The organism is Flavobacterium chilense, from assembly GCF_001602525.1.
Lineage (GTDB): Bacteria > Bacteroidota > Bacteroidia > Flavobacteriales > Flavobacteriaceae > Flavobacterium > Flavobacterium chilense.
The window spans coordinates 115,343-159,064 of record NZ_LSYT01000011.1 but is presented as its reverse complement, the minus strand read 5'-3'; the positions used below and the strand labels follow the sequence as shown (position 1 = coordinate 159,064).

Genomic DNA, 43,722 nt, shown 5'->3' with positions numbered 1-43,722 from the left:
GAATCACTAACTACTGAAGTACAAGTTGCATTTTTTGCTGTAACGGTATAACTTGTTCCAACCGTCATTCCTGTAATAGCACCCGTAGTACCAACACTTGGACCTGCCGGAGTAAAAGTATACGTTAATCCTGAAGCGTAATTTGAGATTGTTGAACTTCCATTAGCTGAACATGTAGCCCCGGTTGTAACTATGGTTGGCTTTATTGGAGTCGCTGGTTGGCTATTGATTGTAAAAGAGGTTGTTCCTGAAATACAACCATTAGCTGAAGCTGTAATACTATAATTTCCTGTAGATGCTACTACAGAGTTACCTGTTCTGACAACTCCAGTTGATGGTGTTATCGTATAACTATAAGCTCCGTCAAAATTGGTAATCGTAAAATTTCCTGTAGCAGTTGAACATGTAGGTTGCGTTATAGCGCTTATAGTTGGTGCTGGAGTTGTATTTACAGTCACAGCCCCATTTATTGTTGCAGCTACACAAGGTGTAGTATGGCCAACTGTTGTTATGGTATAAGTCCCACTTGCAGATGGAGTTCCTGAGATAGTTACTGTTTTTGCATTACTATCTACAAATGCTGTTAATCCTGTTGGTAAATTTGTTACCGTTGCATTTGTTGCACTTCCTCCAAAAGTATAAACAGCACTAGGAATTGCTGTCCCTGAACAAACCGTTGGATTTTGTGTACCGCTTGTAAATACAATTGTAGAGGCATTATTTACAACAGCTGCAACTGCAATTCTTGATGTTGTAGTACAACCTTCAGGTGTAGTAGCCCCCACATAATAAGTCGTGGTAGTTGATAAATTTGGTGTTGTAAAACTCGTTCCTGTTCCTAATGGTGTAACTACTGTTGGATCTGCATACCAATTGATAGTTGCTCCAGTAGATGCGGTTGCCTGTAATGTTAATGTTCCGGCACCACATCTTGAACTTTCTGTTGTTGAATTTATTGTTGGTCTTGTATTAATTGTTGCTACAACTGCAGTTCTTGTACCTGTTGTACATCCGTTATTAGTTGCATCTACATAGTAAGTCGTTGTTGTGGATAAACTTGGTGTAGTAAAACTTGTTCCTGTTCCCAACGATGAACCACCTGTTGATGATGCATACCAATTAATTGTCCCTGCTGATGCTGCAGCTCCTAAAGTCACTGTTCCGGCATCACATCTTGATGCTGGTGTTGTTACTGTGATTGTTGGTATTGCGTTAATAACAAAATTAGTAGCTGCTCTACAATTTGAAGCGCCTGCACAAGCGGCATAATAGGTTACAGTTCTTGCCGTATTAGTGTCTGACAAACCTGATCCGGTAACTCCAACCGGATTAAAATTGGAACCTGTATATATTGGTGATCCTCCTGAAGCTACTGTATACCATTCGATGTTAGCTGATCCGGAACATGTAGAAGTAGCTGTCAATACTCCGCTTCCTCCCTGACAAATAGAAACTCCGGTTGTCGTTGGGGCTCCTGCAACAGTATTAATAACCATACTGCCAGTAGGAAGTGAAGTACATCCCTGAGCATTTGTAGTTGTTACTGTATAACTATTTGGTACTAGTCCGGAAAAAACTCCTGTTGTATTGCTTACTGGTGCAGTTACAGGATTTGATCCTCTTAATGTATAACTTATACCTGTACCGTTAGCTGGTGTATTTACTGTTATAGTTCCTGTAGGTGTAGCACAACTTGATTGTGTTATTGTAGTTGTTGGCGTAGCTGGCAAAGCTAAAATTGTTATATCATCAACCGTTACAGATGTACCATTGAAATTTGTTCCGGGAACATCTGCCTGATTAGCGCCTTCATATTTTTTATTTGCTGATCCGTAAGCGTTTACTAAAGCAGTTATTTTTCTATTAGAATCGACAGTAGTACGGGTTGGATCAAGATACAATGCCTGCGCATTTGAACTATAAGTACCTGCAGCAATCGAAGTTGCTACTTTACCTACTAAAGTTATCGTTACAATTCCGTTTTGAGCAATATTGAATCCTCCAAATAAAGGATTATTAGCTGATGCAGTATTTGTTAAAGTACCTGAAGGTCCTGTAGCATCAGTTGAATATGATGCTGTTGCTGAATCAAATTCAATACCTGTAGGAAAACTAAAGTCTAAGAATACACCTGCAGCATTTCCACCTGCTGTATTTTTTATCTGAATTTCATACGAGACTTTCTCTCCAATCGAATTACAAGCTGATGCATTAGCTAAAGATTTTACTTTTGTCTCAAGAACAGGAAAACAATTTGAATTAATCTGTAAATTTTGTGGTACATCTTGTGTTGTAAAAGTTGAGACATACCCCGCTGTTCCATTTACTGCACCATGATTAATCCCTTTTCCGGCATTAGATTTACCTGCTAAACCGCCAATTACGCTAGTAGTTATTGTAACTGTGCCCGAAAGATTATGGCTGATAATACCACCTCCGCCTCCACCACCTGGTCCGTGCTCATTATTATCATCATTTTCTGTATTTCCGCCTTTTCCTCCATTAGCTTCTATTTTAATATTAGCGGTACTATTATTGGAAACATTCAACAATACTGTTCCTCCGGCTCCACCACCTCCGGCTCCATCTGGTGAACCAGAGTAAGTTCCGGCTGCACCGTTTCCTCCATTAGCATAAATAAAACCGTTACCTAGAACTGTACCTGCATTAATGAGAATTATAGCTCCACCTACACCACCTTTTACACCTGTCGAAGCATTATTAGCATCACCTGCTCCTCCTCCACCTCCCATGATAAGCCTTGGGAATGAAGTAGCTGTAAGATACGATTTGAAACCTGGTCTTCCTCCTCCGGTATAAGCCGGAAAGAGATCACCACCACCACCTTGCCATCCGGCACCACCTAAGCCGCCAAATCCACCATTACCACCGCCACCGCCACCGGTATTATGATCATTACCACCTCCACCGGCATTAGCAGGAGCTCCTCTTCCTGAAGACCCTCCGGGCATTCCTTCAACTCCATTATTAACTTCATTATATCCATCCCACATGTAGCGTGGTGTTCCGGCCATTCCTTCTCCTTTACCCGAAATTTTGTTATCCGTTGATAAACCTACATAAGTTTTAGAATCATTAGCGTTTGAATCTGCTTTTGGACTATATCCTCCTCTAAATCCACGGGCATTTCCATCAATAATATATCCTCCAAAATTAAATGTTCCTGAAACATTAAAAGCAATAACACCACCCGCAACACCATTAAAAGGTGGCGTAGTGATATTAGATGTTAAAGTTAGATTAGAGTATTGAGGCACTCTGACAATCTGAAATGTTCTCTTGCCTCTTGATGTTGTTGCATCAGCATTATAAAAACTATTAAGAACACCTCCTCCGGTACCTGTTCCTTTAAATGTTAAATTACCTCCTGTTAATGGAACACTATTTGTCGCAATAACATATTCAAAAATACCAGTATTTCCAATACTTGTAAATCCAGTCCCTCCTAAGGCATCCGGACCACTATTAGTAGTTCCTGAACCATAATTAGAGCTATTACTAAAATCAATTGTCGCATCCTGCATTTGGATAATCAAGATCAAATCTCCTGTAGAAATTTGAGTTGAACCAAAATTATTGCCATAGCTATCTGTTGTAGGCACCTTTCCAAGCAATATAGACTGAGCTCCGGCATTTAAAGTAATATTACCTGAAATTGGATAATAAGTATTTATAGAACTTGATATCGTAACAGGACCGTCACCTCCAGGTGTCCCGCAAACTTGCGCAAATGACGAAATAGATGTTAATGTAAATAATAAGACAAGAGAGATTAGCTTAAATGAATTAAACTTTCTAAAAGTAAAGTTACGCATAGACAACTGTGATTTTAAGAATAGAAATATTGAACGCTGAAGAACCTGTGTTGGTTTTCAACATCTGTAGCAGATACGATAAAATAAAAAGAATGGATGTGATAAGTCTTAGAAAAGTCTTTTCAAGATCTTTGTAAAAATAAAGTAACGTTTGCACCATAAGTATATTTGGTTCAAGCCACAAAGGTGGTCTCAAGATTAAATTAGTAGTTTTGGAGGCGCGAAAATATGCAAACACCTATGTACTAACCACTTTACTCGTTAAAATGCACAGATAAACGTTAAACAACACTTTTTAACGACTAAAATTAACCTTAAGCCGCAAAAAATATAACTATTTGATAACAAAACTGCAGAAATTTCTTAATTTTTTATTGTATTGTTAGCATTTAAAAGATTTGCCGACAAAAACATAAAAATCTTACAAAAAATAAAAATCGCAATAATTAAATTTTGTAAATTAGGAGGAATAAAAAACAAGTAAAAGATTACAAGAAAATCTATTTCAAAAATTTGATGTTCCGTTTCAAACCTTCAAATTTGGTTCTTTTGATAGGAGAATTTTTAAAAACTGCACGAAAAGTTTCTTCTGTAATTTCGATCCAGTCTTTTTTAGAAAAAGAAAGTAATTCAGAATTTGGATTAAATAAGGGTTCCGAATGAGGTTTCGAGAACCTGTTCCAGGGACAAACATCCTGGCAAGTATCACAACCAAACATCCATTCATCAAATTTTCCTTTCATTTCATAAGGAATATTTTCTTTAAGTTCGATGGTGTAATAAGAAATACATTTGCTCCCATCAACAACATGAGGAGAGACAATTGCCTGTGTAGGACAAGCATCAATACAAGCAGTACAGGAACCACAATGATCTGTAACAGCATGATCATATTCTAATTCTAAATCAAGTATAAGTTCAGCAATAAAATAAAAAGATCCGACTTTTTGAGTGATCAGGTTACCACTTTTACCAATCCAGCCTAAACCGCTTTTAGCCGCCCATGCTCTGTCTAAAACCGGAGCAGAATCAACAAAAGCTCTGCCAGATACGTCGCCGATATTTTCCTGAATAGCGTGCAAAAACTCTTTTAACTTCTCTTTGATTACAAAATGATAATCCTGCCCATAAGCATATTTAGAAATTTTGAAACTTTCTTCAGTTTGAACTTCAGTTGGATAATAATTTAGTAAAAGCGAAACAACACTTTTAGCATCGTCAACCAATAAAGTAGGATCCAAACGTTTATCAAAATAATTCTCCATATACGCCATTTGACCATGATGGTTATTATTGAGCCACTTTTCAAGTCTTGGAGCTTCCTCTTCCAGAAACCCGGCTTTGGATATACCGCATGAAAGAAAACCAAGTCGTTTTGCTTCAGATTTTATAAATTTCGAATATGTCTCTTTGGCATTAATTGTCATCTTTCTGAAAATGAAACTTCTACGTCAACAGGTTTTAATGTAATTAAAGGATTAAAACGAACAATGTCGTTACTGGATTTAATCGTGTATTTTTTTACAATATGGGCTATTGTTAAGCACATTTCATAAATAGCAAATCCCGAACCAATACACATTCTTGGTCCGGCGCCAAAAGGATAAAAGTATTGCATCGATTGCTTTTTTTGTTCTCCAAGAAAACGTTCCGGAATAAATTCATCCGGATTTTGCCAATATTTTGGATTTCGGTGCAACTCATAAAAAGAAACTCCAATTAGTGTTTCCTTTTTTATATAATAACCTGCAAGTGTATCATCCGAAACATTCTGTCTATCGGTGATCCAGGCTGGCGGATACAAACGCATGGATTCGTTTAAAACTGCATTTGTATAAGTCATCTTCTGAAGCTGTTCTACTATGTCTGTAGTCTGCGATTCAATTTCAACAATTTCATTATATATTTTTTTTTGTATTTCAGGATGTGTCCCTAAAAGATGCAGCGTAAATGTTAAAGCGTTTGCTGTTGTTTCATGTCCGGCAATAAAGAGAACTTTAATTTCATCAACCAATTGCTTTACTGACATTCCTTCACCCGTATCTTCATATCGGGTTTCTAAAAGCATATTTAGTAAATCGTTAATTTCTTTTTTTGATGCAACTCGTTCTTCTATAATTTCTTTTATGATCTGATTGTTTTCTTCTGCAAGTTCAAGATGTCTTTTCACCTGTCCGCTTAATGAAAACCACCATGCTTTATGTGGAAGCCGGATTTCTTTAATTAAGAAATTCTGAACTTCTTCAGTTATAAATTTTATCCGATTTAATTTTTGATCTGAAATTGAAAGCTGAAATAAAGATTTAGCCACAACATTGAACGCTAACTGACTCATTACTGGAAAAAGATCAACCGGTTTTTCTGCCTCTAAAACATCTAGTTCAGAAACAATAGTCTGATTCATGTTTTCAACCAGTTGATTCATTTTTTGTTTATGAAAAGCAGGCTGAATAAGTCTTCTTTGCTTCAACCAGAAATCCCCATCAACAGTCAGCAATCCTTTTCCTAAATATTTAGAAAGATAGACAGATTGAAACTTAGATTTGTGATAATTCTTTTGGTTTTTCTGCAGAATATACTGAGCAATTTCATTATCACGAGATAAAATAATATGTTTCGAATAACCTATTTTTAGTGAAAACGAATCTCCAAGCTGATCAAAATATCTTTTATGAAACGGAATCGGATTTTTACGTACTCCTTCAGCATCCAGAAAAAATCTCAATATTGAAAGTCTGTTAGGATAATTATATTTTTTGTTTTCAGACATTCTTAATAGAATTAAAACAATCCACCCTGAATATTTGTGTTTATTTTCCCCAAATGCTTATATGCCTTATCTGTCACTTCTCGTCCACGTGGTGTACGCATAATGAATCCTTCCTGAATCAAAAATGGTTCATATACTTCTTCAATAGTTTCACTACTTTCTGAAACAGCTGTTGCTAAAGTCGAAAGTCCGACAGGTCCACCTTTGAATTTATTAATAATCGTTAATAAAATCTTGTTGTCCATTTCATCTAAACCATGAGCATCTACATTAAGTGCTTTTAATGCATAACGTGCAATTTCAAGATCAATAGTTCCATTTCCTTTTATTTGTGCAAAATCACGAACTCTTCTCAGCAATGCATTAGCAATACGAGGTGTTCCGCGACTTCTGCCGGCAATTTCGATAGCAGCATCCAAAGAAATTGGCATTTTAAGAATAGAAGAACTTCTTTCGACAATAGTAGTCAAAAGTTCAGTAGTATAATACTGTAAACGTGATGAAATCCCGAAACGTGCCCGCATTGGAGCTGTTAATAATCCGGAACGTGTTGTAGCTCCTATTAGAGTAAAAGGGTTTAAATTGATTTGGACTGTTCTTGCATTTGGTCCGGATTCAATCATAATATCGATTTTAAAATCCTCCATTGCAGAATATAAATATTCTTCTACAATTGGACTCAAACGATGAATCTCATCGATAAATAAGACATCTCTTTCGTCAAGGTTAGTTAACAGACCTGCTAAATCTCCAGGTTTATCTAAAACTGGACCTGAAGTAATTTTAATTCCAACCTCAAGTTCATTGGCAAGGATATTAGCTAAAGTAGTTTTACCTAATCCGGGAGGACCATGAAAAAGTGCATGATCAAGAGCTTCGCCACGCTGGTTGGCAGCTGCAACAAAAACTTTTAAATTTTCTAAAACCTGATCTTGTCCGGCAAAATCATCAAAGGATAGCGGACGTAATCTTTTTTCAAGATCTAATTCTTCTGGGTTATACCCATTTGTAGTGGGATCTAAGTTCTCATTCATTTTACAAAGATAGACAAACTAATTAGTTTCTAAAATAGTAAAAGTAGACAGCTTAAACTTTAACTAAAACAAAAAAGACTGCTTTAATAGCAGTCTTTTTTAAATATTTTTAGTGGTGTAAAACTTCTTCACCTTCTTTCATTGGTACATTTTGCGGTACAAAATCTACATCATGATTAGGGTTACTATAGTCATATGGCCAACGGTATACGTGAGGAATTTCTCCTGGCCAGTTACCGTGAATATGTTCTACAGGAGTAGTCCACTCTAATGTAGTTGATTTCCATGGATTCTGAACAGCTTTTTTACCGTAGAAAATACTGCTAAAGAAGTTGTATAAGAATACTAATTGGAATGCACCTCCCACAAGAGCAAATGTTGTAATTAAAACATTCACATTTTGTAAATCATCAAATAATGGGAAGTTTGTGTTTGTATAGTAACGTCTTGGTAAACCAGCTAATCCAATAAAGTGCATTGGAAAGAATACTCCATAAGCACAAACTGCTGTTACCCAAAAGTGAATGTAACCTAAGTTTTTATTTAACATTCTTCCGTACATTTTAGGGAACCAGTGGTAAATACCAGCAAACATTCCGTAAAGAGCAGAGATACCCATTACTAAGTGAAAGTGAGCAATTACGAAGTAAGTATCGTGAACGTTAATATCTAAAGTACTATCTCCTAAAATGATTCCTGTTAAACCTCCAGTGATGAAAGTAGAAACCATTCCGATAGAGAATAACATTGCTGGGTTAAATTGTAAGTTACCTTTCCATAAAGTTGTAATCCAGTTGAAAGCTTTTACAGCAGATGGAATTGCAATCAATAAAGTTGTAAAAGTAAATACAGATCCTAAGAAAGGATTCATACCTGAAATAAACATGTGGTGACCCCAAACAATTGTAGATAAAAATGCAATTGCAAGAACTGACATAATCATCGCTCTGTATCCAAAGATTGGTTTACGAGAGTTCGTAGCCATAATTTCAGAAACAAGCCCCATTGCAGGTAAGATTACGATATAAACCTCAGGGTGTCCTAAGAACCAGAATAAGTGCTCAAACAAAACAGGAGAACCTCCTTGGTAGTGTAAAACCTCTCCAGCAATATAGATGTCAGACAAGAAGAATGAAGTACCAAAACTTCTGTCAAAAATCAATAATAAAGCAGCAGATAATAAAACCGGGAATGAAATAACACCAATAATAGCTGTTACAAAAAATGTCCAGATTGTAAGTGGAAGTCTTGTCATAGACATTCCTTTAGTTCTCAAGTTAATAACAGTAACGATGTAATTTAAAGATCCCATTAAAGAAGATGCGATAAAGATTGCCATCGAAACTAACCATAAAGTCATACCAGTTCCAGATCCAGGGATCGCTTGCGGTAAAGCACTTAATGGAGGGTAGATTGTCCAACCTGCAGAAGCTGGTCCAGCTTCAACAAATAAAGAACATAACATTACTACAGCAGATAAAAAGAACAACCAGTATGAAATCATGTTCATAAACCCGGAAGCCATATCTCTTGCTCCAATTTGAAGTGGAATAAGTAAGTTACTAAAAGTTCCACTTAAACCAGCCGTAAGTACAAAGAATACCATGATAGTACCGTGAATTGTAACTAAGGCCAAATAAATATCATTTGCCATTACACCATTAGGTGCAAATTTATCTCCTAATAAAACATTAAAGATTTTAAAAGACTCTTCCGGCCATGCCAATTGCATTCTGAAAAGCAAGGACATTGCAATACCGATTACTCCCATAACAATACCTGTAATTAAGTATTGTTTAGCAATCATTTTATGATCAATACTAAAGATATATTTAGTAATGAACGTGTCTTTATGATGATGTTCGTGCTCGTGATCGTGTCCGTGATCGTGATCGTGCGCTTCTGCTGACATATATGTGTACTTTAAATTTTCTTAATAAATATTATTTCATAGCAACTTTAGCTACAGCTGCTTTAACAGTGTCTACAACCGCTTTAACTGTATCTTTAATTTTAGCAGCAGCAGTATCTGTAGTAGCTTTAGCTCCTTCAGCTGGTTTCTCAGCAGCGGCAGCCGCTTTGATATCCTGAGCTAAAGTCGTTTTCTCGCTTAACCATTTTTTATAATCTTCCGGAGTATCAACAACAACTTTCATTTGCATGTTGTAGTGAGAAGCTCCACAAATTTTATTACATAATAATAAATAATCAAATGTATAAGGATCTAAAGCTGTTCCTCCTTTAGCCACTAACTCAACACTTTTTTCTGCTCTAAGTTTATTGATGTTAGCTACTTTTTCAACCATAAAAGGCAACTCTCTGTATTCAGCAGTAGTATAAGTTGGGATAAAAGCAAATTCAGTAACCATACCAGGAACACAGTTCATTTGTGCTCTAAAGTGAGGCATGTAAGCTGAGTGCAATACATCCTGAGAACGCATTTTGAAATGTATTTTTTTCCCTTTTGGAATATGCAATTCAGAAACTACGATATCATCCTGAGCATTAGGATCAGACATATCAACTCCTAAAGTATTTACACCTTCGATTAAACGAACGTTAGCTTTTCCTAAAACATTATCCTGACCTGCATATCTTGCAGTCCATTTAAATTGCTGAGCGTATAATTCAATTTCGATTACATCTTCGTCTTTGTCAACAAACATGATGTTGTTCCAGGCATATAATCCATAAAGAATTAAACAGGCTAAAACTACAGATGGAATAATACTCCAGATTGCTTCTAATTTATTACTATCAGCAAAGAATAATGCTTTTTTATCTTTATGTCCTCTGTTTTTAAAAGAAAACCAGTATAATAAACCTTGAGTAATTACCTGAACTGTAAAAATTAAAACCCAGGTAATGTTCATCAAATTATCTACTAAAAGTCCATGCTCAGAAGCTGGAGTATGAAGTGCTAAATTACCCCATTTTAGTAATCCGTAAATTGTAAATATATAAATGAAAGCCAAAAAGCCAAACAAAATATATCCCTGAACATTATTATCATTATCTGATGCAATTTGAGAATCGTCCGAAGAAGATCCTACTTGAGTAAGATCAAATATCTTGGTCAATTGCCATAATGCAACTGCTAATAAAACTAAAACTATAATTACCAACAAACTTGTCATCTGTTTACTTCTTTAAATATTAATAATGAAAATGTTTACTTTCTTCAATGAAAGGATTTCTCTTAGCTAACAAAGGAGCTTTAGTTAATGCAGTAAATACAACAAAAATAAATAAACCTAAGAAGAAAAGAATAGATGCAATTTCAGGAACTCCAATAAACCATTTATCTCCAACTGTACCAGGCATAATCATATTAAAGAAATCAACATAGTGACCAAGCAGGATAACAACACCAGCCATCACAATAACCCAACTAAGACGTTTAAAGTCAGTATTGATTAATATTAACAATGGGAACACAAAGTTCATAACTACAGCACCAAAGAACGGTAAGTTATATAATTGAATTCTTGTTACGAAGTAAGTAACCTCTTCCGGAATGTTTGCATACCAGATCAACATGAATTGAGAAAACCATAAGTAAGTCCAGAAAACACTAATACCAAACATAAATTTAGCTAAATCGTGAATGTGGCTTGTATTTACATACTCTAAATATCCTTTAGATTTTAAGTATATAGTAACTAATGCAATTGTAGTGATACCACTTACAAAGAAAGAAGCAAAAACATACCATCCAAATAATGTACTGAACCAGTGTGGATCAAATGACATAATCCAATCCCAAGACATAATAGATTCTGAAACTATAAAGAATACTAAAAATCCAGCAGATAATTTAAAATTCTTTTTGTAGTATAGATCATCATTGGCTTCGTCCTGAGCTAAACAATTTTTTCTAGAATAAATACGGTATAAGTTCCATCCTAATAAGAAAACAAAAGCTCTTGCGATCCAAAACGGAAAGTTTAAATAACCCGATTTTCCAGCAATAATTGCATCATAGTTTGGACTATTATGATCAGTAACCCCTTCTCCTAACCAAACGAAGATATGATTAAAGTGTAATCCACATAAAACTAGTATAATAAAGAAAATGATAGAACCAGCTGGTAAATATGCTGTGATTCCCTGCATAACTCTGAATAAAACAGGAGACCAACCTGCCTGAGCAACTTGTTGAATAGCATAAAATGCTAAAACTCCCATTGAAAGTAGTAAAAAGAAAATACAGGCAACATACAATGCAGACCATGGCTTGTTTTGCAATTGGTGCAATACATGCGTTAAATGTTCTTCATGCTCATTTGCAGCATTAACTTTTGCATGCTCACCACCTTTGTGTGAATCATGCGAAGCTTCAGCAGCTTCGTGATGCTCTGCATCTTTGTGAGAAGCCTCAGCAGCTTCTTCATGCGCAGCACCATGAGAACCATGAGCATCTGCAGCTAGTATTTTTTCAACTTCTTGAATATCTTTAGGCGCACTTAAAAAACCATACCCAATTCCTAATAGTCCAAGAACCATTAAGATGATAGAAAAAGTTTTTAATTTACTTGAAAATGTATACATATCTATTACGATCAGTTTGTTCAACAATTATAATTGGCTTTTTAGTTTCAGAACATAGTCAGCAACTAACCAACGTTCGTGAGCACTTAATTGATTTGCATGTGAACCCATTGCATTTAAACCATAAGTTTCAACGTGAAAGATACTTCCTTCAGTAATAACTCTGTCTTTATAGCTAGGTACTCCAAGAAATTTCTCTCTTTCAACCAATTTACCTTTACCGTTTCCAGCTGCACCATGACAACTGATACAGTAAATTTCGAAAAGTTCTTTACCTTTTCCTGAATTTCTTTCTTCTTCAGTCAAAGGTGATTTTAAATTAGCTTTTGCCAATTCATAACCTGCTGTCGAATTTTCATATTCATAAGGTTCAAAACCTCTATTGATAGTTCCTTCTACAGGAAGCTGTCCTTCTTTTCCTCCTTTAAATATTTTTGCTTCTGAATAAGTTTCATAACCTACAGACTCATACATATTTGGAAAATACTGATAGTTTGGTGCCGAATTATTGTGGCAAGATGAAACTAAAATAGTTATACCAACTAAAAGTGTTATTTTATATATCCTTTTCATAGCTACAATTAATTCTTTTCAATTACTTTAACTTCAACAGCTCCTGTACCTTCGAAAAAAGTAACCAGTTCTGCTTCGTTATCATTTACAGCAACTTCCATTAAGAAGTGGTCATCTGTTGTTCTTACATCAGGATTTTCAGCTTGTTTAAATGGCCATAATCTACTTCTCATATAGAAAGTAATAACCATTAAGTGAGCAGCGAAAAATACAGTCATCTCAAACATAATTGGCACAAATGATGGCATATTCTGAATGAAACTGAAACTTGGCTTTCCACCAATATCCTGTGGCCAGTCATGAATCATGATATAACTCATCATTGTTGTTGCAACAGAAATACCAACACATCCGTATAAGAAAGCACAAATTGCTAATCTTGTTGGTGCTAAACCCATAGCTTTATCCAATCCGTGAACTGGGAATGGAGTAAAAACCTCTTCAATATGATGATGAGCAGCTCTGGTTTTCTTTACTGCATCCATCAAAATATCATCGTCATTATAAATGGCGTATATTACTTTATTACTCATGATGTGAATCTTTACTATTTGCTCTTTCTCTAATGTAATTATCTCCTGTTCCTTTTAAAATTGTTTTTACCTCTGCCTGAGCAATTACAGGGAATGTTCTAGAGTATAATAAAAACAATACAAAGAAGAAACCAATTGTTCCAATGAAGATTCCAATATCAACAAATGTTGGTGAGAACATTGTCCAAGAAGATGGAAGGTAATCTCTATGTAAAGAAGTAACAATAATTACGAATCTTTCAAACCACATTCCGATGTTTACCACAATCGAAATAATAAATGAGAACATGATACTTGTTCTTAGTTTCTTAAACCACATGAACTGTGGAGAGAAAACGTTACAAGTCATCATTGACCAATATGCCCACCAGTAAGGTCCGGTAGCTCTGTTCAAGAATGCATATTGCTCATACTCTACACCTGAATACCAAGCGACGAATAACTCAGTGATGTAAGCCACACCAACAATCGAACCTGTAATCATGATAATGATATTCATTAATTCGATATGTTGTAGTGTAATATAAGCTTCTAAGTTAGAAACTTTTCTCATTACAATCAACAATGTGTTTACCATTGCAAATCCTGAGAATACCGCTCCTGCAACGAAGTAAGGAGGGAAAATCGTTGTATGCCATCCTGGAATTACAGAAGTAGCAAAGTCCATCGATACAATTGTATGTACAGAAAGTACAAGTGGAGTAGCTAAACCTGCAAGTACTAAAGATACTTCTTCAAAACGCTGCCAGTCTTTAGCTCTACCGCTCCATCCAAAACTTAGGATAGAATATACTCTTTTGTTAAATGGTGTTATAGCTCTATCACGAAGCATTGCAAAGTCAGGTAATAAACCAGTCCACCAGAAAACCAATGATACTGAAAGATACGTTGAAATCGCAAATACGTCCCAAAGCAATGGTGAGTTAAAGTTTACCCATAAAGATCCAAATTGATTTGGAATAGGTAAAACCCAGTATGCTAACCATGGACGCCCCATGTGAATAATTGGAAATAAACCTGCTTGAACTACTGAGAAGATAGTCATTGCTTCTGCAGAACGGTTAATCGCCATTCTCCAACGTTGACGGAAAAGTAATAATACCGCAGAAATTAATGTTCCGGCGTGACCAATACCAACCCACCAAACGAAGTTCGTGATATCCCAAGCCCAACCAACTGTTTTATTTAATCCCCATGTTCCGATACCGGTAGATACGGTGTAAATTATACAACCTAACCCCCAAAGGAAGGCTATTAATGCGATTGAAAATACAATCCACCATTGTTTGTTTGCAGGTCCTTCAACAGGCGCAGCTACATCTACAGTTACATCGTGATAAGATTTATCACCTATAACTAAAGGTTTTCTAATGGGTGCTTCGTAGTGAGACGACATAATCCTTTATATGTTTCTTAATTAATAATTTATTCTAAGTATTTCTAACTTTAACATGGTAAACCACATTAGGTTTTGTTCCAACATGCTCTAATAAGTGGTATGATCTATCATCAGCAGCTAATTTAGCTACTTTGCTTTCAGTATCATTAACATCACCAAATATCATTGCTCCAGAAGAACAAGCATTTGAACAAGCTGTTTGGAATTCACCATCAGCAACCGGACGACCTTCATTTTTTGCTTTCAATTTAGTCGCCTGTGTCATTTGAATACACATAGAACATTTTTCCATAACTCCACGAGAACGAACGTTTACGTCTGGGTTTAATACCATACGACCTAAATCATCATTCATATGATAATCAAATTCACTGTTTTTGTTATACAAGAACCAGTTAAAACGACGTACTTTATAAGGACAGTTGTTAGCACAATAACGAGTACCAACACATCTGTTGTATGCCATATGATTTTGACCTTCACGACCGTGAGAAGTTGCAGCAACAGGACAAACTGTTTCACAAGGTGCGTGATTACAGTGCTGACACATTACTGGCTGGAATGCTACTTGAGGATTATCCCCAGGTTTTTCCATTTCATTGAATGTAGACAATGAACTAGATAAACCGGCAATACCTTCTTTTCTTTCATTATCACCTTCAAAAGTGCTTTCAGAAGAATAGTATCTGTCAATACGCAACCAGTGCATATCACGGCTTCTTCTTACTTCAGCTTTTCCTACTACTGGTACGTTGTTTTCAGCATGACAGGCAATAACACATGCCCCACATCCTGTACAAGCATTTAAATCGATAGAAAGGTTAAAGTGATGTCCTGTAGAACGATCAAATGATTCCCATAAATCAACTGTTCTTGCTTCAACTTCCTGGTGATCTAAAGATACCATTGGTTGCTCGTTCCAGTGTTTAGCATCTTCAGAGTTAAATATTTTTAAAGTAGTTTCTTTAATAATATCTCCTCTACCCATTAATGTTTTTTGTCCCTGAACACAAGCAAACTCATGCTCTCCATTTGCTTTCACAATAGAAACAGACTGAACACTATTGAAATTTTTATATAAAGCGTAAGCATTTAAACCTACTTGCATTTCTTCTTTTAAAGCCGCTTTACGACCATATCCTACAGCTAAACCAACTGTACCAACAGCTTGTCCAGGCTGAACAATTACTGGTACGTTTTCAAGTTTTAATCCATCAGCTGTTGTAATTGTAGCATAACTTCCGTTTAAACCACCATTAGCAACGATTTGATTACTTAATCCTAGTTTTTTAGCGTCAGCATTTGAAACGGTAACATAGTTATCCCAAGAAACTCTTGTGATTGGATCAGGAAACTCCTGCAACCAAGGGTTGTTTGCATGTTGTCCGTCTCCCATACCTGTTTTAGTATACAATACTAATTCAAACTCTCCGGCAGATTTTGATTGTGCAACTGCATTTGCAGCAGCAGTGTAATCAACAGAACCAGCTGATAAAGCTGAAGAACCAACTACAAAAATACCATCATGTAAAACTTTATTCCAGGTTGTTCCTGCGATAATCCCTGCTGAACTAGCTTTAAGATAATCATAGAAGTTTCCTGCAACTCCATTTAATGACAATAAAACATCTTGAAATTGTTTTGTATTGAATATAGGACGAATAGTTGGCTGAGTTAAGCCATATGTACCTTTTGTAATCACAACATCTCCCCAAGATTCTAAGTAATGAGGTGCCGGAGCAGCGATAGTAGCAACTGAAGCTGTTTCATCTTCTTTTAAAGAGAAAGCAACTGAAGTTTTAACTTTTTTCAATCCGGAAACAAAAGAAGCTGAATCAGCTAATGTATAAACCGGGTTGATACCACTCATGATTAAAGTATGAACACTTCCTGCATTCATATCTTTTATTAATTGAGATACAACTGCATTAGATCCTTTTCTAATTTGTCTTGTACCAGCTGTACTAAAAGCTTCACTAGCCAATATCTGATTGATAGCTAAAACTAATAATTGAGCATTTTTATCTTCTATTCCAGAAACTAAAACTCCTTTAGAACCAGCAGCTTTTAACTGTTGAGCAGCTTTATCTACTTCTGCTTTAAATTTAGCGTCTAAAGAAACCGCTACAGAAGCACCTGCAATAATATTATAAATCTGTACTAAAGCTTGTTTTTGATTCGCTGTACTCATTGGAATACGCTTATCAGCAGCAGCACCAGATAATGTCATATTTGATTCGAACTGGAAATGACGGGACATTTTTCCGTTTTGAGGAATACGTCCTTGTGCATATCCTGTATCGTATGCACCACCTTGCCAGTCTCCTAAGAAATCAGCACCAACAGAAACGATTAATGAAGCTTTTGAAAAATCATAATCAACTAAAGCTCTCTCACCATAAACTGTTTCAAATGCATCTAATGCGTCAGATGAAGAAACCGCATCATAAACAACATGTTTTGCATTTGGGTTTTTAGCAATAAACTCACCTATTAATTTCTCAGTAGATGGACTCGCTAAAGTATTTGTCAACAATACTACCTGACCTCCTTTTGCTTTTGCATCAGCAAGACTTGATTTAATTTTCAAATCAACAGCAGACCAGCTACTATTTTTTCCTTCCAACTTAGGTTCTTTCAAACGCATGCTATCGTATAATCCTAAGATAGATGCATGAATTCTTGCGTTAGCTGAAAACTTAGCTCCAGAAATAGTATTGTTCTCAATTTTAATTGGACGACCCTCACGAGTTTTTACCAAAAGGTTAGCAAAATCAAAACCATCAAAAACAGAAGTTGCATAATAATCAGCAACACCTGGAATGATTTGTTCCGGTTGTAACACATAAGGGATAGACTTGTGAACAGGACCTTCGCAAGCAGCAAGTGTAACAGCTGCAGTACTAAACCCTACGTACTTTAAAAAGTCACGACGTGAAGTACCAGATGAAGCTAAAGCATCTGCATTCCCTAAGAATTCTTCTGTAGGAATCTCTTCAACAAATTCGTTATTTCTAAGCGCCTCAACAATAGAACTATTTTCTAGTTCCTCAACACTTTTCCAGTATTTTTTGTTTGATGACATTGTATATAAATATTAAAATCTTAATAATTCGATTAATAGTGGCATTTACCGCATTCTAAACCTCCCATTTGCGCTGCAGTCAATTTCTCTACACCGTATTTTTTAGAAAGTTCAGCATGAATTTTATCATAGTATGCATTTCCTTCCATCTTAACATCAGTTTTTCTATGGCAATCAACACACCATCCCATTGTTAATTTAGAGTATTGCTTCATGATTTCAAACTCTTGTACCGGACCATGACAAGTTTGACATTCTACACCTGCAACAGTAACGTGTTGAGAGTGGTTAAAGTAAACAAAATCAGGAAGATTATGAATACGAACCCATTTCACAGGCTGTGTTTTTCCAGTATAAGCCTGTTTTGTTTTATCCCAACCCACTGCATCATACAATTTTTGGATTTGAGCATCATAAAACGCTTTGCTGTATTCAGGAGTAGCAGTAGTTTCAGCAACTTCAGAAATATTTTTATGACAGTTCATACAAACATTCAAAGAAGGAATACCTGCATTTTTACTTACACGAGCGGCAGAGTGGCAATATTTACAATTGATCTCGTTATCTCCTGCGTGAATTTTATGAGAGTAATGAATTGGCTGAATTGGCTCATAATTCTGATCAACACCTACTTGCATTAAGTATCCGTATACAAAATAACCACTAGCCAAAAGCAAGAATATAGCCGTAACTAAAACCAGGAATTGGTTTCTTGCAAAAGCTTTCCAGATTGGAGTTCTTGCTTCTTTAGGAGCAACTTCAATTCCGTTATTACTAGCCACCTTAGTTAACACTTTGTTCACCATGAACAACATAACAACCAAAATTGCCATAACAAGCGCAAGAGCACCTAAAATAATATTATTTGAAATTCCGCTTCCTTCCTGAACACCGCCAGATGGCAAAGTAGCAGTAGCTCCTGCAGGTTTTTCAGGTTTTGGCTGAGAAGTAAAAGCGATAATATTATCGATATCACCTTCAGATAATTGAGGAAAAGAAGTCATTACAGACTTGTTGTTTTCTTCAAAAAGTTTAACTGCAACAGCATCACCTGACTTAATCATATCAGAACTGTTGTGCACCCACTTGTAAATCCAAGCCATTTCGTGCTTAGCAGCAACTCCTCTCAAAGCAGGACCTGTTGATTTAGCATCTAATTTGTGACATGCAGCGCAATTTGCATTAAAAAGTTCTTTCCCTTTCACAGGATCACCACCCGCAGTTGCAGCCGGAGCAGCAGCTTCAGGTGCCGCCGGAGCAGCAGCAGGATCTTGAGCAAATGAAGTTAGGGAGAAAAGCAACGTTAGCGATAAGCTAAGTAGCAATTTTCTTGAGATCGAATTATGGTTACCCACCTTTTTCATATAGTATAATAATTATCTACTAATTTTTGGTATGATTTTTTCTGTAGTAAATCAACAAAAAATTAATACCTTCTTTTAAAACTTGCACAAAAATACGACTTATGAACTATTCTCAAAACCTTAAAATACTCTTAAATATCAATTTATATCAATTCTAAATAATATTAAAATTTTCGATACGAACTTTAAATACTATTTTTGCATAAAAACCATCACATTATGAGAATTTTAACCGACTCAAAACGAGTTTTCTTAACATTAACAATGTTCACTTTAGCCTATAACATTCATGCTCAAGACCAAAATTTAACACTGAATCAGGATCCTAAATTCGAGCAATTATTGAATGACAAACGCAAAATTAACACATCAATAAGTACAAACGACACTTATAAAATTCAAATCTTTAGTGGCAAAAGTGACGAAGCAAAGAAAACGTTATCGGATTTCAAAAGGGAATATCCTAATATCGACGGGACGATCATTTTCAACACTCCAAACTACAAAGTGATTGTAGGCAATTTTAAAACACGAATAGAAGCCGAACGAAATTTAGCAGACATTAAAAAAAGATATAAAAGTGTCTTTTTAATGAAACCTGGCAAATAAAAAACATCCTAAAAAACAAAACAAAAAAGCGAGAATCAATCTCGCTTTTTTTATACCCTAAAACCAGAATAACAAGTTTTGTTTAAAACCTAAAAACGATGAAAACTTAATCATTTCACATCAAAATTCATTATCGAATTAACAGCTAAACAACAATTATACCCACAAAAAAAGTCTCAATAAAATTGAGACTTTAAGCATATAATTATTGAATCAGGCTACAGATTAGTTTACCACTTTAATTCCGCTTGCCATAAAGCTTATTTCTTCTTTTGGAGCAGTAATAGCATCAATTTCAGCCTTCGATTTTTTGGCATCTTTAGCATAATGTTTTAACTCATCAACAGATGTGATTTTCTTCTCAGCGTTACCTTCTAAGACAACATTTTTTCCTTTTAATGCAGTTGGCACAAAAAAGGCATAATCTTTCATTTTTACAGAAAAAGAAGCTCCATTATCTGCCTGAATTGTTACCCAACACCCTCTTTTTTCACATACATCTGTCACCAATCCTTTTACTGCAACATTTTCGACCTTCTTGTTACTCTTTAGCTTATCTTCTAATTTACCAACAGATATTGCCTTGTTTTCAGAACTTTTAGAAACATCTTTTCCGTAATAATCTCCTATTACAGCATTTCCTGCAGGTGGGGATTTTTTCTCTACTGCTTCCTGAGAAAAAGACACCGTAACAAAACTTACACATAAAATAACTGAGTATATTAATCGTTTCATATTTAAATAATTTTATCAAAAATAATATTAAAATTTGAAAACAAACAAAAAACATCCCTTTAAAATATAAATCAATTCTTACAGTAATTTTACCTTAAAACAAACACATAAAAAAAGTCCCAATTTTCATTGGGACTTTAAAATATGATACTGAATATTATTTCAGTTTTTTCTTGATTGCAACTTCATGGTATGCCTCAATAACATCTCTTTCTTCGATATCATTGTAACCTTTAATCTGAATACCACAATCATATCCTTTCGTAACCTCTTTTACATCGTCTTTGAAACGTTTCAATGCTACAAGTTCACCTGTATGCACTACTACTCCATCTCTAATAACTCTAATCTTAGAAGTTCTCATGATCTTACCATCCATCACCATACAACCAGCAATTGAACCTACTTTAGAAATTTTGAATATCTCACGGATTTCAGCAGTTCCTAAAATTTCTTCTTTCATCTCTGGCGCTAACATTCCTTCCATCGCGTCTTTCAAGTCATCGATAGCAGCATAGATAATAGAATAGTAACGGATATCGATTTCTTCTTTATCTGCAAGTTGTCTTGCATTTCCAGCAGGACGAACGTTAAATCCAATAATGATCGCATCAGAAGCAGAAGCCAACATAACGTCGGTTTCAGTAATAGCTCCAACACCTTTATGAATAATATTGATTTGAATTTCTTCTGTAGAAAGTTTAGAGAACGAATCTGATAATGCCTCAACAGATCCATCAACGTCTCCTTTAAGAATTACATTCAGTTCTTTAAATTGTCCAAGAGCGATACGACGTCCAATTTCATCAAGCGTAATATGACGTTGTGTACGTACCGATTGTTCACGCATTAACTGAGAACGCTTAGATGCAATTTGTTTTGCTTCTTTTTCATCTTCAAACACATTGAACTTATCACCCGCAGTTGCCGCTCCGTCAAGACCTAAAACAGATACCGGAGTTGAAGGACCTGCTTCTTTAACATTATGTCCGCGCTCATCATGCATGGCTTTAATCTTACCATGATGTTTTCCTGCCAACATATAATCTCCAATTTTCAAAGTTCCGTGTTGAACTAAAATTGTAGAAACATATCCTTTTCCTTTATCTAAGAAAGCCTCAACTACAGTTCCCTGTGCTGCTTTATTTGGATTAGATTTTAAATCTAAAATTTCGGCTTCTAATAAAACTTTTTCCAACAATTCTTTCACTCCTAATCCTGTTTTTGCAGAAATATCATGTGATTGAATTTTACCACCCCAATCTTCAACAAGTAAATTCATACCTGCTAATCTTTCTTTAATTTTATCAGGGTTTGCATTTGGCTTATCTACTTTATTGATAGCAAAAATAATTGGAACACCTGCTGCCTGAGCATGAGAAATTGCCTCTTTTGTTTGCGGCATGATATCATCATCAGCAGCAATTACGATAATAGCAATATCTGTAACCTGCGCTCCACGTGCACGCATTGCGGTAAACGCCTCGTGACCCGGTGTATCTAAAAATGCAATTTTCTGACCGTTATCTAAAGTTACTCCGTAAGCTCCAATATGCTGTGTAATACCTCCTGACTCACCAGCGATAACATTTTCTTTACGGATATAATCCAGTAAAGATGTTTTACCGTGATCGACGTGACCCATTACAGTAACAATTGGTGCTCTTACTACTAAGTCTTCTTCTTTATCTTCAACTACTTCAATAGCTTCTTCGATATCAACAGTAATAAACTCAACTTCGTAACCAAATTCATCAGCTACAATAGTTAATGTTTCAGCATCTAAACGTTGGTTCATCGTAACCATGATACCAAGAGACATACAAGTTCCAATTACTTTAGTAATCGGCACATCCATCATGATTGCAATTTCACCTACAGTAACGAATTCTGTAACCTTAATAGTCTTACTTCCTTCATCAAGCGCTCTTTGCTCATCATCAGATTTCTGACGGTGCGTTTCTCTTTTATCTCTTCTGTATTTAGCTGCTTTAGATTTTCCTCCTTTACCCTGAAGTTTTTCAAGAGTTTCTCTAATTTGGTTTTTTACTTCCTCTTCTGTTGGCTCAACTTTAGCCACAATAGCAGGACGATTTCCTTTTACAAAACCAGGTCTCGAACTTCTATTAGCATTAAAACCTCCACCACCAGTATTTGGTGTAATTTTATTAGGGTTTGGAGTTCCCGGCGCATTACCTGTAGCAGGTTTTGGCGCACCCGGAGTTCCTGGCTTTGGAGCAATTCTTTTACGCTTATTTTTATTAGCGTTATTATTTGCTCCAGGAGCACCTGGTTTATTAGGCGTAATTTTAGGATCTTCTTTCTTTTTCTTTGGCTTATTAAATTGAGATAAATCAATTGTCTGACCAGTAAGAGTAGTTCCTGATAATTTTTGATATTGTGTAGTGATCGTTTCTTCTGAAGTTGTAGGATCAGTTGACACTATTGGTTCCTGAGCCACTTTTGAAGTCGTCTCCACTTTTACTTCTTTTTTCTCTGTAATAATAGGTTTTTCTACCTTTTTCTCTTCAGAAACCACAGGCGGAGCTACTTGCTCTGGCTGAACAATTTCTTTTTGAACAGGTTTTTCTGGTTGAGTTGGAGTAACTACTGCTTTTGGCTCCTCGACTTTCGCCGGTTCCGCAACAGGAGTAGAAACAACTGTAGGCTTCTTAGGATTTAAATCAATTTTACCCACCTGAACAGGTCCTGTCACAACAGCTCTTGCTTTTATGATTTCCTGTTGTTTTTGACGTTCTTCGTCTTGTCTGCGTTTGTCCTCAATTTCTTTCTCACGTTCAACACGTAGAGCTTCTTTCTCTTTTCTTTTCTCTTCTCCTACCTCTTTAGAAGCTTCCTTATTCCCCTTATCGCCCGCAAATTGGCTTTGTAGGATATTAAATTCGCTATCAGAAATTTTTGCATTTGGATTTGCATCAATAGCAATTCCCTTATCTTTTAGATAATCAACAGCTCTTTCTAACGAAATATTTAATTCCCTTAAAACCTTGTTTATTCTTATTACTCTCTCTTCAGACATATAACCTTTTTATTATTACCTTTTTCGTTGTGTTGTTAGAGCAGATAATTAACTATCAAACTCTTCTTTTAGTATCTTCATAACATCAAGAATTGTTTCCTCTTCTAAGTCTGTTCTTCTTACTAAATCTTCTACTTCTTGTTTCAGGATACTTTTTGCAGTATCCAAACCTATTTTAGCAAATTCTTCAATTACCCAATCTTCAATTTCATCTGAAAACTCTGTCAATTCAACATCATCTTCATCTGCAACTGCACCGGCAACATCTCCTTCACGAATAACATCTAATTCGTAACCTGTTAACTGACCTGCTAATTTAATATTATGACCTCCTCTACCAATTGCTTTAGAAACTTCTTCTAATTTCAGAAAAACTTCAGCTCTTTTGTTTTCTTCATCAATTTTGATCGAAGAAACTTTCGCAGGGCTTAATGCTCTTGTAATAAACAATTGAATATTGTTTGTATAATTGATTACGTCAATATTTTCGTTTCCTAACTCACGAACAATTCCGTGAATACGAGATCCTTTCATACCAACACAAGCTCCTACCGGATCAATTCTGTCATCATAAGAATCTACAGCAACTTTTGCTTTTTCACCCGGAATACGAACTACATTTTTAACTGTAATCAAACCGTCAAAAACCTCAGGAATTTCCTGCTCAAACAATTTCTCCAAAAACTTCTCAGAAGTTCTTGACATAATAATCTGAGGCTTGTTTCCTTTTAATTCAACACTTTCAATGATCCCACGAACATTATCTCCTTTACGGAAAAAGTCAGATGGAATTTGTTTTTCCTTTGGAAGCACAATTTCGTTTCCTTCATCATCTACTAAGATAACTACTCTTGGACGCACATGGTGTACTTCGGCAGTATAAATGTCACCAATAATATCTTTAAATTGTTTGTAAAGATTTGTATTATCGTGTTCGTGAATTTTAGATATTAAGTTTTGACGTAAAGCCAAAATAGCTCTTCTTCCTAAATCAATCAATTTAACTTCTTCAGAAACTTCTTCACCAATTTCAAAATCCGCCTCAATCATTCTTGCTTCAGTCAAAGTAATCTCTTCGTTTTCAAAATCAAGATCTTCGTCAGCAACAATTACTCTTCTTCTCCATATCTCCATATCTCCTTTATCAGGATTTATAATAATATCGAAATTATCATCAGAACCGTATTTTTTCTTTAATGCATTTCTAAACACGTCCTCCAAAATTGCCATAAGCGTTACACGATCAATAAGTTTATTATCTTTAAACTCTGAGAATGAATCGATTAATGCTAAATTTTCCATGCGAATTCTTTAATTAAAATGTTACTGTAACAATTGCCTCTTTAATTTCTGTATAAGGTATTTGTTGCTCTTTTTGAACTGTTTCTTTTCCTTTTCCTACTTTTTTCGGTTCTCTTGCTTTCCAAGACAAAATTATAAAAACATCGTTAGCTTCCACTAATTCTGCCTCAATTTTTTCAGTATTTGTAGTAACAATCAACGTTCTACCAATATTTTTGATGTATTGTCTTGTCATTTTCAGAGGTGATCCTACTCCAACCGATGCTACTTCAAGCGAAAAATCCTGTTCTTCACGATCCAGATTATTCTCAATTGCACGGCTAATATCGATGCAATCCTGCAGCGCCACTCCATTATCACCATCTAAACCAACACTAATTTTAAAAGAGTCTGACACAGCCAGATCAATCAAAAAGATCGATGGCTTTTCCAGAAGAGCTTCTGTAATTAATCCGTTTACTTTTTCTTTAAATGTCATAATTTTATAAAAAGAGGGGACACTTAGTCCCCTCATTATTTAGATTTTAATAAATAACGTTGCAAATATAGTGTTTTTTTTATAAATCAAAATAAATAGATTGCTCTAAAAATATTTCTTATCTTTATAAGAGCATTAAAACATAGAGAATTTCACATTATTTAACCTCTTAAAGATCATGAAACGAATTCTGGTACCTACTGACTTTTCTGAACACGCTGAAGACGCCCTAAAAGTTGCGTCTCAAATTGCAAAAAAGAACGATTCCGAAATCATCATTTTGCACATGCTCGAATTACCAAGCCAAATGAACGATGCTATTCTTGGAGGCGCAAGCATTCCCGAAACCATGCTTTTTATGAAAAAAGCAAACGAAATGCTCGACGAAGTTTCTTCAAGACCCTATTTAGACAATATCAAGGTCACGGAGATTGTCAAAATCGACAAACCAATTCATGGTATCATACAAGTCACAAAAGACTACAATGCTGATTTAATCATTATGGGATCTCACGGATCTTCCGGAGTTGAGGAATTACTAATTGGCTCAAATACCGAAAAAGTGGTTCGAAATTCCGAAATTCCGGTTTTAGTCATCAAAAAAGACATCGCCAATTTCAACACCAGCAACATTGTCTTTGCCTCTGATTTCTCTGACGAAACCAAAAAGCCCTTTGAAAAGCTTTTAAAATTTGCCAGTTTCTTCGAATCAAAAATTCATTTAGTTACTATCTGCACTCCAAATAGCTTCAAACCCACTCACACTGCAGAAAAAATAATGAATGATTTTATAACCGAATTTAACCTCACTAATTACGAAACACACATTTACAACGATACCAATATCGAAAAAGGCATTATCAACTTTTCAAATCGTATAAATGCAGATATTATTGGAATGTGCACACACGGGAGAACCGCTTTTGCTCACTTTTTTAACGGAAGTATAAGCGAAGGCCTCGTAAATCATGCCGTAAAACCGGTAATTACCTTTAAAATCTAAAAACCTTTCCCTATAAAACACGAAGCTTCTCCAATGAGAAGCTTTTTTTTTTACAAAAAAATCAAATTTTCTTTATAAATATTTCGCTTCTGACTGAGCTTTTCAACAAAGTCGCTTTGAGCTCTACAACAAAGCCATCAAACTACTTAATCCTGAACTTTGTCATATTAAAAATCATAAACAATTACAACATGAAAACGATAGACAAAATTTACATCAATGGAGAATTCATCACTCCAAACGGAACAGAGTATTTTGATTTAATAAGCCCCACAACAAATGAAAAATTAGGAAAAGTACTTTTAGGAAACCAAAAAGACACTCAAAATGCAATTAGCGCAGCCAAAGAAGCTTTTAAAACCTTTTCTAAATCTACAATAGAAGAAAGAATTCAATCCCTAAAAAACATTCAGACTTCTGTTGAAAAAAGAAAAGAAGATTTTATCAATGTAATGGTAGAAGAATACGGAGGCACATTGCAATTCGCAACCATGAGTTTTGAATATATGCTTAAAGGTTTCGAATCGACAATCAACCTGTTAAACACTTATGATTTCACCAAAACAATGGGAAATTCAGAAGTTCAAATGACTCCACTTGGCGTAGTCGGAATTATCATTCCATGGAACTCAAGCAATGGTTTTATTTGCAGCAAATTATCAACTGCAATCGCCGCAGGATGCACCACTGTAATAAAACCAAGCGAGATGAGCGCACAACAAACACAATTAATCGCAGAATGCCTTCATGAAGCCGGATTACCAAAAGGCGTTTTTAATATCGTTAACGGACTAGGCGATGTTGTTGGTGCAGAAATAAGCCGCAATCCGGATATTGCCAAAATTTCATTTACAGGATCTACAACGGTTGGAAAAATCATTGCAAAAGAAGCCGTAGAAACCATGAAACGCGTTACACTTGAACTTGGGGGAAAATCACCAAATATCCTGCTTGACGATGCTAATTTTTCAGAAGCAATTCCATTAGCCTTAATCGCAGCTTACATGAACAGCGGACAAGCCTGTATTGCAGGAACGAGATTATTGGTCCCAGAAAGCCGACTCGAAGAAGCAAAAAAACTAATAAAAGAAACCGTATCTCATATTATTGTAGGCAATCCACAAAACAAAACAACTGCAGTTGGACCAATGGTAAGCACCAAACAATATGAGCGCGTTCAAAACTACATACAGATTGGTATTGCCGAAGGTGCCGAAATTTTAATTGGAGGCCTGGAAAAACCCGAAGGATTAGAAAACGGAAACTTCGTAAAACCAACTGTTTTTGTAAATGTAAACAATCAAATGCGAATTGCGAGAGAAGAAATTTTTGGGCCTGTATTATCTGTTATTACATATAAAACAGAAGACGAAGCAATCGAAATAGCCAATGATACCACTTACGGACTACAGGCTTACGTAAGTTCATCAGACGAAAAAAGAGCTCACAAAATTGCCTCTCAAATCAATGCCGGACGTGTACAAATAAACGGAATCGGACATGATCCAATGGCTCCCTTTGGAGGATTTAAGCAATCCGGAATAGGCAGAGAGTTTGGAACATTAGGCCTTGAAGCCTATCTTGAACCAAAAGCTCTTATCAAATAAATACACACTCTCATCCTGAAAATTTTTACACAAAAAGATTTTCAGGATCTTTTAGTAACTTTACGTTATGACAGCAAAAACAACTACAAAACCAAAAATTCTCTACTCCTGCTATTTTACACGAAGCCGGGAAGGAGAAAATTTTATACCTGAGCACGTATTTAGTTATCAGATTGCAGGAGAAATGATCGCATCAGACAGCAAAAACACTTATCACTCAAAAGAAGGAGATTTTCGCTTTAGCAGAAGAAACCATTTAGCAAAGTTTGTCAAAATTCCCCCGGAAGGCGGTGAATTCAAAACAGTGTCACTTTTCCTCGATCAGGAAATTTTGCGCGAAATCAGCACTGAATATAATTTTAAAATCAATAAAAAATCAAATTCTGATGCAATGATTTCATTAGCCCCAAATCCGCTCTACAAATCCTTTATGGATTCACTAATATCTTATCTGGAAGTAGAACAAGAAGACAATGAGGCTTTATTTACTTTAAAAACAAAAGAAGCAGTACATATTTTATTAAAAGTAAACCCTGAATTAAAAGACATTTTATTTGATTTTAACGAACCTGGCAAAATTGACCTTGAAGCTTTTATGAATAAAAACTTTCACTTTAATGTTCACCTCACCCGATTTGCTTATCTCACCGGAAGAAGTTTAGCCACTTTTAAGCGAGATTTTCAAAAAGTTTTTCAGGAAACACCAGGAAAGTGGTTATTAAACAAAAGACTTCAGGAAGCCTATTACTTAATCAATCAGGGAAAACTGCCATCTGAAGTATATATTGGCGTAGGGTTTGAAGACTTATCTCACTTTTCTTTTTCATTTAAAAAGAAATTTGGCGTTGTACCCTCCTCATTACTATTAAAATAAAGCCTTTAATCCGCACAAATGTATTAATATAAAAAAAGCCTCTCGATTGAGAGGCTTTTTATGTTGGTCTACTAGGACTCGAACCTAGAAAGACTGCACCAAAAACAGTTGTGTTACCATTACACCATAGACCAATTATAGTAGCGCGGTTAAGCGAGCGCAAATTTAAAACTTTTTTTAGTTTACACAACTTTTAAGGTAAAAAAAAGCCTCTCGTCTGAGAGGCTTTTTGTTGGTCTACTAGGACTCGAACCTAGAAAGACTGCACCAAAAACAGTTGTGTTACCATTACACCATAGACCAATACCGTACTGCGGTTAAGCGAGTGCAAATTTAAAGCTTTTTTTAGTTTGCGCAAACTTTTTGATGAAAAAAAATCATTTTTTGTCATTTTTTTTCCTTCCGAAATCTTAACACCCACACAAACATTTCATAAACAGCATATTAATTCCAACAAATACTTTTATAGAATTTTTTGTTAATGCTCGTTTCTTTAAACAAAAAAACATTTTCTTTGTAAGATTAAAAACATACAAAATTTTAACACCTAAATATGGCACAATTCAATTTCAATAAATGGAATACAATTATTGGTTGGTTTGCATTTGCAATCGCTTTAATTACCTATACATTAACTGTTGAACCTACTATGAGCTTTTGGGATTGTGGCGAATATATTGCCACAGCCGCTAAATTAGAAGTAGGTCACCCACCCGGAGCACCTTTATTCCAGATGATGGGAGCTTTTTTTGCTATGTTTGCTATAGATGCACAGCATGTAGCTGTAATGGTTAATATGATGTCTGTTTTTTCTAGTGCCTTTACAATTTTGTTCATGTTTTGGTCATCTTCTATGATTTTGAAAAAAATCATATCTCAATTTAGTGAAATTAATCAAAACAATTCAATTGTTATATTAGGAAGTTCCTTTGTTGGAGCTCTTGCTTATACTTTTTCTGATAGTTTCTGGTTTAATGCTGTTGAGGCCGAAGTATACGCAATGGCTTCGTTATTAATTGCATTACTTTTCTGGCTTGGTCTTCGTTGGGAACAAGATATGGACAAACCAAAAGGAAATAAATGGTTATTATTAATTTCGCTTGTTGTGGGTCTTTCATTTGGAGTTCACTTTATGGCGTTATTAACTATTCCTTCAATAGGTTTCTTATATTATTTCAAACATTACGAAAAAATTACTATCAAAAATTTCATCATTGCCAATCTCGTTGTAGTTGGAATTTTGTTGTTTATTTTCATATTACTTCTGCCATTGACTATGGCTTTCTTTGGTAAAACCGAAATTTTCATGGTGAATAGCCTTGGATTACCTTTTAACTCAGGAACTATTTTTGTTGCTTTGGTACTAATTGCATTCTTTTATTTTGGATTAAAATTCACCAAACAAAAAGGATTAATTTTCTACAATACCATCATTCTTTGTATCTTATTTATCTTTATTGGATTCTCTACATGGATGATGCTACCCGTTCGTGCTAATGCAAACACTGTAATTAACGAAAACAAACCATCAGATGCTGCAGAGGTATTAGCTTACTACAATCGTGAACAATACGGTGTAAATCCTTTGTTTTATGGCCCTCAGTATACAGAAGTTTTTGCCGGACTTGATGCGAAAACCCCTTATTTGGACAAAAAACCAAACTACGAAAGAGATTATAAAACCGGTAAATATGTTATTACCAATAATTATAAAAACGCAGAGCAAAATACTGACGATAATCAAAAAACGATATTGCCAAGAATGTGGAGCACTGAAACAGGACACATTCAAAATTATATCAGCTTTACCAGTCCTCCTAAATTCAAAATAAATCCTAATTATGATTATGAGCAGGATTTAGGGAAATACGGAATTGACGCCAGCCAATTAAGCGAAGAAGAATACAACAAAGCTACCGCACAATTGCGCAACGAAGTCGAAAAAACGGTTTCTGAATTCAGAAAAGCATATGCTCAAAAACAAATTGATAACGAAGGATACATTAAATTCCTAAAAAGCTATGGCGATTATTTAATTATCGAAAAACCATCAGCGACAGATAACTTCAGCTTCATGTTCGAATACCAATTTGGATACATGTACTGGAGATATTTAATGTGGAATTTTGTTGGCCGTCAAAGTGATGTTCAGGGAAAATATGACAATCTGGACGGAAACTGGATTAGTGGCATCAAAGGCCTTGATTCTTTGCACCTTGGATCTCAGGACAATTTACCATCTGACGTTTTAAACAACAAAGGAAGAAATGTTTACTTTTTCCTTCCTTTTATCTTAGGTCTTATTGGGTTGATGTATCATGCAAATAAAGATCTTAAAAGTTTTTATGTATTACTGGCATTGTTTTTATTTACTGGTATCGCATTAAAAATATACCTGAACGAACGACCTTTTGAACCTCGTGAAAGAGATTATGCTCTTGTAGGCTCTTTTTATGTGTTTGCTATCTGGATAGGCTTTGGAGTATATTCGCTATACGAAACCATTCAAAAATATATTGCCCCTAAAATTGCCGGTCCAATTGTTATTGCCGCAAGTTTATTAGCTGCTCCGGTTTTGATGGCATCTCAAAACTGGGATGATCATGACAGATCTGGCAGATATACTGCAGTTGCAATGGCAAAAGCTTATTTAAATTCCTGCGATAAAGACGCTATCTTATTTACGATTGGAGATAACGATACATTCCCGCTATGGTATGCTCAGGAAATTGAACACATCAGGACTGATGTTAAGATTGTAAATACGAGCTTATTTATGACAGACTGGTATATCGATCAAATGAAAGCAAAAGCATATGAATCTGATCCATTACCAATATCATTTACACACGATCAATATGTTGGAGACAAACTTGACTATGTTGCTCATATTCCAAAAATTGAAACACGTTGGAATATTACTGACTTCCTTGATTTTATCAAAAATCCAAAATCAACAGTAGGTTTACAAAACGGACAAACAATTCATTTTTATCCAACAAACAAGATCAGGGTAAATATTGATAAAAATGTCATCATCAAAAATAAAGTCGTTAACCCTAAATACAATGATTCTATTGTTCCTTATATGGATATTGATATTAAAGGAAATGCATTGTACAAAAACCGTTTGATGATGTTAGATATTCTGGCTAACAACAATTGGAAAAGACCAATTTATTTCAGCGGAGGTGCTTTTGATGACGAAGATTACTTATGGCTAAAAGATTACCTGCAATTAGACGGTATGGTTTACAAATTAGTTCCAATTAAAAACACACCTTCAAAAGATGGCGGACCAATGGATATGGGACAAATTGATGCCGATAAAATGTATGATATTGTAATGAAATGGGATTGGGGTAACAGCGATAGTGATAAAATTTATCATGATCCAGAAACCAGAAGAAACAGTATTACTTACCGTACAAACTTATCTCGTTTAATGAATCAGCTTATTCTGGAAGGAAAAATTGACAAAGCTAAAAACGTAATCAATTTAGCAATGACAAAAATGCCTCTTGATAAATTTGGATATTATTCATTAGTAGAGCCTTTTGCCGGAGGATATTACAAAGTTGGTGAAACTGCAAAAGCACACGATTTGCTTAATAAACTAGTTCAGAAATACAAAGAAGAATTAAATTATTATGCAACATTAACACCTGGCGATCAAACTGATCTGGCGATTGATATTATTACTGATATCGAACGCTACAGAAGCTTATTACAAGTGATGAAGGAAAACAAAGATCTTGCATTCTATGAGAAACACAAAACTACATTTAACACCTATGTAAATGTTTTTGAGCGTTTTGGAAGAGAAAAAGAATAATATACGAAAAACATAGCAATTAAAAAAATGCAGCGCAGTTTGATAAATAGCGCTGCATTTTTTATTTTTACATATCTGTAAATCAATTCAAAATGAGCTTTTATTGGGTAAAAACAAATTCATTCATAAAAAGGGTATTTTCTAAATATTGCTGGGACATTCCAAACAATGAAAAGAAAATATACCTAACATTTGATGATGGCCCTACTCCTGAAATTACAGACTGGGTTTTATCAGAATTGAAAAAGTTTGATGCCAAAGCCACTTTTTTCTGTATTGGAAAAAACATTAAAGCGAACTTAGCTTTGTTTGAAAAACTCATTACCGAGGGCCATTCTATTGGCAATCATACCATGAATCATGTTAACGGATGGAAAAGCAACAACAACGACTACATTGAAAATGTACAAAATTGTGCTGCTGTTCTGGAAGAAGAAAAAACATGCAACCTGATATTTCGCCCTCCTTATGGAAAAATCAAAAAGGCTCAGTCTAAAATCCTGCGTAAATTAGGCTATAAAATTATCATGTGGGATGTTTTAAGTGCAGATTTTGACCAGAGTATTACGCCTGAAAAATGCCTTGAAAATGTTACTAAAAATGTAAAATCCGGAAGCGTAATTGTATTTCATGACAGCATAAAAGCATCACCAAATTTAAAATTTGCCCTGCCTAAAACTTTACACTTTTTAAAGGAAAACGGATATACATTTGACATTATTCACTAAATAATGCCTGCAAAGAAGTAGTATTTTATAAATTGAATTGTTCCTGGACAATTCCAATAATTGTATTCGCATCAAGTTCTCCTGATTGTCTCCAGATCATTTGTCCTTCTTTATAGATCATTAAAGTAGGAAGTCCTTTGATACGTAATGCTTCTGCTAATTCCTGATTTTTATCTACATCAATTTTAATCACTTTGGCTTTATCGCCTAGTGCAGCCGCAACATCCTTAATAACAGGATGCATCGATACAGATGATTCGTTCCAATCTGTGTAAAAATCAATTAACACTGGAACCTGAGCATTGATAAGTTCTCCAAATTTTGACATAAAACCAACAATTTAATTCTTTTTTAATCTGTTAAAAAGAGATAATTATATACAAATGTAGCATTTTTAACGAATTAAGCCACATTGTTCCCTTTTTTTAGTTCAATCACTGTTATTTCTGGCATAATACCCACTCGCCCCGGATAAGCGTGAAAACCAAATCCGCGGTTTACATAAACGTATCGGCCTGCATTTTCGTATAGACCAGCCCATTGTTTGTAAATATATTGTGCCAGACTCCACTTAAAATATCCCGGAATTTCTATCCCAAACTGCATACCGTGAGTATGTCCGGATAATGTTAAATGAAAGTTTTTAGGATGATTTTTAATCTCGTATTCCCAATGACTCGGATCATGACTCATTAAGACTTTAAAATCGTCCTGATGCACATTTTGAGAAGCCTTGTTAAGATCACCGGCTTTTTTAAAATTCTGCCCCCAATTCTCTACTCCAATTAACGCAATTTTATCATCGCCTTTTTGAATATATGTATGTTCGTTTAATAAAAGCTCAAACCCAATTTGTCCGTACAGATTTTTAATAGCTGCAAAGTTCTCATCCTTTTCTTTTTCAGAAGGCCAGGTTACATATTCTCCATAATCATGGTTTCCTAAAACTGAGTATTTACCATATTTATAATTTTTTATTCGGTTAAAAGTATTCAGCCACGGATTCATTTCTTTAGCATGCGTATTGACAATATCTCCGGTAAACAAAATCATATCTGCTTCCTGCTCATTGATCAGATCAATTGCATAATTTATCTTGTCCGGATTATCAAAACTTCCGCTATGCACATCTGAAATCTGAGTAATCCTAAAACCATCAAAAGCATCCGGTAAATCCGGAAAGAATACTGTTTGTTTTATAACTTTAAAATTATATTTTCCTTCAAAGATTCCATATATTAAAGATAAAAATGGCACAGCCGCCAGACCTAAAGCAATCTGACTGATAAACTTTCGTCGGTCAGGCATTATTTCTCCTCTTGAAGCATTGTACATGAAATAGTTTAAGATTCCCGCTCCTAGTCTAAAAATATCTTCACCTAATAAAACCAGTGTGATAACAATTTTCGGAACATATACCAATAACATCAGCCCCATGGTAAACATGGTTTGCTTGGTTTGTCCTACTGAACGATCAAACTGCGTAAAAGAGTAAATGATAAAAATTAAAAGCAGTACACTTATAACCTGATAACTTACCAAAGCCCATCTTAATTTAATTAAAGTACGAATGGCTTGATAGGAATAGAACTCAATAAATAAGAAAAGAGCACATAGAATTACAAAACGAAGGATCATTTGTTATAGTTTTAAGCAAAGTAACAAAGAATGAAAATTTTATTGCTTTTTATTATCAAAAATTTAACTCAAAATAATAACAAAAGCTGATAGATTTCTCTACCAGCTTTCTCTCTACCAAATTTTTTAAAACCTTTATAATCCACAACACGGTTTATTTGCATAAACCAACGTCGTTTTATTTTTGAGCTTTTGCAGCTTCTGGTTTTGCAGCTTCTGCTTTTTTAGCTTTTTTGTCTGCTTTTTTGTCTTTTTTAGGAGCTTTAGCTTCTTTTACAGGAGCTGTTTGTGCTGGAGTTGTTTGAGCGCTTACCATTGCAGTTGTTCCTAAAACAGCTACTGCTAACATTACTAATTTTTTCATGATTTTGAGTTTTTATGATTATTATTTCATTTATTATACCTCAAAGATATACTCGTTAAATGAAGATTAAATGAAGATTGACCCTCTTAGAAAAAATTAACTTTTAATTATGTTTTACAGCTTCCGGAAACAACAACATAAAGGTTGTACCTTCATTTATCTGCGAAGTAACTTTTATTTCGATATGATGAAAAGAAGCAATACTATCAGCAATAGCAAGACCTAAACCCTGACCTTCCTGATCTGAACTAACTCTGGCAAACCGATTAAATATATTTTCAATTTGAGAAGCATTCATCCCAATACCGGAATCTGTTATAGAAATAAAATAATTGTTTTCCAGAAAAGCATCCGCAACCTCAATAGTCCCATGAGGCTTATTATACTTCAAAGCATTTGTTACAAGATTGTATATCAAAATATGAATTAACGTTTTATTACCTCTAAAACTAAAATTATGCTGCATTTTATTTAAAAACTGAATTTCACGATCTTCAATCCTGTCCTGCAAATCTTCCTGCAAATCATTGATTATTTCATGAAAGTTAATATCCTCGTTTGCTTCATACTGATTGTTTTCGATTCTGGAAATCAACAACAGATTATTGATAATCTTCTTTAACATATCTAATGTTCTGAGCGAACCCGCAATCTTATCAAAAGTATTATCATCCAGCGAATCATTTTGAAGTAAATTTTCGAACTTACTTTTAAGCAGTGCAATTGGCGTAAGCAATTCGTGAGATACATTCGAAATAAATTGTTTTTCTTTTTTAAAAAGCTCAGCGATACGATCCATCATCTGATTTAAAACAAAATCCAGCTCTCTAAAATCGCGTGACCTTGCTTTTATGGGTGTATGATCAAAGGCTTCCGGTTCATTAACCCGCCTTATTTTAGTATCAATAATTTTATAAAAGGGTTTGAGCAGATATTCGATATAAAATGTATCTGCCAGAAATGTAATAAACAGTATGACGACAAAAACAATTATAATAAAAAACTTGATGATAAAAGTAAGGTCTTTTACTTCATCGAGACTACTTCCTATTTCCAGCTGATATCCCTGATTATCGTATGTAAAATGGTATTGCAGAATTCGATATTCATTTTCCTCACCTTCAATGATCCGATACTCATTCGTAAAAACAGCTTTTTTTTGATTTGCTTTTACCGGAGATCGCGAAAGCACCAGAAACTCACTGTGCAATGTTGTAAACTGAGAATACGTTTCGGTCGAATCATCTGAGTTTTCGATGAAATCATTAATTTCATTCCGGTCTAAATGATCAATAAACTTGTGTTTTTTTTCGAGTAACCCATTGTTTATATGTCTGTAAACCACATTTTCAACCAAAATTGGCAGCATAAGCCACAATACTAAAATCACCAGTAATCTGGTCAGTGCATTAAAAATAGCCAATTGGTGTTTTATCTTCACAGTAGTTTATTTACTCATTAATACGATAACCAACATTGCGAACCGTTTCGAACCAGTCGATAGCAGTATGTTTATCTAATTTTTTTCTAAGGTTTCGAACATGAACATCAATAAAATTAGAATCTGAGTTTACCTCCAGAATATCTCCCCAGATATGTTCTGTTAATTGCAATCTTGTTATAACACGATTTTTATTAAGCACCAAATACTGAAAAATATCAAATTCTTTTTTGGTAAGGTTAATTGGCACTTCATTATAACTTACTTTATAATCCTGAAGCTGTAGTAAAAAACCATGAATAGTTAAATTATTCAGGGTAAAACCATGAATTCTGCGAATAACGGCAAATAATCTGGCACTAAGTTCTGTTAAAGCAAATGGTTTTGTGAGATAATCATCGGCACCAAGATGCAAACCATTTATCCTATCGTCTAATTCTCCTCTGGCTGTAAGTACAATAACAGCAATTTTTGATTTGGTTTTGCGAACCGTTTTCAAAACCTCAAACCCGTCTCCGTCCGGCAATCCCAAATCCAGAAGCATTGCATCATAATCATTACTGCCAACTTCTTCTAATGCATCACTGCAATTATGAGCAATTTTACAAACGTAACCTACGTTGCACAAAAAATCGTAAACTTCTACAGCAAGTTCCTTGTTATCTTCAACAATTAGAATATTCATAATACAGCGTTTAAGCGCAACTAAATTTAAGCAATTCTAAAAATAAAATGGTTACGCATTATTAAAAAATTTAACGAATCAAAAAAGCTGATAAATTTCTTTACCAGCTTTCTCCATCTGCATTCTCATAATCATTACTTCTGTTTTGCCTCCTTACACTTCTTAGAAAGCAAAACAAAAACAACTCTTATTATTTCATTTTAGTAGTCTCAGCTTTTGGAGCTTCACTGTTTTCTGATTTGGCTTTTTTATCACCTTTGTTTTTGTGATGGTGTTTTGTAGCTTTTACTTCTTTTGCAGGAGCTGCCTGAGTTGGAGTTGTTTGAGCACTAACCATTACACTTGTTCCTAAAACTGCTGCTAATACGATAAATAAATTTTTCATGACTTTTAAATTTTAAATTAACGACCTATTATTTTATGATAACCTTTTTTTATTATTTTTTTACTTTAGTAGTTTCTGCTTTTGGAGCTTCGCTTTTTTCTGATTTTACTTTTTTATCAGATTTACTTTTAGGGTGTTTAGTTGCTTTTACCTCTTTTGCAGGAGTTGTTTTCGGATCTTTTGCAGGAAACGCATGAACCATTACACTTGTACCTAAAACTGCAACTAATAACATCAATAAATTTCTCATGATTTCTAATATTTTTAAATTAATAACCTTTTACTTTATAATACCTTTATTTTATTTTTTTACTTTTGGAGTCTCAGCTTTTGGAGCTTCACTTTTTTCTGATTTTGCTTTTTTATTAGATTTGTTTTTTGAATGTTTGGTTGCTTTTACCTCTTTTACAGGGATTGTTTTAACCTCTTTTGCAGGACCAACTTTTACAATTACAGGAAACGCATTAACCATAGTGCCTGTTCCTAAAACTGCTACTAATGCTATCAATAAATTTCTCATGATTTCTAATATTTAAAGATTAATACCTTTTATTTTACAGATCAAATGTACCCCTGTAATATGAAGAGAAAATGAAGAAATTACCGAATCTAAATATTTTAACTTCACATTAACTTTTAAGGTTTTATCACATAAGATATATAAGGTCTGAGAAAATCTTTTTAGTTTAATTTTTGACTAGTCAATTGTATTTAAAGCCAATTGTTTATTTTTACACACTAATATTTTTTTTATGTCAACTCAAAAACGTCTTTTTCTTCTCGATGCTTACGCTTTAATTTTTCGTGGTTATTATGCCTTTATAAAAAATCCGCGAATTAACTCTAAAGGAATGGATACATCTGCAATTATGGGGTTCATGAACTCCCTTTTGGATGTTATTAAAAGAGAAAAACCAGATCATCTGGCTGTAGCTTTCGATAAAGGCGGAAGCCAGTTACGTAACGAAATATTTCCTGAATATAAAGCAAACCGTGATGTCACTCCGGAAGCCATCAAAATTGCGGTTCCTTATATATGTGAATTATTAAAAGCAATGCATATTCCGATTATTGAAGTTGAAGGTTTTGAAGCCGATGATTTAATTGGAACTATTGCCAAACAAGCCGAAAAAGAAAATTATAAAGTTTATATGGTAACTCCTGATAAGGATTTTGCCCAGCTGGTTTCTGAAAATATTTTCATGTACAAACCGGCACGTATGGGTAACGGAATCGAAATTTGGGGAGTTCCTGAAGTATTACAGAAATTCGAAATCGAACATCCTGAACAAGTAATTGATTTTCTTGGAATGATGGGTGATGCTGCCGATAACATTCCTGGGCTTCCGGGAGTTGGAGAAGTAACCGCCAAAAAGCTTTTAAAAGAATTTGGCACCATGGAAAACCTTTTAGCCAATACAGACAAGCTGAAAGGAAAAATGAAAGAGAATATCGAAGCCAACAAAGAGAAAGGATTATTATCTAAAAAACTGGCTACTATATTATTGGATTGTCCGGTAACTTTTAATGAAGATGATTACGAATTAACGCGTCCTGATATTGAAAAAACAGATGCTATTTTTCAGGAATTGGAATTTAGAAGAATGGCGGAACAATTTGATAATTTATTTAAAACTGACGGAGGAAACGAATTGGTAAACAATACTCCTGATCCTAAATTATACAAGAAACCACAACCTAAAAACGAAGATCAGTTTGACCTTTTTGGAGGCGGAGAAACAACGAATGAAGATACCGAAACCAGAACTTCGTTCTACAATACTTTAGAAAACACACCTCACTCCTATCAGGCTATTGAAGGTGACTTAGGTATTAAATTGCTTTTACAAAATCTACAAAAGCAAACTGCCGTTTGTTTTGATACTGAAACGACCGGTTTAGACGCTTTGCATGCTGAATTAGTCGGAATGTCATTTTCTTATGAAAAAGGAAAAGCATTCTACATTCCGTTTCCGGAAAATCAGGAAGAAGCTCAGGTTTTAATTGAAAAATTCAGACCATTTTTTGAAAATGAAGACATCGAAAAAATAGGTCAGAATTTAAAATACGACTTAAAAATACTTTCTAACTATGGCATTGCTGTAAAAGGAAAACTTTTTGACACTATGATTGCACACTATCTGATCAATCCGGATATGCGTCATAATATGGATATTTTATCTGAAACCTATTTAAAATATTCTCCAAAATCAATTGAAACTTTAATTGGTAAAAAAGGAAAGAATCAGATCTCAATGCGCGAAGTAGCGTTAGAAGACATCAAAGAATATGCTGCTGAAGATGCTGACGTGACGCTACAGTTAAAAGAAATTTTTACTACAGAATTAGATAAAACTGAAACTAAAAAGTTATTTGATGAAATCGAAATTCCGCTTGTAAGCGTTCTGGCTGCAATGGAGACAGAAGGAATTCGTCTGGATGTTAATTTCTTAAAAGAAATGTCTAAAGAAATGGATGTTGAAATCAAATCTTTAGAAGAAAAAATATACGAAACTGCCGGCGAGAAATTCAATCTGGCTTCCCCAAAACAATTAGGAGATATTTTATTTGATAAATTAAAAATTGGCGGAGCAAAACAAAAGAAAACCAAAACAGGTCAATATGCTACCGGTGAAGAAGTTTTAACCTATTTGGCAAACGACAATCCAATTGTAAAACAAATTCTGGATTGGCGTCAAATGGTAAAACTACAAAGTACTTATATCTTAGCTTTACCGGAACAGGTAGACAAAAAAACATTGCGTGTTCATACCGATTATATGCAAACTGTTGCCGCAACAGGCCGTTTGAGTTCTAATAATCCAAACTTACAAAACATCCCGATTCGTACCGAAAGAGGTCGTCAGATTCGTAAAGCTTTTGTTGCCCGTGATGAAAACTACACTTTAATTTCTGCCGATTACTCGCAAATTGAATTAAGGATTATTGCCGCCTTAAGTGGTGAAGAAAATATGATTGCTGCTTTTCAAAACGGAGAAGATATTCACAAAGCCACTGCTGCAAAAGTTTTTGATGTGCCTTTAGACCAAGTTTCGCGCGAACAAAGAAGCAACGCCAAAACAGTAAACTTCGGAATCATATATGGTGTCTCTGCTTTTGGATTAAGTAATCAGACTTCGTTATCAAGAAGCGAAAGTGCTGCTTTGATCGAAGCATATTACAAAACATACCCTAGATTAAAATCATACATTCAGGAACAAATCGAATTTGCCCGCGAAAAAGGCTATGTACAAACGATTTTAGGCCGTCGTCGTTATTTAAAAGACATTAATTCGGCAAATGCCGTAGTTCGTAGTGCTGCTGAACGAAATGCTGTAAATGCGCCAATTCAGGGAAGCGCTGCCGATGTGATTAAGATTGCCATGATTAACATTCATAAGAAACTAAAAGAAGAAAACTGGAAATCTAAAATGTTACTTCAGGTTCATGATGAGCTTGTGTTCGATGTTCACAACGACGAACTCGAAAAAATTCAGCCAATGATCAAACACGAAATGGAAAATGCTTTTATTATGAGTGTACCTTTAGATGTTGAACTTGGATTAGGTAAAGACTGGCTGGAAGCACATTAATAGTTTTAGATTTTAATGATGCTACCTTTTAAAAGAACCATCTTTAAATTAACCATAAAAAAAACCATCAGTTTCTGCTGATGGTTTTTCTTTATTATTTAGATTTTCTAGTTGACTCTCGTTCTTTCAATTTTGTTTTGATAACGATAGTTTCATAATCTGATGTTTCTCCTTCCGGCTCTTCTAATCTTTGGATTAATCTTTTGGCAGCAACTTCTCCAATTTCAATTCCGTGCTGGCTTACCGTAGTTAAACTTGGCGACAAACGTCTTGAAGCCAGAATTCCGTCAGCAAAACCTATTATCGAAATATCTTCAGGAACCCTATATCCTTTTTTCAGGCTTACTCTTAATGCGGCAACTGAATCATTTTCATCCAAAGCAAAAATAGCATCAATTTTATTTTCAAAAATAGCATCAATTTTAGCTTTCATATCTTCTTCAGAATCGGTACGAAGAATGATTTTTTCGTTTATTGGAATATTATTGTCTTTTAGAGCCTTCAAATATCCGTCAGCTCTTAATTTTCCAACACTCAGATTATCAACAGAAGAAATCAGGGCAATATTTTTACATCCTAAATTAATTAAGTGCTGTGTAGAATTTAATGCCGAATCGAAATCATCAACCACTACTTTATCACAATCCACTTCATCCGCAATACGATCAAACATTACAATTGGAGTTCCGTCATTTATGATAGCAGAGAAATGATTGTAATCCTGAAGTTTTTGAGCCTCCTCAGAAACAGATAAAATAAATCCGTCAATAGTACCATTGCTCAACATTTCAAGTGTATGAATTTCTTTTTCCAGAGATTCATTCGAAATACAGGTAATTACATTATATCCTTTTTTATCTGCTACTTTTTCGATACCACTAAAAACCTTTGCAAAAAAGGAGTTCAATATATTAGGTATAATTACACCAATTGTTTTAGTCTTACGATTCTTTAAATTCAGACCAATAACATTTGGTTTATAATTTTTGAGTTTGGCATACTCCTTAATCTTCACCTTCGTTTGCTCACTAATTTCAGGGCTATCATTTAATGCCTTAGAAACCGTCGATACAGAAACACCAAGTTCTTTCGCAATTTGTTTTAGAGTTGCTTTAGCTTTCATTTAATACTATTTTATGTAATTAATACAAATATAGTAGAATTACCTAAAATAAAACAAAAAACACGCATTAGTATTTGAATTTATAAGGTGTTTTTAAAATAAATTTAAAATACTTCGATTTTCCAAAACCGCATCTCATAAAATTTCGTTAATAACCTAATACACGTTATTAACCTTTTAAAAGACCTTGATTATGAAAAACGAAGTTAAAATTCATGAAGTTGACCCTTCACTGAATAACAGAAGGAGCTTTCTGAAGCTCAGCGGACTAACATTAGTTACTGCAGGTTTGGTTTTGGCTGGATGCAGCAACAATGATGACGATAACGGGCCGGAAGATACCTCGTTACCAGGAATTAGAAATGGCGTATTCGACTTAGGTTCTGGGGATTTTGGAGTATTAACTTATGCTTATGCTCTGGAACAACTGGAAGCCGACTTTTATACTAAAGTTGTAAATTCTACAAGTTTCAACAGTGCTTTTAATGATGTTGAACGTCAGGTATTAACTGACCTGTATCATCATGAAGTAATTCACAGAGATTTTTTTAAAGCTGCTTTGACCGGTGCACTTCCCAATCCAAGCACTCAGTTGCTTCCAACTTTAGCTTTTAATTATGGTTCTCTAAACTTTAATAGCCGTACTGATGTTCTTGCAACAGCAAAAGCACTTGAGGACACAGGTGTTGCAGCTTACAACGGAGCCGGAAAACTAATTAAAAGTGCCGACTATTTATTATTAGCCGGAAAAATTGTTTCTGTCGAAGCGAGGCACGCATCAGCAATCAGAAGTTTAATCAATCCTAATTCTAAGGATTTTGCTGGCGATGATATTATTAGCACATCAACTGGTTTGGATGTTGCTAAAGATCCTTCTAAAATTCTACCAATTGCCGGAGGCTTTATTACCACAAAATTTACTGCCAAATATTTACCTTAATCTTAACTAGCTAAAACTTAGAAATTATGAATATTTTAAAATTTATAGAGACATTTACTGATGACAGCTTAATGAGAAGCACTGGTTCAAGAAGAGACAGTTTTAATCAGTTTGCAAATATAGGAAAAACACTGGCATACGCTTCAATCCCATTCGGATTGTCTGCAATGGCCAATAAAGCATTCGCAAAACCAATC

General features: G+C 34.8%; 34 protein-coding genes and 2 tRNA genes (1 of these 36 running past the window's edge). 9 read left to right on the top strand and 27 right to left on the bottom strand.

Features of this window, described 5'->3' with window-relative positions; all coding sequences use genetic code 11:
• From A4F88_RS25860 to A4F88_RS22435, 12 genes are all read right to left on the bottom strand, one after another.
• Positions 1-3,836: beta strand repeat-containing protein (locus A4F88_RS25860; RefSeq protein WP_068845009.1), on the bottom strand; the 3,836-nt coding region annotated here is incomplete at its 3' end.
• Between the two features lie 500 nt (positions 3,837-4,336).
• Complete coding sequence (queG, locus tag A4F88_RS22485; RefSeq protein WP_068845008.1) at positions 4,337-5,263, bottom strand: tRNA epoxyqueuosine(34) reductase QueG; 927 nt, start codon at positions 5,261-5,263, stop codon at positions 4,337-4,339.
• Positions 5,260-6,606 (bottom strand): cytochrome P450, encoded by a 1,347-nt coding sequence (locus A4F88_RS22480; protein ID WP_068845007.1) that lies wholly within the window; start codon positions 6,604-6,606, stop codon positions 5,260-5,262. Before A4F88_RS22480 ends, queG begins: the two co-directional genes overlap by 4 nt.
• An 11-nt stretch (positions 6,607-6,617) precedes the next feature.
• A complete protein-coding gene (gene ruvB, locus A4F88_RS22475; protein ID WP_068845006.1) occupies positions 6,618-7,640 on the bottom strand; it encodes a Holliday junction branch migration DNA helicase RuvB in 1,023 nt (340 codons plus the stop codon).
• A gap of 109 nt (positions 7,641-7,749) precedes the next feature.
• Positions 7,750-9,552, bottom strand: a complete 1,803-nt coding sequence (locus A4F88_RS22470) for a cytochrome c oxidase subunit I (protein WP_068845005.1) — start codon at positions 9,550-9,552, stop codon at positions 7,750-7,752.
• Between the two features lie 31 nt (positions 9,553-9,583).
• On the bottom strand, positions 9,584-10,777 hold the full coding sequence (locus A4F88_RS22465) for a cytochrome c oxidase subunit II (protein WP_068845004.1): 1,194 nt from the start codon (positions 10,775-10,777) through the stop codon (positions 9,584-9,586).
• Between the two features lie 19 nt (positions 10,778-10,796).
• Positions 10,797-12,191, bottom strand: coding sequence for a cation-translocating P-type ATPase (locus tag A4F88_RS22460; protein ID WP_068845015.1), 1,395 nt, complete (start codon positions 12,189-12,191; stop codon positions 10,797-10,799).
• A 27-nt stretch (positions 12,192-12,218) separates the two neighbouring features.
• Positions 12,219-12,764, bottom strand: a complete 546-nt coding sequence (locus tag A4F88_RS22455; protein ID WP_068845003.1) for a c-type cytochrome — start codon at positions 12,762-12,764, stop codon at positions 12,219-12,221.
• Positions 12,765-12,772: 8 nt separating this feature from the next.
• Positions 12,773-13,297, bottom strand: a complete 525-nt coding sequence (locus tag A4F88_RS22450) for a DUF3341 domain-containing protein (RefSeq protein WP_068845002.1) — start codon at positions 13,295-13,297, stop codon at positions 12,773-12,775.
• Positions 13,290-14,693, bottom strand: coding sequence for an NrfD/PsrC family molybdoenzyme membrane anchor subunit (gene nrfD, locus A4F88_RS22445; RefSeq protein WP_008466839.1), 1,404 nt, complete (start codon positions 14,691-14,693; stop codon positions 13,290-13,292). The genes A4F88_RS22450 and nrfD overlap by 8 nt, the downstream gene beginning before the upstream one ends.
• A gap of 34 nt (positions 14,694-14,727) precedes the next feature.
• Entirely contained in the window at positions 14,728-17,781 is a 3,054-nt protein-coding gene (locus A4F88_RS22440) for a TAT-variant-translocated molybdopterin oxidoreductase (protein WP_068845001.1), read from the bottom strand.
• A 32-nt stretch (positions 17,782-17,813) separates the two neighbouring features.
• Positions 17,814-19,145, bottom strand: a complete 1,332-nt coding sequence (locus tag A4F88_RS22435) for a c-type cytochrome (protein WP_068845000.1) — start codon at positions 19,143-19,145, stop codon at positions 17,814-17,816.
• A 219-nt stretch (positions 19,146-19,364) separates the two neighbouring features.
• Between A4F88_RS22435 and A4F88_RS22430 the strand changes: the two genes are divergently transcribed.
• Positions 19,365-19,754 (top strand): SPOR domain-containing protein, encoded by a 390-nt coding sequence (locus tag A4F88_RS22430; RefSeq protein ID WP_068844999.1) that lies wholly within the window; start codon positions 19,365-19,367, stop codon positions 19,752-19,754.
• Between the two features lie 225 nt (positions 19,755-19,979).
• Here the strand turns inward: A4F88_RS22430 and A4F88_RS22425 are convergent, their stop codons facing one another.
• From A4F88_RS22425 to rimP, 4 genes are all read right to left on the bottom strand, one after another.
• Entirely contained in the window at positions 19,980-20,489 is a 510-nt protein-coding gene (locus A4F88_RS22425; RefSeq protein WP_068844998.1) for a DUF4920 domain-containing protein, read from the bottom strand.
• Between the two features lie 157 nt (positions 20,490-20,646).
• Positions 20,647-23,529 carry a translation initiation factor IF-2 gene (gene infB, locus A4F88_RS22420; RefSeq protein WP_068844997.1) on the bottom strand — a complete coding sequence of 961 codons (2,883 nt, stop codon included), beginning with the start codon at positions 23,527-23,529 and terminating at the stop codon, positions 20,647-20,649.
• A gap of 48 nt (positions 23,530-23,577) precedes the next feature.
• Positions 23,578-24,831 carry a transcription termination factor NusA gene (gene nusA / locus A4F88_RS22415; RefSeq protein ID WP_068844996.1) on the bottom strand — a complete coding sequence of 418 codons (1,254 nt, stop codon included), beginning with the start codon at positions 24,829-24,831 and terminating at the stop codon, positions 23,578-23,580.
• 13 nt (positions 24,832-24,844) lie between these two features.
• Positions 24,845-25,309 carry a ribosome assembly cofactor RimP gene (gene rimP, locus A4F88_RS22410; RefSeq protein ID WP_017498146.1) on the bottom strand — a complete coding sequence of 155 codons (465 nt, stop codon included), beginning with the start codon at positions 25,307-25,309 and terminating at the stop codon, positions 24,845-24,847.
• Between the two features lie 178 nt (positions 25,310-25,487).
• Here rimP and A4F88_RS22405 point away from each other — a divergent pair, with 178 nt between their 5' ends.
• From A4F88_RS22405 to A4F88_RS22395, 3 genes are all read left to right on the top strand, one after another.
• Positions 25,488-26,312: a universal stress protein gene (locus A4F88_RS22405; protein WP_068844995.1), complete on the top strand. Its 825-nt coding sequence runs from the start codon at positions 25,488-25,490 to the stop codon at positions 26,310-26,312.
• Between the two features lie 191 nt (positions 26,313-26,503).
• A complete protein-coding gene (locus A4F88_RS22400; protein ID WP_068844994.1) occupies positions 26,504-27,919 on the top strand; it encodes an aldehyde dehydrogenase family protein in 1,416 nt (471 codons plus the stop codon).
• 67 nt (positions 27,920-27,986) lie between these two features.
• Positions 27,987-28,793 (top strand): helix-turn-helix domain-containing protein, encoded by an 807-nt coding sequence (locus A4F88_RS22395; protein WP_068844993.1) that lies wholly within the window; start codon positions 27,987-27,989, stop codon positions 28,791-28,793.
• Positions 28,794-28,856: 63 nt separating this feature from the next.
• Here A4F88_RS22395 and A4F88_RS22390 read toward each other — a convergent pair.
• Together A4F88_RS22390 and A4F88_RS22385 are read right to left on the bottom strand one after the other, a co-directional pair.
• Positions 28,857-28,927: transfer RNA gene (locus tag A4F88_RS22390), tRNA-Gln, on the bottom strand.
• A gap of 98 nt (positions 28,928-29,025) precedes the next feature.
• Positions 29,026-29,096: transfer RNA gene (locus A4F88_RS22385), tRNA-Gln, on the bottom strand.
• Positions 29,097-29,346: 250 nt separating this feature from the next.
• Here A4F88_RS22385 and A4F88_RS22380 point away from each other — a divergent pair.
• A complete protein-coding gene (locus A4F88_RS22380; RefSeq protein WP_068844992.1) occupies positions 29,347-32,628 on the top strand; it encodes a glycosyltransferase family 117 protein in 3,282 nt (1,093 codons plus the stop codon).
• A gap of 92 nt (positions 32,629-32,720) precedes the next feature.
• The gene (locus A4F88_RS22375; protein ID WP_068844991.1) at positions 32,721-33,356 is read left to right on the top strand and encodes a polysaccharide deacetylase family protein; all 636 of its coding nucleotides are present in this window, start codon (positions 32,721-32,723) and stop codon (positions 33,354-33,356) included.
• Between the two features lie 25 nt (positions 33,357-33,381).
• Here the strand turns inward: A4F88_RS22375 and A4F88_RS22370 are convergent, their stop codons facing one another.
• The 8 genes from A4F88_RS22370 to A4F88_RS22335 all read right to left on the bottom strand — a co-directional run bounded on the left by A4F88_RS22370 (position 33,382) and on the right by A4F88_RS22335 (position 38,389).
• Complete coding sequence (locus A4F88_RS22370) at positions 33,382-33,684, bottom strand: thioredoxin family protein (RefSeq protein WP_068844990.1); 303 nt, start codon at positions 33,682-33,684, stop codon at positions 33,382-33,384.
• 74 nt (positions 33,685-33,758) lie between these two features.
• Entirely contained in the window at positions 33,759-34,994 is a 1,236-nt protein-coding gene (locus A4F88_RS22365) for a metallophosphoesterase (RefSeq protein ID WP_068844989.1), read from the bottom strand.
• A 178-nt stretch (positions 34,995-35,172) separates the two neighbouring features.
• Positions 35,173-35,358 carry a hypothetical protein gene (locus A4F88_RS22360; RefSeq protein ID WP_068844988.1) on the bottom strand — a complete coding sequence of 62 codons (186 nt, stop codon included), beginning with the start codon at positions 35,356-35,358 and terminating at the stop codon, positions 35,173-35,175.
• A 103-nt stretch (positions 35,359-35,461) separates the two neighbouring features.
• Complete coding sequence (locus tag A4F88_RS22355) at positions 35,462-36,799, bottom strand: sensor histidine kinase (RefSeq protein ID WP_245179197.1); 1,338 nt, start codon at positions 36,797-36,799, stop codon at positions 35,462-35,464.
• A gap of 10 nt (positions 36,800-36,809) precedes the next feature.
• Positions 36,810-37,484 (bottom strand): response regulator transcription factor, encoded by a 675-nt coding sequence (locus A4F88_RS22350; RefSeq protein ID WP_068844986.1) that lies wholly within the window; start codon positions 37,482-37,484, stop codon positions 36,810-36,812.
• 190 nt (positions 37,485-37,674) lie between these two features.
• A complete protein-coding gene (locus A4F88_RS22345) occupies positions 37,675-37,869 on the bottom strand; it encodes a hypothetical protein (protein ID WP_068844985.1) in 195 nt (64 codons plus the stop codon).
• 52 nt (positions 37,870-37,921) lie between these two features.
• Positions 37,922-38,119: a hypothetical protein gene (locus A4F88_RS22340; protein ID WP_068844984.1), complete on the bottom strand. Its 198-nt coding sequence runs from the start codon at positions 38,117-38,119 to the stop codon at positions 37,922-37,924.
• A 51-nt stretch (positions 38,120-38,170) separates the two neighbouring features.
• Positions 38,171-38,389, bottom strand: a complete 219-nt coding sequence (locus A4F88_RS22335) for a hypothetical protein (RefSeq protein WP_068844983.1) — start codon at positions 38,387-38,389, stop codon at positions 38,171-38,173.
• Positions 38,390-38,621: 232 nt separating this feature from the next.
• Between A4F88_RS22335 and polA the strand changes: the two genes are divergently transcribed.
• On the top strand, positions 38,622-41,462 hold the full coding sequence (gene polA / locus A4F88_RS22330; protein ID WP_068844982.1) for a DNA polymerase I: 2,841 nt from the start codon (positions 38,622-38,624) through the stop codon (positions 41,460-41,462).
• A gap of 94 nt (positions 41,463-41,556) precedes the next feature.
• Here the strand turns inward: polA and A4F88_RS22325 are convergent, their stop codons facing one another.
• Positions 41,557-42,585 carry a LacI family DNA-binding transcriptional regulator gene (locus A4F88_RS22325; RefSeq protein WP_068844981.1) on the bottom strand — a complete coding sequence of 343 codons (1,029 nt, stop codon included), beginning with the start codon at positions 42,583-42,585 and terminating at the stop codon, positions 41,557-41,559.
• Positions 42,586-42,778: 193 nt separating this feature from the next.
• Here A4F88_RS22325 and A4F88_RS22320 point away from each other — a divergent pair, with 193 nt between their 5' ends.
• Positions 42,779-43,525 (top strand): ferritin-like domain-containing protein, encoded by a 747-nt coding sequence (locus tag A4F88_RS22320; RefSeq protein WP_068844980.1) that lies wholly within the window; start codon positions 42,779-42,781, stop codon positions 43,523-43,525.
• Positions 43,526-43,551: 26 nt separating this feature from the next.
• Positions 43,552-43,722: the 5' portion of a ferritin-like domain-containing protein gene (locus A4F88_RS22315; RefSeq protein WP_068844979.1), read on the top strand. 642 nt of this gene lie beyond the right edge of the window; only the first 171 of its 813 coding nucleotides appear in the window; its start codon is at positions 43,552-43,554; its stop codon lies off the right edge, out of view.

Bases quoted from the DNA above. Each gene is read 5' to 3' on its own strand.
- A4F88_RS22430 (WP_068844999.1), top strand. From the start codon at position 19,365: ATGAGAATTTTAACCGACTCAAAACGAGTTTTCTTAACATTAACAATG.
- polA (WP_068844982.1), top strand. From the start codon at position 38,622: ATGTCAACTCAAAAACGTCTTTTTCTTCTCGATGCTTACGCTTTAATT.
- A4F88_RS22435 (WP_068845000.1), bottom strand. From the start codon at position 19,145: ATGAAAAAGGTGGGTAACCATAATTCGATCTCAAGAAAATTGCTACTT.
- A4F88_RS22460 (WP_068845015.1), bottom strand. From the start codon at position 12,191: ATGTATACATTTTCAAGTAAATTAAAAACTTTTTCTATCATCTTAATG.
- A4F88_RS22425 (WP_068844998.1), bottom strand. From the start codon at position 20,489: ATGAAACGATTAATATACTCAGTTATTTTATGTGTAAGTTTTGTTACG.
- A4F88_RS22440 (WP_068845001.1), bottom strand. From the start codon at position 17,781: ATGTCATCAAACAAAAAATACTGGAAAAGTGTTGAGGAACTAGAAAAT.
- A4F88_RS22480 (WP_068845007.1), bottom strand. From the start codon at position 6,606: ATGTCTGAAAACAAAAAATATAATTATCCTAACAGACTTTCAATATTG.
- queG (WP_068845008.1), bottom strand. From the start codon at position 5,263: ATGACAATTAATGCCAAAGAGACATATTCGAAATTTATAAAATCTGAA.
- A4F88_RS22320 (WP_068844980.1), top strand. From the start codon at position 42,779: ATGAAAAACGAAGTTAAAATTCATGAAGTTGACCCTTCACTGAATAAC.
- A4F88_RS22360 (WP_068844988.1), bottom strand. From the start codon at position 35,358: ATGAAAAAATTAGTAATGTTAGCAGTAGCTGTTTTAGGAACAACTGCA.
- A4F88_RS22405 (WP_068844995.1), top strand. From the start codon at position 25,488: ATGAAACGAATTCTGGTACCTACTGACTTTTCTGAACACGCTGAAGAC.
- ruvB (WP_068845006.1), bottom strand. From the start codon at position 7,640: ATGAATGAGAACTTAGATCCCACTACAAATGGGTATAACCCAGAAGAA.
- A4F88_RS22450 (WP_068845002.1), bottom strand. From the start codon at position 13,297: ATGAGTAATAAAGTAATATACGCCATTTATAATGACGATGATATTTTG.
- A4F88_RS22325 (WP_068844981.1), bottom strand. From the start codon at position 42,585: ATGAAAGCTAAAGCAACTCTAAAACAAATTGCGAAAGAACTTGGTGTT.
- A4F88_RS22370 (WP_068844990.1), bottom strand. From the start codon at position 33,684: ATGTCAAAATTTGGAGAACTTATCAATGCTCAGGTTCCAGTGTTAATT.
- A4F88_RS22455 (WP_068845003.1), bottom strand. From the start codon at position 12,764: ATGAAAAGGATATATAAAATAACACTTTTAGTTGGTATAACTATTTTA.
- rimP (WP_017498146.1), bottom strand. From the start codon at position 25,309: ATGACATTTAAAGAAAAAGTAAACGGATTAATTACAGAAGCTCTTCTG.
- A4F88_RS22350 (WP_068844986.1), bottom strand. From the start codon at position 37,484: ATGAATATTCTAATTGTTGAAGATAACAAGGAACTTGCTGTAGAAGTT.
- A4F88_RS22470 (WP_068845005.1), bottom strand. From the start codon at position 9,552: ATGTCAGCAGAAGCGCACGATCACGATCACGGACACGATCACGAGCAC.
- A4F88_RS22380 (WP_068844992.1), top strand. From the start codon at position 29,347: ATGGCACAATTCAATTTCAATAAATGGAATACAATTATTGGTTGGTTT.
- A4F88_RS22375 (WP_068844991.1), top strand. From the start codon at position 32,721: ATGAGCTTTTATTGGGTAAAAACAAATTCATTCATAAAAAGGGTATTT.
- A4F88_RS22395 (WP_068844993.1), top strand. From the start codon at position 27,987: ATGACAGCAAAAACAACTACAAAACCAAAAATTCTCTACTCCTGCTAT.
- infB (WP_068844997.1), bottom strand. From the start codon at position 23,529: ATGTCTGAAGAGAGAGTAATAAGAATAAACAAGGTTTTAAGGGAATTA.
- A4F88_RS22465 (WP_068845004.1), bottom strand. From the start codon at position 10,777: ATGACAAGTTTGTTGGTAATTATAGTTTTAGTTTTATTAGCAGTTGCA.
- A4F88_RS22365 (WP_068844989.1), bottom strand. From the start codon at position 34,994: ATGATCCTTCGTTTTGTAATTCTATGTGCTCTTTTCTTATTTATTGAG.
- A4F88_RS22345 (WP_068844985.1), bottom strand. From the start codon at position 37,869: ATGAAAAATTTATTTATCGTATTAGCAGCAGTTTTAGGAACAAGTGTA.
- nrfD (WP_008466839.1), bottom strand. From the start codon at position 14,693: ATGTCGTCTCACTACGAAGCACCCATTAGAAAACCTTTAGTTATAGGT.
- A4F88_RS22400 (WP_068844994.1), top strand. From the start codon at position 26,504: ATGAAAACGATAGACAAAATTTACATCAATGGAGAATTCATCACTCCA.
- A4F88_RS22335 (WP_068844983.1), bottom strand. From the start codon at position 38,389: ATGAGAAATTTATTGATAGCATTAGTAGCAGTTTTAGGAACAGGCACT.
- nusA (WP_068844996.1), bottom strand. From the start codon at position 24,831: ATGGAAAATTTAGCATTAATCGATTCATTCTCAGAGTTTAAAGATAAT.
- A4F88_RS22340 (WP_068844984.1), bottom strand. From the start codon at position 38,119: ATGAGAAATTTATTGATGTTATTAGTTGCAGTTTTAGGTACAAGTGTA.